Source organism: Streptomyces sp. NPDC006879 (assembly GCF_042869595.1).
In the GTDB taxonomy this organism is placed as follows: Bacteria; Actinomycetota; Actinomycetes; order Streptomycetales; family Streptomycetaceae; genus Streptomyces.
Genome location: NZ_JBIAGC010000045.1, coordinates 1 through 48,134, shown reverse-complemented (window position 1 = coordinate 48,134; position 48,134 = coordinate 1). Strand labels below are relative to the sequence as shown.

Annotated in this window: 36 protein-coding genes and 1 pseudogene; 18 read left to right on the top strand and 19 right to left on the bottom strand. The window is 69.9% G+C overall.

Going from position 1 to position 48,134, the window contains the following annotated elements; translation table 11 throughout:
* Together ACFYMC_RS25050 and ACFYMC_RS25045 are read left to right on the top strand one after the other, a co-directional pair.
* Nucleotides 1-989: cytochrome P450 (locus tag ACFYMC_RS25050; RefSeq protein ID WP_388529087.1), on the top strand; the 989-nt coding region annotated here is incomplete at its 5' end.
* Nucleotides 990-1,056: 67 nt separating this feature from the next.
* Nucleotides 1,057-1,635 carry a chloramphenicol phosphotransferase CPT family protein gene (locus ACFYMC_RS25045; RefSeq protein ID WP_388529091.1) on the top strand — a complete coding sequence of 193 codons (579 nt, stop codon included), beginning with the start codon at nucleotides 1,057-1,059 and terminating at the stop codon, nucleotides 1,633-1,635.
* Between the two features lie 179 nt (nucleotides 1,636-1,814).
* On the opposite strand, the gene ACFYMC_RS25040 is transcribed toward ACFYMC_RS25045, so the two are convergent.
* The gene (locus ACFYMC_RS25040) at nucleotides 1,815-2,159 is read right to left on the bottom strand and encodes a hypothetical protein (protein WP_388529085.1); all 345 of its coding nucleotides are present in this window, start codon (nucleotides 2,157-2,159) and stop codon (nucleotides 1,815-1,817) included.
* Nucleotides 2,160-2,461: 302 nt separating this feature from the next.
* Here ACFYMC_RS25040 and ACFYMC_RS25035 point away from each other — a divergent pair, with 302 nt between their 5' ends.
* Nucleotides 2,462-3,634, top strand: coding sequence for a serine hydrolase domain-containing protein (locus tag ACFYMC_RS25035; RefSeq protein ID WP_388529089.1), 1,173 nt, complete (start codon nucleotides 2,462-2,464; stop codon nucleotides 3,632-3,634).
* 39 nt (nucleotides 3,635-3,673) lie between these two features.
* Here ACFYMC_RS25035 and ACFYMC_RS25030 read toward each other — a convergent pair whose 3' ends face one another.
* From ACFYMC_RS25030 to ACFYMC_RS25020, 3 genes are all read right to left on the bottom strand, one after another.
* Nucleotides 3,674-4,294 carry an L-threonylcarbamoyladenylate synthase gene (locus ACFYMC_RS25030; protein ID WP_388529083.1) on the bottom strand — a complete coding sequence of 207 codons (621 nt, stop codon included), beginning with the start codon at nucleotides 4,292-4,294 and terminating at the stop codon, nucleotides 3,674-3,676.
* A gap of 129 nt (nucleotides 4,295-4,423) precedes the next feature.
* On the bottom strand, nucleotides 4,424-5,209 hold the full coding sequence (locus ACFYMC_RS25025; protein WP_388529081.1) for a hypothetical protein: 786 nt from the start codon (nucleotides 5,207-5,209) through the stop codon (nucleotides 4,424-4,426).
* 266 nt (nucleotides 5,210-5,475) lie between these two features.
* Nucleotides 5,476-5,883: a DUF3224 domain-containing protein gene (locus ACFYMC_RS25020; protein ID WP_388529079.1), complete on the bottom strand. Its 408-nt coding sequence runs from the start codon at nucleotides 5,881-5,883 to the stop codon at nucleotides 5,476-5,478.
* Nucleotides 5,884-5,986: 103 nt separating this feature from the next.
* On the opposite strand from ACFYMC_RS25020, the gene ACFYMC_RS25015 reads away from it, so the two are divergent.
* Nucleotides 5,987-6,955, top strand: a complete 969-nt coding sequence (locus ACFYMC_RS25015; RefSeq protein WP_388529077.1) for a helix-turn-helix transcriptional regulator — start codon at nucleotides 5,987-5,989, stop codon at nucleotides 6,953-6,955.
* A 33-nt stretch (nucleotides 6,956-6,988) separates the two neighbouring features.
* Here the strand turns inward: ACFYMC_RS25015 and ACFYMC_RS25010 are convergent, their stop codons facing one another.
* The 8 genes from ACFYMC_RS25010 to paaA all read right to left on the bottom strand — a co-directional run bounded on the left by ACFYMC_RS25010 (nucleotide 6,989) and on the right by paaA (nucleotide 13,273).
* Nucleotides 6,989-7,822, bottom strand: coding sequence for an alpha/beta hydrolase (locus ACFYMC_RS25010; protein WP_388529075.1), 834 nt, complete (start codon nucleotides 7,820-7,822; stop codon nucleotides 6,989-6,991).
* Nucleotides 7,815-8,648 (bottom strand): tryptophan 2,3-dioxygenase, encoded by an 834-nt coding sequence (locus tag ACFYMC_RS25005; protein WP_388529073.1) that lies wholly within the window; start codon nucleotides 8,646-8,648, stop codon nucleotides 7,815-7,817. Before ACFYMC_RS25005 ends, ACFYMC_RS25010 begins: the two co-directional genes overlap by 8 nt.
* A 42-nt stretch (nucleotides 8,649-8,690) precedes the next feature.
* The gene (locus tag ACFYMC_RS25000; RefSeq protein WP_388529071.1) at nucleotides 8,691-9,479 is read right to left on the bottom strand and encodes an SDR family oxidoreductase; all 789 of its coding nucleotides are present in this window, start codon (nucleotides 9,477-9,479) and stop codon (nucleotides 8,691-8,693) included.
* Between the two features lie 65 nt (nucleotides 9,480-9,544).
* Nucleotides 9,545-10,687, bottom strand: a complete 1,143-nt coding sequence (locus tag ACFYMC_RS24995; protein WP_388529069.1) for a 2Fe-2S iron-sulfur cluster-binding protein — start codon at nucleotides 10,685-10,687, stop codon at nucleotides 9,545-9,547.
* Nucleotides 10,688-10,694: 7 nt separating this feature from the next.
* A complete protein-coding gene (paaD, locus tag ACFYMC_RS24990) occupies nucleotides 10,695-11,192 on the bottom strand; it encodes a 1,2-phenylacetyl-CoA epoxidase subunit PaaD (protein ID WP_388529067.1) in 498 nt (165 codons plus the stop codon).
* Nucleotides 11,189-11,965, bottom strand: a complete 777-nt coding sequence (gene paaC / locus ACFYMC_RS24985) for a 1,2-phenylacetyl-CoA epoxidase subunit PaaC (RefSeq protein WP_388529065.1) — start codon at nucleotides 11,963-11,965, stop codon at nucleotides 11,189-11,191. The genes paaD and paaC overlap by 4 nt, the downstream gene beginning before the upstream one ends.
* Entirely contained in the window at nucleotides 11,955-12,257 is a 303-nt protein-coding gene (gene paaB / locus ACFYMC_RS24980; RefSeq protein ID WP_388529063.1) for a 1,2-phenylacetyl-CoA epoxidase subunit PaaB, read from the bottom strand. The genes paaC and paaB overlap by 11 nt, the downstream gene beginning before the upstream one ends.
* Nucleotides 12,254-13,273: a 1,2-phenylacetyl-CoA epoxidase subunit PaaA gene (gene paaA / locus ACFYMC_RS24975; protein WP_388529062.1), complete on the bottom strand. Its 1,020-nt coding sequence runs from the start codon at nucleotides 13,271-13,273 to the stop codon at nucleotides 12,254-12,256. Before paaA ends, paaB begins: the two co-directional genes overlap by 4 nt.
* Nucleotides 13,274-13,492: 219 nt before the next feature.
* On the opposite strand from paaA, the gene ACFYMC_RS24970 reads away from it, so the two are divergent.
* The 3 genes from ACFYMC_RS24970 to ACFYMC_RS24960 are packed head-to-tail and all read left to right on the top strand — an operon-like array spanning nucleotide 13,493 to nucleotide 16,009.
* Nucleotides 13,493-13,741, top strand: coding sequence for an acyl carrier protein (locus tag ACFYMC_RS24970; RefSeq protein ID WP_388529060.1), 249 nt, complete (start codon nucleotides 13,493-13,495; stop codon nucleotides 13,739-13,741).
* A complete protein-coding gene (locus ACFYMC_RS24965; RefSeq protein WP_388529058.1) occupies nucleotides 13,741-15,210 on the top strand; it encodes a class I adenylate-forming enzyme family protein in 1,470 nt (489 codons plus the stop codon). Before ACFYMC_RS24970 ends, ACFYMC_RS24965 begins: the two co-directional genes overlap by 1 nt.
* A complete protein-coding gene (locus ACFYMC_RS24960; protein ID WP_388529056.1) occupies nucleotides 15,203-16,009 on the top strand; it encodes a 4'-phosphopantetheinyl transferase superfamily protein in 807 nt (268 codons plus the stop codon). Before ACFYMC_RS24965 ends, ACFYMC_RS24960 begins: the two co-directional genes overlap by 8 nt.
* Nucleotides 16,010-16,187: 178 nt before the next feature.
* Here ACFYMC_RS24960 and ccrA read toward each other — a convergent pair whose 3' ends face one another.
* From ccrA to ACFYMC_RS24945, 3 genes are all read right to left on the bottom strand, one after another.
* Nucleotides 16,188-17,411, bottom strand: coding sequence for a crotonyl-CoA carboxylase/reductase (gene ccrA / locus ACFYMC_RS24955; protein ID WP_388529054.1), 1,224 nt, complete (start codon nucleotides 17,409-17,411; stop codon nucleotides 16,188-16,190).
* A gap of 254 nt (nucleotides 17,412-17,665) precedes the next feature.
* Nucleotides 17,666-21,505: a type I polyketide synthase gene (locus tag ACFYMC_RS24950; RefSeq protein ID WP_388529053.1), complete on the bottom strand. Its 3,840-nt coding sequence runs from the start codon at nucleotides 21,503-21,505 to the stop codon at nucleotides 17,666-17,668.
* Nucleotides 21,498-30,278: an amino acid adenylation domain-containing protein gene (locus tag ACFYMC_RS24945; protein ID WP_388529051.1), complete on the bottom strand. Its 8,781-nt coding sequence runs from the start codon at nucleotides 30,276-30,278 to the stop codon at nucleotides 21,498-21,500. Before ACFYMC_RS24945 ends, ACFYMC_RS24950 begins: the two co-directional genes overlap by 8 nt.
* 839 nt (nucleotides 30,279-31,117) lie before the next feature.
* On the opposite strand from ACFYMC_RS24945, the gene ACFYMC_RS24940 reads away from it, so the two are divergent.
* Together ACFYMC_RS24940 and ACFYMC_RS24935 are read left to right on the top strand one after the other, a co-directional pair.
* Nucleotides 31,118-32,419, top strand: a complete 1,302-nt coding sequence (locus tag ACFYMC_RS24940; RefSeq protein ID WP_388529049.1) for a condensation domain-containing protein — start codon at nucleotides 31,118-31,120, stop codon at nucleotides 32,417-32,419.
* Nucleotides 32,416-32,922 (top strand): RNA polymerase sigma factor, encoded by a 507-nt coding sequence (locus ACFYMC_RS24935; protein ID WP_388529047.1) that lies wholly within the window; start codon nucleotides 32,416-32,418, stop codon nucleotides 32,920-32,922. Before ACFYMC_RS24940 ends, ACFYMC_RS24935 begins: the two co-directional genes overlap by 4 nt.
* 165 nt (nucleotides 32,923-33,087) lie before the next feature.
* Here the strand turns inward: ACFYMC_RS24935 and ACFYMC_RS24930 are convergent, their stop codons facing one another.
* Nucleotides 33,088-34,014 (bottom strand): NAD(P)/FAD-dependent oxidoreductase, encoded by a 927-nt coding sequence (locus ACFYMC_RS24930; protein WP_388529045.1) that lies wholly within the window; start codon nucleotides 34,012-34,014, stop codon nucleotides 33,088-33,090.
* Between the two features lie 96 nt (nucleotides 34,015-34,110).
* Between ACFYMC_RS24930 and ACFYMC_RS24925 the strand changes: the two genes are divergently transcribed.
* Nucleotides 34,111-34,773 (top strand): class I SAM-dependent methyltransferase, encoded by a 663-nt coding sequence (locus tag ACFYMC_RS24925; RefSeq protein WP_388529043.1) that lies wholly within the window; start codon nucleotides 34,111-34,113, stop codon nucleotides 34,771-34,773.
* A gap of 40 nt (nucleotides 34,774-34,813) precedes the next feature.
* Nucleotides 34,814-35,422, top strand: a complete 609-nt coding sequence (locus ACFYMC_RS24920; RefSeq protein WP_388529042.1) for a TetR/AcrR family transcriptional regulator — start codon at nucleotides 34,814-34,816, stop codon at nucleotides 35,420-35,422.
* Nucleotides 35,423-35,454: 32 nt separating this feature from the next.
* Here ACFYMC_RS24920 and ACFYMC_RS24915 read toward each other — a convergent pair whose 3' ends face one another.
* Both ACFYMC_RS24915 and ACFYMC_RS24910 read right to left on the bottom strand, forming a co-directional pair.
* Nucleotides 35,455-36,639: an FAD-dependent oxidoreductase gene (locus tag ACFYMC_RS24915; RefSeq protein WP_388529040.1), complete on the bottom strand. Its 1,185-nt coding sequence runs from the start codon at nucleotides 36,637-36,639 to the stop codon at nucleotides 35,455-35,457.
* Nucleotides 36,640-36,646: 7 nt separating this feature from the next.
* Nucleotides 36,647-37,306, bottom strand: coding sequence for a TetR/AcrR family transcriptional regulator (locus ACFYMC_RS24910; RefSeq protein ID WP_388529038.1), 660 nt, complete (start codon nucleotides 37,304-37,306; stop codon nucleotides 36,647-36,649).
* 547 nt (nucleotides 37,307-37,853) lie between these two features.
* Between ACFYMC_RS24910 and ACFYMC_RS24905 the strand changes: the two genes are divergently transcribed.
* The 7 genes from ACFYMC_RS24905 to ACFYMC_RS24875 all read left to right on the top strand — a co-directional run bounded on the left by ACFYMC_RS24905 (nucleotide 37,854) and on the right by ACFYMC_RS24875 (nucleotide 47,479).
* Nucleotides 37,854-38,288: a S26 family signal peptidase gene (locus tag ACFYMC_RS24905; protein WP_388529036.1), complete on the top strand. Its 435-nt coding sequence runs from the start codon at nucleotides 37,854-37,856 to the stop codon at nucleotides 38,286-38,288.
* A 423-nt stretch (nucleotides 38,289-38,711) separates the two neighbouring features.
* Nucleotides 38,712-39,773: a 3-oxoacyl-ACP synthase III family protein gene (locus tag ACFYMC_RS24900; protein ID WP_388529034.1), complete on the top strand. Its 1,062-nt coding sequence runs from the start codon at nucleotides 38,712-38,714 to the stop codon at nucleotides 39,771-39,773.
* Nucleotides 39,774-39,776: 3 nt separating this feature from the next.
* Nucleotides 39,777-40,634, top strand: coding sequence for a hypothetical protein (locus tag ACFYMC_RS24895; protein ID WP_388529032.1), 858 nt, complete (start codon nucleotides 39,777-39,779; stop codon nucleotides 40,632-40,634).
* Between the two features lie 14 nt (nucleotides 40,635-40,648).
* On the top strand, nucleotides 40,649-42,622 hold the full coding sequence (locus ACFYMC_RS24890) for a fatty acid CoA ligase family protein (RefSeq protein WP_388529030.1): 1,974 nt from the start codon (nucleotides 40,649-40,651) through the stop codon (nucleotides 42,620-42,622).
* On the top strand, nucleotides 42,607-43,722 hold the full coding sequence (locus ACFYMC_RS24885) for an NAD-dependent epimerase/dehydratase family protein (protein WP_388529028.1): 1,116 nt from the start codon (nucleotides 42,607-42,609) through the stop codon (nucleotides 43,720-43,722). Before ACFYMC_RS24890 ends, ACFYMC_RS24885 begins: the two co-directional genes overlap by 16 nt.
* 2 nt (nucleotides 43,723-43,724) lie before the next feature.
* Nucleotides 43,725-46,802, top strand: a complete 3,078-nt coding sequence (locus tag ACFYMC_RS24880) for a non-ribosomal peptide synthetase (protein ID WP_388529026.1) — start codon at nucleotides 43,725-43,727, stop codon at nucleotides 46,800-46,802.
* Entirely contained in the window at nucleotides 46,799-47,479 is a 681-nt protein-coding gene (locus ACFYMC_RS24875) for a formyltransferase family protein (RefSeq protein ID WP_388529024.1), read from the top strand. Before ACFYMC_RS24880 ends, ACFYMC_RS24875 begins: the two co-directional genes overlap by 4 nt.
* Here the strand turns inward: ACFYMC_RS24875 and ACFYMC_RS24870 are convergent.
* Nucleotides 47,480-48,134: pseudogene (locus ACFYMC_RS24870) on the bottom strand (oxidoreductase); the annotation flags it as partial.

Below are 48,134 nucleotides of genomic sequence, written 5' to 3'. Positions count from 1 at the left end.
AGCAGCCTGGGCTACCGCAGCCCCGCCGACTACGAGACCACACTCGCGGTCTGACCACCACAACGAGGGTGTCCGTCAAAGCGGAGCAAGCTCACACCCCCCGCCGGGTGGCGGAGCTGGAGCCCCGCATCCGGGCCGCCGCCGAGGCGCTCGCCCAGGGGGTGGCCCGGCGCATCGGCGCCGAAGGGCAGGCGGATCTGGTGTCCGAGTACGCCAACCCGCTCCCCCTCATGGTGATCTGCGATCTCTTCGACGTCCCGGAGGCTGATCGGCAGCCGTTCTCCACCTGGGCCGCCACGATGCTCACCCCGCGGCGGCCCAGCGATGCCGCGGAAGCCATCGAGAGCATCCAGAAGTTCTTGGTGGCGCTCGTCGATGAACGCCGCGCCCGACCTGGCGACGACCTCCTCTCCGACCTGATCGCCGCGCGGGACGAAGGGGAACGCCTGAGCGAGGACGAACTCATCTCCCTCGCCTTCCTGATCCTGCTGGCGGGCAGCGAGAACACCCCACACCTGATCAGCGGGGGAGTGCTCACCCTGCTCGAACACCCTGGGCAGCTCGCTGCCGTGCGTGCGGACCAGTCCCTGCTGGCCCCGGCGGTCGAGGAACTGCTGCGCCACACCCACCCCAACCAGACCGCGATCCGTCGATTCCCCACCGAGCCCGTCGACATCGGCGGCGTGCGCATCCCGGCCGGCGACACGGTGCTCCTCGGGTTGGCCGCGGCCCACCGAGACCCCGAACGGTACGCGAGCGCCGACCGGTTCGACGTCCGCCGCGAGGACACCGCCCACCTCGCCCTCGGTCACGGGCTGCATTACTGCCTGGGTGCGCCGCTCGCCCGCCTGGGGCTGCGCGTGGCCTTCGCCACGTTGCTGAGGGCTCTGCCAGCCCTCAGACTTGCGGCTCCGGTCGAGTCCCTGGCCTGGAACACCAGTTTCCGCTCCCATGCCCTCCGGCAGCTCCCCGTCACCGTCACCCACTGAAGGGACGACCGTTGTGAAGCCGCCTCGGACCCCCGGAGCGGGCGTCCCCCCCGGCGCTGCGCCCGCCATCGAACAAGGCGCGACCGGTGGCCGGATCGTCTTCCTCAACGGCACCTCCAGCGCCGGCAAGACCAGCATCGCCCGCGAACTCCTCCGGGTCCTGGAGCAGCCCTACTTCCACATGCCCGTGGACGCCTTCCACGCCATGCGTTCTTCGGTCACCGTGTCTCCTGAGGACCTCCCCGAGGTACTGCGTCGCACCTGGATGGGGTTCCACCGGGCGGTCGCGGGGATGGCGGCGAGCGGGAACAACGTGGTGATGGACCACGTCCTCAGTGAGGAGTGGCGACTGGTGGACTGTCTGGGTCTGTTGGTCGCGAAGGACGTCGTCCTGGTGGGGGTGCACTGCCCGCTCCCGGAGCTCGAACTCCGAGAACGCACGCGGGGCGATCGGCCGCGAGGCCTGGCGGCCCGACAGTTACACCAGGTCCATGCACACGGATGTTACGACGTCGAATGCGATACGAGTGTCCAGAGCCCGGCGGAGTGCGCGCTGCGCATCAAGGAGTTTCTCGCGGGACCGCCCGGGCCGACCGCTTTCGAGGCGCTGCGCAGCAGGTACCACACCTCTTCGTACGGGTGCTGATCGGGGGTCCCCGGCGGCTGGCCGACGGACGGGGAACTGCGGCGAACAGGGCTGCGAAGGCCCGGGGTCGAGGAGCATGGTGATCAGGCGGGCACGGCGGACCTCGTGGGTGCCCCTCGGGTCGGAGCACACGCGTCCGCGCGGCGCTCACCCGTTCCTGGGCCGGTCGTCCCTCGGGGTCAGTGGATGAAGCTGAAGCTCTGCCACGGCAGGCTTCCGGGTGCGGTGTTGTTCGACAAGGTCGTGCCCACGTAGGTCGAGTCTTCGGCAGTCTTCTTCTCGCAGTTGGGCGAGCGGTACAGGACGACGTCGATCAGCGTGTTGTTGACCACCGTGGTGGCTCCGTTGGGTCCGATCGGATGGCAGCCGCGGACCAGGGTGTTGGAGTAGGACACGGCAAGGTCCGTATCCCGGTTCGTGAAGGTCAGCTGACCCACCGAGTTCCTGCCCAACCCGGAGCAGCCCGTGACGGTGAGCAGCAGGGCGGCCCCGATGATGGTGCCGATACGCCGGTGGTGCGACATGGCAGACCTCGTCTTCGTGGAACGGACCTACAGCCAGTCAGCCTGCCGCGAACGGGCTCCGGCGGCACCCGCAGCGCGTCCAAACGGATGCCCTGCGCGGGCGCGATCGCGAGGCGCTGGGCACTGGGCAGGGCGGCAGAGTGCTTCCCTGATCGATCTTCCGAGGTCGTGAAGGGTCAGCGGAGAAGGCCGGAATGCGCTCAACCAGTCATCGGATTCTCAACCCGCAGCGCCTTCTCTTGGTCTCGCAGACCAGACCGGGGGGAGACGCCCCCCGGCGCAGGAGAGGCACGGGAATGAAGATGCGGACGTCCCTGAGGTTCACCCAGGCGGCCCTTGCGGTGTCGGCTTCGGCCGCGCTGGTGCTCACCGGGCTCACGGTCCCAGCAACGGCTGCCTCGCCGCCGACGTCCCCCGCTTCGTCACCGGACGCCGCACACCGGGCGGTGCAGGAGGCGCTGGAGGCGGAAGTGCGGCAGGGAGTACCGGGGGCGCTGGCGGTGGCCGAGCGGCATGGGTGGAGCTGGTCGGGGACCGCGGGCGTCGCCGACCTGCGCACAGGGCGGCAGCGTCTGGCGCGGGACCACTTCCGGTCGGGCTCCATCACCAAGACCTTCGTGGCCACGACGCTGCTCCAGATCGAGGCCGAGGGCGGGATCGATCTGGACGACACGGTGGAGCGGTGGCTACCGGGACTGGTGCGGGGGAACGGTCACGATGGTCGCGTGATCACGGTGCGCCAGCTCCTCAACCACACCAGCGGCATGTTCGATTACACCCAGGACGAGGACTTCGCATCGCAGTCATTCGGCGGCGGCTTCCTCGAACATCGGTACGACACCTGGCGGCCGGAACAGCTGGTGGAGATCGCCATGGGACATCGGCCCACCTCGGACCCGGGCGTCTGGAAGTACTCCAACACCAACTATGTCCTGGCAGGCATGATCATTGAGAAGGTGACGGGCAACAGCTACGCCCGCGAGGTCCAGCGTCGCATCCTGCGCCCACTCCGTCTGCGCTCCACCGTCCTGCCTGGCACCGATGCCCGGATGCCTCGGCCTTCGGGACGTGCCTACTCGAAGCTGTCCGCGGACACCTCGGGGCCGACGTACGACGTCACCGAGCTCAACCCCTCCCTGGCCGGTGCGGCAGGAGAACTCCTCACCTCCGCTGCGGACCTGAACACCTTCTACCGGGCGCTGTTCTCCGGACAGTTGCTGGGGCCGGACCAGCTCAAGGAGATGACCACCACCGTCTCGATCCCCGGGGCGCCCGGATACTCCTACGGCCTGGGCATCATGAGGATCGAACTGTCCTGCAAGTCCGTGGTGTGGGGCCACAGCGGCGGCATCCACGGCTCCCTGTCCGACGCCGTGGTGAGCGGCAACGGCAGGCACGCGCTGGCGCTGAACTTCAACGCGGACTGGACCGGCCGCTCGCAGCCGGTGGTCGAGGCCGAGTTCTGCCGCTCCTGAACGAGGGGCACGGCCGGCCCCGCCTCGGGTCGATCGGGGCTACTCGAAGCGGGAGACGTCGCCGGCACCCCGGCGTACCACCTCGGCTTCACCGCTGGAGAAGTCGATGACCGTGGTCGGCTCGGTTCCGCACTCGCCGGAGTCGACCACGGCATCCACGACGTGATCGAGCCGTTCTTTGATCTCCCACCCCAGGGTGAGTGGCTCCGCCTCCTCCGGCAGGAGCAAGGTGCTCGAAAGCAGTGGCTCGCCGAGCTCGGCGAGAAGCGCCTGGGTGACCACGTGATCAGGGATGCGCACGCCCACCGTCTTCTTCTTCGGGTGCAGCAGCTGCCTGGGTACCTCCCTCGTCGCCGGCAGGATGAAGGTGTAGCTGCCCGGGGTGGCGGCCTTGACCGTGCGGAATACGTCATTGTCGATGTGCACGAACTGCCCTAGCTGCGCGAAGTTCTGGCACACCAGCGTGAAGTGGTGGCGATCGTTGAGGTTGCGGATCGACTTGATTCGGCCCACTCCCTCACGATTGCCGAGCTGGCACCCCAGCGCGTAGCAGGAGTCCGTCGGATAGGCGACGAGCGCCCCGGAACGGATGCTGTCGGCCACCGTGCTGATGGTCCGCGGCTGAGGGTTTTCGGGGTGCACATCGAAGTACTTCGCCATTCACCGAGCGTACGTGATCAGGGCGTCGGTCCGAACCCGGCCACCCTTGAGCCGGCGCCCGGGCCCCGATGACGGGCTCCGGGGGCGCCCGCAGCGGTCGTTCCCCCCGGGCCGGCCCATGCCGACGGTCTACCGCACGTCCACGTAGTCCTCGGCGGAGGAAGTCCAGGAAGTGGCTTCCGTGCCCGGGTAGGTGAGCCACCACCAGCCGTCCTCCACTGCCACCGTGGTGGTCGCCACCAGGCCCGAGACCAAGGTGTTCAGGCTCTGCACGTACTGGTACGTGGGGCTGGAGGGCGTACGGAAGACCAGCCGGACCGGGTGGCCGGGCTCTCCCGAGTAGCCGCCCTCGTCCCAGTCCGCGAAGGTCAGCCGCCCGAAGACGCTGATCGAGCGCCCTGCCAGCACTGGTTCGGGCAGGGCGTCCACCGTGAGGTGGGACCTGCGCTGGATCCGTACGGTGGCGAGGTTCGCCCTGCTCACGAGGCCCTCACCGGTGGCCGGGTCCCAGTCGTTGGGCACGGCGAGGCCCCACAGGCGGTACAGTCCGGCGTGCGCGTTGCCGATCTGTGCTGAGCCCGTGTCCACGGTGAAGAAGAACCGGCAGATCGAGGTGGTCGCGGAGGTGGCCTTGCAGCGCGGACCGGTCCCGGGATCCGGCGACAGGACGCGTCCGTTCGGGCCGAGGAGGTTGGCCTCGGCGCTGTAGGCACTGATGCCCGAATCGTCGGTCGCCGTGAAGGAGACCATGAAGGTGGTGCGGCTGTCCGGGCCGAGGACGAGGTCGCCGCCGGACACGATGCTCCCACCGGTGATCGCGGCGGGCCGCGAGAGATCGGCCCGGGCGATCGGGGCGCTGAGCGCCGTCAGGGCCAGGGCGGCGCTCAGGGCGGCTGCGACGGTCGACTTGCGCATGACGGTCCCCCCTCAAGGTGCGGCACCTCCTCGGCCGGGGCCACCGCCCCGCGGTGCCGGTGCGCCACAGCATAGGAGCGTGGCCGCGATGGCGGCTCCTGCCGTGCGAGAGCTGACACACATTCCTGACAGCACGGGGACACGCCCGGTACGGCCGGGGGCCGGGGCCACGGAACGCGGCCCCGGTGAGCCGGTACGGGAGCGGGCGGGGCCAGATGCCCACCGGGGCGGACGTAAGGCCCGGACAGGTGCGTCCTCGCCCCGGATCAGCCCAGGTCGTAGTCGAAGGAGTAGGACACCGAAGGCTCCCCGTGCCGGGCTGTGTAGTGCCCGGAGCCGCGCAGGCCAGCCAACTCCCCGGTGCCCGAGCCCGCCACCACCTCGAAGGAGCAGTGCACCGTCCCGTCTTCCGTGAACGAGCCGTGCTGCTCGACGGCGAAGGTCCCGGTCCGGCCGTCCAGCCGCCCGGCCAACACCTCCGCCCCCGTGAAGCGGCCGGTCTTTTGCGTGACGTAGACCAGGGCGTACTCGCAGGTGGTGTCGTCTGCTTCGATGCCGCCCGAGAAGCGGTTCGAGGTGGTGGCACGAGCGACCCTCGGAACCGATTCGCTGGAGCTCGTGTGGTTCTCCTCCCACCGCAAAGAGGTGAAGTGGCCCGTGGTCTGTGTGGTCATGATGATCCTTGGAGTCCGGTCGAGGGTGTGGTCCCCGCGCTCTTGAACCCAGCTTGATACGGATACCTGACGCCTTGTGTCAGGTATCGGGGACAATGACTTCATGCGTGCCGACCGACTCCTGTGCCTGCTGTTGATGTTGCAGAGCCGCGGGCGGATGACCGCTCCCGAGCTCGCCCGGGAGCTTGAGGTCTCCGTCCGCACGGTGTACCGGGACGTCGAGGCGCTGTCTGCCGCCGGCGTTCCGGTACGCGCCGACCGCGGCCCCGACGGCGGCTACCGGCTGATGGAGGGCTATCGCACCAGGTTGACGGGGCTCACCCACAGCGAGGCCGAAGCGCTCTTCCTCGCCGGGGTCCCGGGCCCGGCGGGCGAACTGGGCCTGGGCGCGGTGCTCGCCTCCGCACAGCTGAAGGTCCAAGCGGCCCTGCCCGCGCCGCTGGCCGGACGCGCCAGGCGTGTTCACGACCGGTTCCACCTCGACGCCTCCGCCTGGTTCCGGGACGCCGACCCGGTCCCACACCTGTCCGCGGTGGCCCGTGCCGTCTGGGACCAGGTGGTTCTGCGCACCCACTACCGGCGCTGGAGCGGCGAGGTGCTCCGTGAACTCAAACCCTTGGGCATCGTCCTCAAAGGAGGCATCTGGTACCTGGTAGCCCAGACGGAGGAGTCCGTGAGGACCTACCGGATATCGAGGTTCCTGGCCGTCGAAGCCACGGGCGAGGGCTTCGAGCGCCCTGCCTCCTTCGAACTCGCCACCTACTGGGGGGAGTCCGCGCAGCGCCTCACGGACTCCCTGCACCAGCACACCGCACGGTTGCGGCTGTCTCCGCAGGCCCAGCGCCTGCTGCCGGTGCAGTTCGGGGCGTCCGGAGGGCGCGCCCTGGAGGGAGCCGGAGCCCCCGATCCGCAGGGCTGGGTGGAAGTCGACCTGCCCGTGGAGTCGATTGGCGTTGCGGTCGGCGATCTCCTCAGGCTCGGGGCGGAGGCCGAGGTGCTGGCTCCGCCCCGATTGCGCGAGGCGATGGTCGCGGCCGTGACGGAGTTGGCGCGACGCTACCGGTCGCCATGAGCCGGGTCCGGCCGTGGCGACCGGCCCGCGGGATCAGAGCGCCGCGGCGGGGGACGACAGAAGGCGCAGGACGTCGATGACGGCGTCCGCGGCCGGCGCACCGGGTTCGATCAGGGTGTAGTGGCCGGTGTCGGGCAGGGTCACGACCTCCGCGTCCGAGTGCACCTCGGCGTAGTCGGAGAACTGGTGGAGCGGCACCTCCTCGTCCTTGGCACCGTGCAGGAGTACGGTGCGCACCCCCGTCGTGCCCTTGCCCCGGAGCAGGGTCAGGGGGTCGACCAGCGGGAGTCGGGAGGCCACGTGTTCGGCGCCACCGAGCAGTTGCAGGCCGGCGCCTTCGCTCAGGTCGTCGCGGATCGTCGCCGCGAGGTCGGTCAGCGGAGCCAGCCCCAGTACCGCGGTGGGCAGGGCGGTGGCCGTGTACCAGGGCGAGTCGGCGGGCAACAGCGACCGTGCCCCGGCCCACAGCGCGAGATGGCCCCCGGAGCAGTGGCCGGCCAGTACGAATGGGCGGCCCTGCGGGATGGTCTCCACGGCCAACGCGATGTCGTCGAAGGTGGCGGGATATCCACCGGCGCCACCTGACCGCCGGAACCCCGGCAGCACGGTGGTGAAGCCTTGCCGAGCCACGTGGGCGGCGAACGGCGTCAGATGCATGCGGTCGTACCGCCAGTAGCCGCCGTGCAGCAACATCACCAGCGGGGCGTCGGGGTCATCAGCGGGCCACAGGTCGTACACCTGGTTCGGGTGTGGGCCGTACCGGTGGTGCCGGGGTGCCAGCACCGGCTTCAGGCTCAGCACCCGGCGCTCTTCCTCCAACGCGAAGGCGGATGCGGTCCGACGCTGTGCTGTCGGTCCGTCAGACATGACCACGGGCGCTCCAGAGCTCGGGGAACACGGCACGGCTGGCCCGCTTCTCCAACCAGGCGACGCCCGCGGAACCGCCGCTTCCCACTTTGCTGCCCATGGCGCGACGGGTGGCGAACAGATGGTCGTTGCGCCAGCGCAGGACGAGTTCCGCGATATCGGTGAGCTCCTCGCCGAGCTGCACCAAGGGGTCGTGTGCCGGGCCGGAGTAGATCTGCCGCCAGACCTCCTCGACCTGTTCGTCCGGCGTGTAGGCCTCGCGGGGGTCCCGGGTCAAGACCCGCTCGGGGACCGGCAGGCCCCGTCGGTGCAGGTAGCCGAGGACCTCCTCGTACAGGGACGGCTGGGCCAGCGCCTCTTGGAGCTCGGCGTAGGTGGCGGGGTGCCCACGATGAGCCTGCACCATGGACTGTGACTTGTCGGCGAGCAGGAACTCCATGTGCCGGTACATCGCCGACTGGAAGCCGGAGGCCGCCCCGAACGCTTCCCGGAATCCGTTGAACTGCCCCGGTGTCATGGCGGCGATCGGCTGCCAGGAGTCGTTGAGCGCCTGATGGGTGCGCCGGCTGCGGCGCAGCGCGTCCATGGCCTGCTCGAAGTCGTCCTTGAGTAAGGCGTCCCGGGCGGTGCGCCACTCGTAGACGAGCAGGGTGAACCACAGCTCCATGACCTGGGTGGTGACCAGGAACGCCATCTCGCCCTGGTCGCTGGTCAGGGGCTGCTGGAGGGAGGACAACACCGATGCGCGGACGTAGTTCTCGTAAGGGGTCGCCCCCTCGAAGTTCAGGGCTGGTGCTTCGGGGGCGGCCGGGCAGAATCCGTTCATGGGCTTCCTTCGCAGGTCAGGTGAGACACGGAGGTGGCGGGATCACGAGGCGGGAAGTCCGATGTGGGTGCCTCCGGTGGCGTCCAACCACTGCCCGGTGACCCAGCGGGCGTCATCGCTCGCCACGAACGCGACCACGTCGGCGATGTCAGAGGGCTGTCCGATCCGGTTGAAGACGGACGCGGAAGCGTAGGCGTCGAGGACCTGCTTCACCTGCAGGGTCGGGTTGATGTCGGTGAGCGTGAAGCCCGGCGCCACGGTGTTCACGGTGATGCCCCGCGGGCCCAACTCCTGCGCCAGGGTGAGGCTGAGGGTGTCCAGTGCTCCCTTGGTCATCGCGTAGGCCACGATCTGCGGCATGGCGATCCGGGTCACGCCCGAGGAGATGTTGATGACCCGGCCGTTGTCGCGCAGCCGGCCGAGGGCGTGCTGGAGGACGAAGAAGGGTGCCTTGACGTTCACGGCGAACAGCCGGTCGTAGTCTTCCTCGTTCACGTCCGCGATCCGCCTGGGCAAGGTGATGCCCGCGTTGTTGACGAGGATGTCCACACCGGAACGTGCCCCGAACTCCGACAACTGCTTGTCAAAGGTGGCCCACAGGGCCTCGGCGTCACCGGAGACACCCAACTCGGCGTGAACGGCGAATGCTTGGCCGCCCGCCCCTTCGATATCGCTGATGGTGTCGTCGGCGGCGCTGGCGTTGTGCCCGTAGTGCACGGCCACCAAGGCGCCTTCGGCGGCGAGCCGCAGCGAGATCGCCCGGCCGATACCTCGACTGCCGCCGGTCACCAGGGCCGTACGGCCGGCGAGTCTACCTGGGGTCATCGTCATGCTTGCAGCGCTCCTGGGGAGGAAGGGGAAAGGATCGGGGACGCGCCGAGTGCCGCCCCCGGGTTTCAGGCGTCGAAGTCGAGGGAGACCTCGTCCGACTCCGGTCGAGCCCGGCAGGTGAGGGTGTAGCCGGCCGACGTCTCCGCTGGCCCCAAGGCGTACTGTCGGCCCATCAGTACGCTCCCGCCGGTCACCTTGGCCCGACAACTACCGCACAGGCCGTCCCGGCAGGAGTACGGGGTCTCGGGCCGCGCGCGCAGCACCGCGTCGAGAACCACGCGGTCCTCCGCAAGCATCACTGCCTGCGTGGTGCGCCCCCCCAGTCGTGCGGTGATGCGGCCGGTGCGGCCCAGTGGTTCTTCCGGCGGTGCCTGCGGTGCACCGCCGGTGGTGAAGAGTTCGAAGCGCACTCGCTCGGGTGCTGCACCCCATTGGGCGAGGGCCGTCTGAACGGTCTCCACCAGACCCCAGGGCCCACAGAGGTAGAAGTGCGAGGCGTCTTCGGGCGTGGCGCCGAGCAGGCGCAGCAGCCCAGGCAGCCGTTCGACGTCGATGCGCCCCGAGAGCAGCTCGCTCCCCTGGGACTCTCGGGACAGGACGTGCAGGACGAAGAAGCGGTCGACATAGGCGTCTTTGAGGTCGGCCAGTTCGTCCGCGAGGAGCACCGACTGGGCGGTTCGGTTGGCGTAGAGGAGCGAGACCCGGCAACCGGGGTCCGAGCGAAGCGCCGCCACCGCCATACTCAACAGCGGGGTGATGCCGCTACCGCCGGCCACCAGGACATGATGGGCTGCGGGCGCTTCGGCGAGTCGGAAGTCGCCGCTGGGCGGGGCGAGTTCGAGATGGTCGCCGGCGCTCAGCGTGCTGGTGGCGAAGTCCCCGAAACCGCCGGGGCCCAGGCACTTGACCACCAGGCGTATCCCGGCCGACGCCCCGGGCGGGAGGCACAGGGAGTAGCTGCGGCGCAGCTCGTTCCCGCCCCTGAGGTGGCGTACCGCGACATGTTGCCCGGGCCGGTGCGCGAACACGTCCACCCACCGGTCGGGGACCTCCAGGGTGATCGCCACCGTCCGCTCGCCGACGCGTTCCACCTGGCTGACCCGAAGCCGGTACCAGCCGGTGGCGCGCCGGACCGGCGCGCCACCGGTCCCTGCTGCCGACTGCTGACCCCCGGTGGTCAGCACCGAGGCCGTTGCGGAGGTCGTCACGGGGCACTCACATCGCCTTCAGGTGTGCGAAGGTCTCTCGGCAGGCCGTGCAGACCAACACGGCCTGACACCGGGTGGCCCCGAAGGGGCTCTGCGGCCTGGTCGCCGTCGAGCCGCAGTGCGGGCAGGCAACGCCCAAGCCGATTCGGACCGGCAGCGGGTCGCCCGCCGGACCTGGAGGCGCAATGCCGTGCGCAGCGAGCTTGCGGCGCCCCTCGGCGCTGATCCAGTCGGTGCTCCACGCGGGCGCGAGGACCTGGCGGACCCGGCCGTCCGGGTGACCGCTGGAGACCAGCGCCTCACGGATGCCCGCCTCGATCGCGGGCATGGCCGGGCAGCCCAGGTAGGTCGGCGTGATGACGACCTCCAGCGCCCCGTCCGGGGCCTCCTCGACACGGCGGACCACTCCCAGGTCGGCCAGCGAGATCATGGGGAGCTCGGGGTCCGGTACCTGGTTCACCCGTTCCCTCACCCGTTCGGCCGGTAGCCGTTCCACAACGTTCACCAGCTACCCCCCGGGTGTTGGCGGCGGACCGCCTGTAGTTCGGCCAGGAGCGGCCCGAACGCCTCGCTGTGTAGCCCCGTCCGCCCACCGTCGGCACGCCAGGAGGGCCGCGGCACGCTCAGACGGGCCTCCTCGATCACGGAGGCGACTGCTCGCTGCCAGTCGGGACGCAACCGGGCCGGCGAGATCGCGATGCCGGCCGCATCGAGGCGGTCCGACAGCGCGTCGGCGGTGAACAACTCGTCCGTGTAGGGCCATACCTCATCGAGTCCCCGCTGCATCCGCAGCCTGCTCTCGGCGGTGCCCCGTCCCAACCGGACGGTCCACTGCTCGGCATGCATCTGGTGGTATTCCACCTCGCGAGCAGCCCGGGTGCCGAACGCCGCCAACACCTCGTCCGCGCAGCTCTCCAGCGCAGTCCACAACAGTCTGCTGTAGTGCGCGTACACGAGTTGACGTGCGATCGTGAACGCGAAGTCCCCACGGGGAAGCTCCACCAACAGGGCGTTGCGAAACTCCCGTTCGGTACGGGCGAAGGCGAAATCGTCCTCGCCGCGTCCTGTGCCGTCGAGTCGACCGGCGTGGTCGAGCAGCGTGCGGGCATGGCCGAGCAGATCGAGGGCGAGGTTGGCGAGCGCCAGGTCCTCCTCGATGGTGGGGGCCCTGGTGACCCAGTCGCACAGTCGCTGGCTGAGGATGAGGGCGTCATCGCCCAACCGGACCACGTACTCGGCCAGGTCGAGCTGAGCCGCCGGTGCGGTGCTAGAGCTCATGCCCGCCGTCCTCGTTCAAGGAGATGTAGTGCTCCGGGTAGCGATACGGCTTGTGGGCCGCGTTGGCGAAGAACGGGTCCTTCTCGTCCGGTGACGCGGCGTGCACACATGCGGAGGCCACCACCCACAAGGAGACCGTCTCGCCCCGACGCGTATAGAGCTCGCGGGCGTTGGCCAGGGCCATCTCGGCGTCAGCTCCGTGCACCGCTCCGACGTGTTGGTGTGCCAGGCCGCGGCGCGGCCGAACGAACACCTCCCACGGGGTCTGCACCCGAACCGGTCCCTCGTTCACGCGGCTTGCCCTTCCTCTTCGGTGAGTCCTGCCGCGTAGGCGTCGACCGCCTCGCGGACCCAGGCTCCTTCCCGGTGCGCCGCCACCCGGTGGGAGAGCCGTTGACGGGCACAGTGCGAGCCGTCGCCGAGCGCACCGCGGAACAACTGCCAGTCGATGGGGCTGAAGTCGTAGTGCCCGCGCTCCTCGTTCCAGCGGATCGCAGGGTCGGGCAGCGTCACCCCCAACCGCTTAGCCTGCGGCGCACAGTTGTCGACGAAGCGCTGGCGCAGCTCGTCGTTGGTGTGCCGCTTGATGCCCCAGGCCAGGGAGCGCCGGGACACCGAGGCGCCCATGGCCGCGGTCCGCGCGTCCGCGCCCTGGGCGACGGTGTCCGGAGGTCCGAACATCAACGCCACCGCCGGAAGCCACCAGCGGTCTACCGCGTCCTGTGCCATCTGCTGCTGCTCGGGCGTTCCCCGGCACAGCGTCCACAGCACGTCATAGCCCTGCCGGACGTGGAACGCCTCCTCCTGGCAGACCCGTCGCATGGCCCGCGCGTACGGGCCGTACGAGGTCTGGCACAAGGGGGCCTGGTTCACTACCGCGGCGCCATCGGTCAGCCAGGCGATGGCACCGGTATCGGCCCAGGTCAACGCCGGATGGTTGAAGGTCGCGGCGTACCGCTGGTGCCCGCTGTGCAGGGCGTCGAGGAGCTCGGCGCGACTGACACCCAGCGTCTCAACTGCGGAGTACAGGTACAGCCCGTGACCTGCCTCGTCCTGCACCTTGGCCAGCAGGCTGGCCTTGCGGTGCAGCGAGGGTGCTCGGGTGAGCCAACTCCCCTCGGGCTGCATGCCGATGATCTCCGAGTGCGCGTGCTGCGCGATCTGACGGATCAACATCCGACGGTATCCATCGGGCATCCAGTCCCGGGGCTCGATCTGTTCACCGGCGGCAAGGAGCGCCTCGAAGTGCTCCGTCAGCTCCTGCACGTCGTGCACGGGACCTTCCGGTCCGGCGGGTTGCGCGCTCACCTCGGATCGCCCTTCGTCCGTGCCACTGCCCTGGCGGCAGTGCCTCTCAGTAGGGAAAGAGGGGAGCGAGCCGGGCGGCAATCCCTGGGCGGGGCAGGCCGTGGCGTGATGAAGGTCACGTGACTGCCGGGGAGTGTGCGCGGCATCCGCCGCCTCTCTCCCCGGTAGTCAGTGCCAACGAAACCGGCGCGGCGTGAGCGCGCTGAGAGGGGTTACGCCATGAGCACCATCAGGACGATGCTGGTTGAACTGACGGGGACGGCGGAGTTCGCCGAGAGTATCGGCGACGACGAGGACCTCAGCGCCAGCGGCATCGACTCCGGCGACCTCGTGCGCCTGGTCCTGCTCATCGAGCAGCGGACCGGTGCGGAGGTCACGGCCGAGGACATGGAGGCGCTCACCACCATCGCCGACTTCGAGCGCTACCTCGCGGATCGGGAGACCGCCGCGCAGTCGGGCGCCAACTGATGTGGCTGACGCAGCTGGTGGAGCGTAACCGCCAGTGTTTCCCGCGGCGCACCGCTCTGGTGGACGACAGGCGCTCCGTCACTTGGGCGGAGTTCCATGACCGGGTGGAAGGCCTCGCACACGGCCTCGTGGAGCTCGGAATCGGCCGGGGGGACCGTGTTGCGGTGCTCTCCTTGGACCGGATCGAGGTCATGGAGTCCTACTTCGCGCTGGCTCGGATCGGCGCACTGTTCGTCCCTGTCAACCACAGCCTGACGCCCGTGGAGGTCGCCGGGATCGTCGAGCGCACCGGGGCCGTCGCCGTGATCGGCGAGAAGGAACTGCTCGCCCGTCACCCGAAGCTCCCCGTGCGGCAGCGGATCTGCTTGGACGAACCCGAGTTCGCGGCGCTCGGCTTGCAGGGTGGCAAGGCCCTGCCGGACGTCTCGGACACCGAGCCGGTGGCGATCTTGCACACGTCTGCGACCACCGGCCAGGCCAAGGGCGTCACCGTCGATCAGGGGTCGTTCCGGGCCATCGCGCTCGGATGGCTCGCGGTGGCGCGCCCCGAGAGCGACATGGTGCTGGTCAACTGCTGCCCGCTGTACCACGGCAGCATGGTGGTGTCGCTGACCTATCTGGCGGCGGGCGCAACGGTGGTGCTGATGCCCGGTTTCAAGCCGCAGACCGCGCTCGCTGCTCTGGAACGCCACCAGGCCACCCACGTCTGGCTGGTGCCGCAGATGCTGCGCTTCCTGCTGCGGGCCAAGGCTGCGGAGACCGCTGATCTGTCGCAGTTGCGGGAGGTCCTGTACGGCGCCGCGCCGATGCCCTCCGACGTCTACGCGGAGGCCGCCGAGCGCCTGGGATGCGGCTTCCGCCAGGTCTACGGGATGACCGAGGTCGGGGGCCCCTTCGTGACCCTGGGGCCGGAGGAACACCCCGACCCCGAGGCCGTTCCGGAGATCATTCCGGCGGGCCGGGTCATCCCGGGGATGTCGGCCCGCGCGGTGGACTCCGGTGGGCAGGAGTTGGAGCCGGGCGGGATCGGGGAGGTTTGGGTGCGCGGACCGGGGGTGATGCAGGGCTATTGGGGCGATGAGGCGGCGACCGCGGAGATCACCGTGGACGGCTGGGTGCGCACCGGTGACCTCGGATACCTCGACGCCGGCGGCTACATCCACCTGGTTGACCGGAGCAAGGACTTGATCATCCGGGCCGGTCAGAACGTCTACCCCTCCGAGATCGAGCGGGCCCTTCGCACTCACCCCGCGGTGCACGACGCCGCCGTGGTGGGGGTCCCCGACGCGGACTACGGGGAAGTCCCACTCGCCTACGTGGTGGCCGATGACGGCACCACCGCAGCCGCTCTGCAACGCCATCTGACCGGTTGCCTCGCGGCCTACAAGCGGCCGAAGACCGTGCAGTTCATCGACGAGGTACCCCGTAACCCCGCCGGGAAGATCATCAAGAAGCTGTTGCGTGCCTGACCCGCGCGGTCCGGCCCGGTATGACGCCACGTCTGCGGGCCGGACCAGCCACCGTGCGGCGCCTGGTACGGAACCGGGTTCGACGGGGGTGCGCACGGCCGCTGCCGCGGCGCTGTCAAGGCTGCGGCCCCTCCTTGGTTCGAGGGGGCTGGCTCTGGGCAGCGCGGTGGCGGGGGAGGCCGAAGCGGGGCCGGCGGGCCCCTTCGAGCGCGCCCAGGCGAGAGCCATGCCGGCGCCGCGCCGCGATGACTTCCTCGCCGGGCGCTGTGCGGCGCGCCGCGCCCTGACCGGGGCCGACCTGCCGGCCGGGGAGATCCTCCGGGACGGCCGCAAGCCGGTCTTCCCGTCTGGCAGTGTCGGTTCCATCAGCCACGATGGCGGCTTGGCCGTGGCGGTGGCCGCGCGGGCCGAGCGCTATGCGGCGCTGGGATGCGACCTTGAACTACGGGGGCTTCCATTGGCCGCGGCGCACCTCGTCCTCACTCCCGAGGAACGGGCCTGGACCGCGTCCGCTCCCGACGAGGCGCAGGCCTGGTGGCATCTGCTCCGGGCCTTCTGTGCCAAGGAGGCGGCCTACAAGGTGTTCAGCGTCCTGCTGCCCGAGGAGCAGGTGCCCGTCACGTTGCTGGGCATCGGGGCCCGGCCGGTAGCCGGCGGATTCCAGGTCTGGCCCGGATCGCGCCCTGATCGGTTACTCGCGGTGGAGGTGCGTGCGGTGGCCCGTGGCGCGTTCGCCTGGACGATGGTCGCCGGGCGCGAGCGGGCCCGGTGGGGCCGGGTAGAGGCCGACCCCGCCTGACGAAGTGCCGCTGAGGCCTGAACGCCGGCCCCGACGGGGTGCGGGCAGATCGCCACGGCACCGCGCGTTGTCGGGGCACCCGAGTGGGTCTGGTGGTCGGGTGCCCCGTCGTTCTGGGCACGCGTGGCCGTTGTGACGAGCGCCGCCCCGGGAGGTCGGCGCCGCCCCGCGCCGCGGGTTAGGACTCGGCGTTGACCAACACGGCCATGTTGCCCGCCGGGTGCTGGTTGTCATGGAGCAACTGGTGCGCCTTGCCGATCTCTTCGAAGCCGAGAGTCAGTGAGAGACAGGGGTCGATGACGCCCTGGCCGATGAGCGTGGTGATTTCGCGGGCCTCGCGGGAGCTGGAGACGTGTGAGCCCTGGAGTCGCTTCTGACGCATCCACAGGAAGCGCAGGTCCACGTCGCCGTTGTAGCCGGTGGTGCCGCCGCAGATGACGACCATGCCCGCGTTGTCACACAGGTACATGGAGGTGGGAATGGTGTCGGCGCCCGAGTGTTCCACCACGATCCGCGGGGCCCGTCGCTCGCCCAGGGCCTCCCAGAAGTCTCGCCCGAAGGCGCGGGCTCCCTTGAGCCACTGGCCCATGGCACGATCGTCGGAGGTGTCGGGCAGACGGCCCCAGTGATCGAATCCGCTGCGGTTGATGTACCCCTTGGCGCCCAGCTCCTGGCAGTACTTGCCGCGCTCGTCGCTGGAGACCACGGCGATGGGGATGCCGCCGGCGTGGCGGACCAACTGGATCGCCATGCAGCCCAGCCCGCCGGCCCCGCCCCAGATCAGAACCGGGTCACCGGGGCGTACCGTGTGCGGCTCCCAGCCGAAGAGCTGTCGGTAGGCCGTGGCGCCGGTCGCCATGTAGCAGGCGGCCTCGGCCCAGGAGAGCCGCTTGGGCTTGGGATGGCACTGGTACTCCTCCACCACGGCGAACTGTGCGAAGGAGCCGTAGTTCTCCTCGTAGCCCCAAACCCGCTGCGAGGTGGAGGTGCAGGGATCGGCACCGAGGCGGATGTCCTCGGCGCTCTCGTCCCAGACGGTGGCCAGCAGCACGATTTCGTCGCCGGGAGTGAGGCTTCGCACGCCCTCGCCGACGGCCCAGACGATGCCGGAGGCGTCTGAACCCCCGATGTGGAAGTCCTCCGGCTCCCCCCGCTTTTGCCGGGTGGCCACCACGTCGACCGGATCGCCGAGCGAGGCCCACACGTTGTTGTAGTTGACGCCGGCCGCCATCACCTTGATCAGGACCTGCCCCGGTCCGACGGGGGGTACGTCCACCACTTCGGTGCGGAAGGCGTCGACGGGCTGTCCGTAGCGCTCCGGACGGATCAGGGAGGCGTACATGCGGCGCGGGACCTCGCCGAGCGGAGGGGCGTCACCGAGTTCGTACAGGTCTTTGTTCATGAGATGGCTCCTGACGATGCGGGCGTGAAAGGGGCGCGGGCCCCTGTGGGTCGGCTGGCTGGCCCTCACGGGCGAGTCAGCGGTGGGGCGGGTGGGCCGGACCGGCTGCGGTCCGGCCCACCGCTGGAGCTACGGGGGGTCTCGTGGGTCGGTCGGTGACCACAGGGCCCGGTCCTGCGGCGACGACAGCGGACCGGGTGCGGCGCCCGCCCTCACCGCGCCGTGAGTTCGGGGGCGGCAGGAGGCACCGGAGGTCATGCCGAACTGGGATCCTGGGGACGCAGGGCCCTGGCGAGGGCAGCGCCGATGCGGGCCATCGGCTCCGGCTCGGTCATCTCGTAGTGACCGCACGGCAGCACGTGGTCCTCGAAGCGGCCCGAGACATGAGGGCGCCAGGCATCGGCCTTGCCTGGTGCCAGCGAGAGATCGGCCGGGTTGGCCGAAGCCTCCCGGTCGGCGCCGGCACTGAAGAACAACACGTCCCCGTCGAAGGTCTCGGCGCTGAACTCGGGAGCGATGCGGAGGTTGTTACGCATCACCCGGGCGATGGCCAAAGCCTCGTCCACGGTGACGGCAGAAGGACCTCGGTCCACTTCCTGCGCCGACAGCAGCCGCACCACCTCCTCGACGGTGCCCACCGACTCGGCGGGCACGTCCAGGCCGGCCACTCGTACGAGGAGCGCGGCCACCTGCCGTTCCGTCTCCCCAGGGTCGGTGACCTGATCCTGGGGGAGGGGAGCGTCCAACATCGCCAACAGTTCGACCTGTTCGCCCTGACGCTGGAGTGCGACAGCCATGGAGTGCGCGACGAACCCCCCGTAGGACCAGCCGAGGAGACGGTAGGGGCCCACGGGCTGCACCGCGCGTAGGTGCGTGAGGTAGGAGTCGACCATCTCCTTGGCGTCTGACGCAGGAGCGTGGTGCGGGTCCAACCCGTGCGCCTGGATGCCGTACACCGGTTGGCGGGCCCCGAGGTGAGGCAGCAGGCCGCTGTAGCGCCAGGCGATGCCCGCGCCCGGGTGCACGCAGAACAGCGGGCGCTGGTCACCTTCGGAGCGCAGCGCCAGCAGGGGGGCGAAGGCGTCCGCACCGGCTGTCCCGCCCCTCCCGGACCAGGCGATCAGCCCGGCGATCGTGGGCGCCGAGAGGAACGCGGCAACGGGGACGTCCAGCACGCCGCCCTCTCGCATCCGGCCGGTCAACAGCATCGCCCGCATCGAGTCGCCACCGAGATCGAAGTAGTTGTCATCGATGCCGATGCCCTCGATTCCGAGGGCTTCTTGCCAGTGCTCGGCCACGGCGCGCTCAAGGTCCGTGCGGGGCGCCTTGTGCGCGACCGCCAGATAGGGCCGCGGGAAGCGTGCCTGGACGGACGGGGCTTCAACGGGGTCGGCCTGCACCGACGGCAGGCTTCCGGTCGCGGCAGCCGAGGCAGCGGGGGCGTCGATCCAGTGGCGGCGGCGGTCGAAGGCGTACCCCGGCAGGTCCACCCGTCGAGGCGAGCGGGTCGGCACACCCCCAACCGCCAGATCTATTGGGACCCCGGCGCTCCACAGCCGGCCCAGAGCCTCGGTGAACACCTGACCGTCCGGACTCGACGCCTTGGCATGCCGCATCGTGGGCACGGTGAGTACGGGTTCGTCGGCGAGCCGGGCGCCGGCGAGTTTGGCGAGACTGTCGCCGGGGCCGATCTCCACCAGCAGCGGCCGACCGCGCTCCCACAGGGCGGCGATGCCGTCGTCGAAACGCACCGTGTGACGGGTGTGGTCGAGCCAGTGCTGGACGCTGGTGGCCTGCTCCGGTGTCACCCAGGTGCCGCTCACGTTCGTGACGTACGGGATCTGCGGGGCCCGCAGTGTGACGCTGCGCAGGCGTTCAGCGAAGGCCGGCAGCACCGGGTCCAGGACGTGCGAATGAGCGGCAGCCGGCATCCGAAGCCGCCGATGGACCACCGAGTCCGCCAGGAGCCGCGCCTCCAGCGCCTCGACCGCCTCGGGGCGGCCAGCGACCGTACAAGCCGTGGGACCGTTGACCGCCGCCAAGGACAGGCCGTCGCCCAGATAGCCGCGCAACTCCACTTCGCCCAGGCCCACGCCGACGGTGGCGCCGCCGGCCGAAGCGATCAGCCGAAGCCGCTCGGCGACCAGCGGCAGCATCTCCCCGAGCGAGAACACCCCCGCCAGACAGGCCGCCGTGTACTCCCCGAGCGAGTGCCCGATCAGCGCCGCCGGACGTACTCCCTGCTCCATCAGGGTCCGCGCCAACGCGAACTCCGTCACCACCAGTGCCAAGAAGGCGTCCACGCTACCCGGATCGCTGCGCTCGAAGAGAGCGGTGCGTATCTCGCGCCCCAGACACCCGTGCAGGATGCGGGCGCATTCGTCGACGACGTCCCGATAGACCGGCAGGTCACGATAGAGCTCCGCGCCCATGCCCACGTACTGGGTGCCACCACCCGGCAGCAGGAACGCCACCGGCGTGTCCTGCCCATCGCGCACCTTGGGAGTCCGGGGCAGTGGGTGACGCAGGGCCTGGGCGGCCTGTGCCGTGCTGTGCACGGCCACCGCGGCTCGGTGGGGCAGGTCGGGACGGTACGCGCGCAGCGCCTGCGCGACGTCCGCCACGTCGAGTTGGGAGTGCGTGTCGAGGTGACGGGCGAGGTTCTCGGCCTGCCCCTGGAGGGCACCGGGAGTGCGGGCGGAGAGCGTGAGCACCTGCCATCGCCCGTCCTGTTGCCGCGTTGCGGCCGTGGCCTTGCACTCCTGTTGCGGTGATTCCTCCAGGATCACGTGGGCATTGGTGCCACCCACCCCGAAGGCACTGACGGCAGCCCTGCGCGGTTCGTGGCCCGCAGCCCACTCCTCAAGAACGCAGGGCACCCGGAACGGGGTGGCGGCGAAGTCGATCAGTGGATTGGGCTCGGTCGCGTGGAGGGTCGGTGGGATCTGTCGGTGCTCCAGGGCGAGCACCGCCTTGATGAATCCGGCCATGCCGGCGGCTGCCCCCAGGTGGCCGATGTTCGACTTCACCGAGCCGAGTGCGCAGAACCCGTTGCGGTCGGTGCTCTCCTTGAAGGCCCTGGTGAGGGAGGCCACTTCGATGGGGTCACCGATGCGGGTGGCGGTTCCGTGAGCCTCGACCAGGCCGATGGTGTCCGCGCTGACGCCCGCGGCGATCTGGGCCGCGAGGATCGCCTCGGTCTGACCCTCGGTGCTGGGGGCGGTGAAGCCGACCTTCCGGCGGCCGTCGTTGTTGATGGCGGAGCCCTTGACGACGGCCCTGATGCGGTCGCCGTCGGCGAGGGCGTCCTCCAGTCGCTTGAGGACCACCATGCCGACGCCGTCACCCGAGGAGGTCCCGGCCGCGTCCGCGGCGAAGGCCCGGCACCGGCCGTCGGGGGAGAACGGGCCGTCCGGCACGTGCCGGTAGCCGAGCTTGGCTGCGGGGTTGAGCGAAGCAGCTCCAGCCAGGGCCATGTCGCAGCGGTAGTCCAAGAGGTCCTGACAGGCTGTGTGCAGGGCAACCAGGGCTGTGGAGCAGGCCGTCTGGAGCGACAGGCTGGGTCCGGTGAGGCCCAACTCGTAGGAGATACGGGTGGCGAGGGTCCCCAGCGAGTTGCTGGTCGCCGCGTGCACCAGCGCGACCGAGGCACTTTGGCCCGCGAAGTGCGGGTGTACATGGGCGGGGTAGTAGCGGCTGTCGCCCGCCCCGGCGTACACGCCGACCTGTAACTCGCCGTGCCCCTTGGCGTAGCCGGCTTCTTCCAGGGCGTGGTAGGCGCACTCCAGCAGCAGCCGCTGTTGCGGGTCGATGACGGCGGCCTCGGCGGGGCCGTAGCCGAAGAACGCGGCGTCGAAGCGGTCGATGCCCTCGATCACCGAAGCCATCCGCACCAGCTCAGGATCGCTCAAGCGCGCCGGGTCGCCGCCCGCCGCCAGGAACTCCTCATCGGTGATCGGTCGGATCGATTCCCGGCCCTGCGCCAGGTTGTCCCAGAACTCCTCCAACGTGTCGGCGCCGGGGAATCGGGCCGCCATCGCGATGACGGCGATGGCCGGCTCCGCCTCGTGCGGGGTGTGCGTGGAGTCATGCATCGTTGCGGTATCCCTCGTGCTCGGTGGTGCCGGTGCCGGTGCCGGGCGCTGGGCGGCGGGCGGAACGGACAGCCCGTTGGCGCGCCGCACGTTCACGGACCCGGTCCAGGCCGCCGGCTGGGGCGGTGGTGGTGACCGCCGTGGCGCGCGCCCCTATCCCCGAGTCCGTCAGGTGCCGGGCCAATGACCGCACGCTCGGGTGGCTGAACAGGTCGACCACGCTCAACTCGCAACCCAGCTCGGCATTCACCGCACCCTGAGCACGGACCAACAGCAGGGAGTGCCCACCGAGGTCGAAGAAGTTCTCCTCGAAGCCGACGTGGTCGCGGCCGAGCACATCGCACCAGATGCCCGAGAGGGTCTTCTCCAGCCGCTGTTGTTCCTGCGCCGTCTCCTCGCCCGGTCCCGCGGTCGAGACCCCGGCGGGTGCGCCCGCAGCGCGCAGCGCCCAGGCATCATCCACCCCGCTGGCGTGGGCCGCTGACTGTGCTGCGCCGTAGAGCGCGCGCAGGTCCGCCCCGTCCTCCAGCGTCACCCGGGCCACCAAACGCTGTGCGGTACTTCCCGCCGAGCGGACATGCCCGTGCACCCAGGGCCGTGTGCGGTCCACACCGACCAGGACATGGGATTCGTCCACGGTGCGGGCGAGGTCGAAGGACCGAAGTGTCGCCGCGGAGTCCAGGACGCGGTAACCGCGCGCTTCGGAAAGTGATTTCAGACCGAAGCCCTCGCTCATGCCCAGCTCGTCCCACATGCTCCAGGCCAGGCTCTGAGCATCGACCCCGTGGGCGCGCTGACTGGCGGCCAGTGCGTCGAGGAAGGAATTCGCCGCGGCGTAGGCCCCGCTCATCGAGCCGCCGAAGAACCCGTTGACCGAGGAGAAGGACACGAAGGACCGGGCGCGGAACTCCACGGCCAGCCGGTGCAGGGTCCAGCCACCGGTGACCTTCGCCGCCAGTTCCGCACGCCAGGCTGCCAGGTCCAGGTCGGCCACCGACCGCTGCTCGAAGCGTCCCGCCAGGTGTACCACGCCCGCGAGCGGGGCGGACCAGGCGTCCCGGGCCTGCGCGACCGCGGTGCGCAGGCCGTCGGGATCGGTGATGTCGGCGCTTGAGTACCGCACGTCGCCCAGTTCCCGCAGTTCCCGGAGCAGCCGGATGCGCGGGGCAGCCTGGTCGCCCTCGGCCAGGCACCGGTCCCAGCTGTCCTCCGGGGGCAGCAGGGTACGGCCGACCAGCAGCAGCCGCCTTCCGGGGGTCCGCAGCAGATGTTTGCCGAGCCGGCCGGCAACCGCTCCCAACCCGCCACTGAGCAACAAGAAGCCCTCATCCGGTGCCGTGGTGCGGCTCGGCGGGGTCGTGGGCAGGGGGGCGAGGCGGCGTACCCAGCGTTCGCCGGCACGGAAGGCCACCTCCGCGTCGAAGGCCGCGGTCGAGACCTCTCGCAGGATCAGCTCGGCGCTCCCCTCCACCCCGCTGCCAGGCGCTTCGAGGTCGAGCTGGACGGTGCGCAGCCAAGGCAGCTCCTCCCGGATGGTTTTCAGCAGGCCACCAGAAGCCCCGTGGGCGTAGCGGGGACGGTCGGTGCTCACCACCGCGTGCCCGCCGACCGTGACGAGATGCAAGGTGACCGGAGTCGATGGGACGGGCTGTTCGTGCAGGGCCTTGGCCAGGCACAGGAGGGTCTCCGCACCGTCGAGCTGGGCGTCGAGGAGTGCCTGCACGGTCTCGGGCTCTTCGCCTCCCTGGTCCACGGCCCCAAGGTGCAGCACGCGGTCAACGGACCGGCCATCCGCCGCCAGGAGGTCCAACAGCCGCGCGTAGTGCTCCACCGCGTCGGCACGCAGCCGGTAGTGGGCCGCGTCCAGCCGCTCGAAATCGGATCCCGCCGTGACGACCGTACAGCGCCCGCCGCGCTCCCGAAGCCGAGTGGCCACCACTTCGGTGATCTGCGCCGCGTGGGTGTGACGGCCCGCCAATACCAGGGTATGACCCGCCGGCTCCGGACCTTCGGCCCGGTCGGTGCGTTGCCACACCGGACGCAGGAACCAGTCCGGCACCGTGGCGCTGCTGCCGAGGAGGATCTCGGAGGCCTGCGCCGCCTCGTCGAACTCGCCGGCTTCGAAGCGTTTGCGCAGCTGGGTCCGCTGGATCTTGCCGATTTCGGTCTTGGGGATCGTCTCTGCCCGGATCGCCATCAGGTGGGCCGGGCTGACACCGATCTCCCGGGTCACCTTGCCCCGGATGGCCCGCAGTGCCTCGGTGACGTCCTGCCCCGCCTCCAGGTGGAAGAAGAGCGCCAGCTCGTCGGTGCCGGCCGCGGAGCCGGTGCGCACGGCGCAGGCGGCCGTGAAGCTGCGGACGATGAAGGGGAGTTCCTCGACGCAGGACTCGATCTCATGGCTGTAGTGATTGACGCCGTTGACGATGATGACGTCCTTGGCGCGCCCGGTGATGTACAGCTCGCCGGAGCACAGGAAGGCCAGGTCTCCCGTTTCGAACCAGCCGTCCTCGGTGAACGACTCCGCGTTCGCCTTCGCGTTGTCGTGGTAGCCGGAGGTCACCGTCGTGCCGCGGACCTGGAGCCGGCCGGCGGTGCCTTCCGAAACGGTCCGGTCCTGATCGTCGACGATCCGCATGGCGAATCCGGGATAGGGCAGGCCACAGCTGACGAAAGTGCCCTCCTCGGCCCGGGGCTGGGCGGGGAGCACCGTGTCGGTGACCACCGAGGAGGTCTCCGACATGCCCCAGCAGGGGTGCATCACGTCCTGGGGCAGGCCGTGCGGACGCAGCACCTCCAGGAAGCGCCGTGCGGTCGCGGCCACGACCACTTCGCCCGCGTTCATCACCAGCCGCACGCAGGACAGGTCCCAGGTGCGGTCCGTCATCGACGGGGACTGCTCCGCGACGAGCCCGAAGGCGAAGTTGGGGGCCCAGATGATGCTGGCACGGTGCCGGTCCGCCAGGTCCATCCAACGCAGCGGGTCCTCCAGGATCCAGGCGGTCGGCGCGTGCACCTGCCGGCACCCGAGGTAGACGTCCCGCAGGTGGAACATGACCACGCCGGTGACGTGGTCGAGCGGGATCCAGTTCAGCGAAACGTCCCGCTCGGTCAGTGCGTTGAGCGAAGCGGTGGCCGCGGCCCGGGTCAGGACGTTGCGGTGGCTGAGCCGGACGGCCTTCGGTAGCCCGGTGCTACCGGAAGTGAGCAGCATCAGCACCACGTCGTCCGGCTCCGGCCGGTGCCAGTCGTCGTGGCGGTCGCCCTCCCGGAGGGCGTCGACCGTGACCAAGCGCAAACCGGGCCAGTCCCGACGGTCCGCGAGACCGCGCAGGCCCTCCTCGCCGGAGGCCGACGTGACGATCCACGGCCGGTCGAGCATCTGCCAGACGCCTTCGAGCTTCGCCACCGGGGCGGAACTCGTCGCGTACGAGACGGGTACCGTCAGCGGGACGACGACGAAGCCACCCAGCACACAGCCCCAGAGGGCGGCCAGGAAATCCTCGGTGTCCTCGCACTGTAGGACTACCTGGTCGCCCGGTCGCAGTCCGCGCGTACGTAGTCCGCCCAGTACCCGGGACGCCTCCTCGATGAGGGAGGCGTAGCTGCGTCGCTGCTCAGTACCGTCGGCGCGGACGTGCACGACCTCGGCGTGCGGCCCGCCGGCCGCTGCCCGGCGTAGCGCACCGGCCCAGTCGGACACGGTGGGCTCGGGCAGTGGTGGTCCTTCGCTCAACGCGGGGACGAAGGCGTCGAGTGCCGGGCCGGGATCCTCGGTCGGTGTGAGGCCCTGGCTCACCGGAGATCCGACGTAGCGGCGGCCCAGCGGCTCGATGACGGGTTCCAGTTCGACCGACGCGCGGCGAACGCCCGGCACCTGCGCCATCGTGGCTTCCCAATGACGGGCGCTCTCCTCGTCCACCAGCGGCAGTCGGCGACATGCCGCCACGTCCACCGTGCCGTCCGGGTGCCTGGGAATCTCGTCCACCGTCAGCACGCGCGGGGAACCCGCGGTGACCTGGAGGGCCTTGGCGGCCTGCTCGGCGACTGCGGGACGGGTGGTGACCACCAGAGCCAGCGGCCGGTCGCCGTCCGCTGTGGGCGGCAGGACCTCGGCGTCGCGCACCCCGTGGTGAGCCAGCAGAACGCGCTGCACCACTGCGGGGTCGAAGCGTGGAGCGGGCAGCTCCGCCTCGTCCCGGTGGGCGACTCGACCCCGGGCCGGCAGCGCACCGATCCGCAGTTCCGGGTCCGCTGCGACGGCGGACAGCAGCGCGTGCAGGTCCTGCCCGAACTCTTCCACGGTGGTGTGATCGAACAGGTCCGAACTGTATTCGAGGTAGCAGCGCAGACCACCGGGGGAACCGTTCGCCTCGCGCTCCTCGACCACGTCGAGGAACAGGTCGAACTTCGCCGTCCCGGTCGCGCTGGGGCGCAGCGGCACGGCCGTGTCAGCCAGGCGCAGCACGGCCTCGGTGTTGTTCTGTAGGGCCAGCATGACTTGGAACAGGGGGTGACGGCCGGTACTGCGCGGCGGGTTCAGCTCCTCCACGAGTTGGTCGAACGGCAGGTCCTGATGGTCGTAGGCGGCCAGGTCGAAGGCCCGCACGCGGGCCAGCAGTTCGCGGAAATCCGGATCGCCGGCCGTGTCGGTACGCAGCACCAGAGAGTTGGCCATCAGCCCGATCAGGTCGTCCAGAGCCGCATCGGAGCGCCCGGCGACGGGCGTTCCGATGGGGACGTCCGTGCCGGCACCCCACCGGGTGAGCAGGGCGGCCAGGGCGCTCTGGAGCACCATGAACAGGCTCGCGCCAGCCTCGTCGGCGAGGGCGAGCAGGCTGGTGTGCAGGGTGGGATCCACGTCGATGCTCAGATGGCCCCCCTGGCGGGCAGGGTGGGCCGGACGATGGCGGTCCGTGCGCAGTGAGATCTCCACTGGCAGACCGTCCAGGGCGTCCTTCCAGAAGGCGAGCTGACGCCCCATGGGGCCGTTGCCGGTGCTCGCGCCCTCGAAGAGCGTGCGCTGCCACAGGGCGTAGTCGACGTAACTCACGGGTAGCTCCTGCCACACCGGAGCGCGCCCCTGCGCGCGGGCCTCGTACGCGGTCGAGAGATCCTGCGCCAGGGGGCGCAGGGACCAGCCGTCGGCAGCGCAGTGGTGCAGGACCAGCACCAGGGTGCGGGCCGGCCCCGTTCCGTAGACCCCGGCCCACAGGGGGAGCTCACGCTTGAGGTCGAACCGGTGGCGACGGGCGGCGTCGAGGTGAGCCGCTACTTCCGTGGCGGGGCAGTCGACGACCTGGAGCACGGGGCTCACGGTCCCTGGTCGGCACACCTGCTGGCGGGGGACTCCGCCGGACTCCGGGAGGAGGGTCCGCAGGCTCTCGTGCCGGTCGAGCAGGTCTGAGAGGGCGGACTTCAGGACGTCCACCCGCACCTGCTCGCCCAGTGGAACGACCAGCGGGATGTTGTAGGTGGCGGCGTCGTCCAACTGGTTGAGGAACCACATGCTCTGTTGCGTGAACGAGAGCGGAAGCGGCTCGGGGCGCTCGACGGCACGCACCAGGGGAGGCCTCGGAGGGGTGTCCGCCGCTGAGGTGGGGGTGAGGCGGGCGGCTACCTGCTTCGGTGTCGGGTGCGCGAAGAAGTCCGCCATGGAGAGTTCGGCGCCGCTGTACGCGCGCAGCCGAGTCATCAGTCTGCCGGCGAGGAGGGAGTGGCCGCCCAGGTCGAAGAAGCTGTCATCGATTCCGACCGTCGCTGCCGGTAGCGAGAGCAGTTCCTCGAAGAGCGCGCAGACATGCGCCTGTGCGGGCGTGGCCGGGGCGTGGCCGGTGGCCGAGGCGGCGAAGTCAGGTGCCGGCAGTGCCGCCGTGTCCAGTTTGCCGCTCGCTGTCAGTGGCAGCTCGTCGAGGAGGACACAGGCGCTGGGCACCATGTGTTCGGGCAGGGCGTGGGCGAGGTGGGCCCGCAGTTCGGCTGCTTGTGGGCGGGCCTCCTGTGAAGGGACGACATAGGCGACCAGGATGCGGTCGGCTTCCTGTGAGGCCGTCGGGGGGCGGGCCACGACGGCCGCCCGAGCGACACCGGGGTGGCCGAGGAGCACCGCCTCGATCTCACCTGGTTCGATGCGGAACCCCCTGATCTTCACCTGCTGATCGGCCCGCCCCGCGTACTCCAGGGTCCCGTCCGCCCGGCGGCGGGCCAGGTCACCGGTGCGGTACATGCGGGCGCCCGGTGCGCCGAAGGGGTCGGTGACGAAACGCTGCGCGGTGAGGTCCGGGCGCCCGAGGTACCCGAGGGCGAGGCCGGGCCCGGCCACGTACATCTCGCCCACCCATCCGTTGGGAACGGGCTGTTGGCAGTGATCGAGAACGTGTACCCGCAGGTCAGGCAGTGGGGTCCCGATGATGCTGCGGGACTGGGGGTCGGTGATGTGGGCCCGCAGGACCCGCTGGTGGGTGACGTGCACGGTGGTCTCGGTGATGCCGTACATGTTGATCAGCTCGGGCGCGCGGTCTCCGTGACGCTCGACCCAGGAGCGCAGTTGCGCCGGTTCCAGCGCTTCGCCGCCGAATATCACGTACCGCAGGGCGAGCGGCTCGGCCCCCTCGGCCAGCGTCGCGTCTGCCTGCACCAACTGCTGAAAGGCCGATGGGGTTTGGTTGAGTACGGTTACCCCTTCCTCGTGCAGCAGCTGACGCAAGGCGCGGGGCGAGCGGCTCGTCTCATAGGAGACGATCACGAGTCGACCACCGTGCAGCAGCGGACCCCAAAGTTCCCACACGGAGAAGTCGAAGGCGTACGAGTGGAAGAGCGTCCACACGTCCTCAGCGCCGAAGTCGAAGTGGAGCGCGGACGTTTCGAAGAGCCGGATCACGTTGGAGTGTGGGATGACCACCCCCTTGGGACGTCCGGTGGATCCGGAGGTGTGGATCACGTAGGCGGGGTGGTCGGGGGTGAGCGCACCGGTGCGCTCACCATCGTCGAGGTCGGTGGTGGGGTGAACGGCCAGTTCGGCTTCCACGGCATGGTCACCGAGTACCAGGGCCTCGGTCCCCGTGTCGGGGAGCAGGGGCATGGTCCCCGCGTCGGTCACCAGGAGCGCGGGCTCGGCGTCTTCGACCACGAGTTGCAAGCGGGCCGCTGGATAGCTGGAGTCCAGGGGCAGGTAGGCGGCGCCCGACTTCAGAACGGCCAGCACCGCCACCACGAGTTCGGCGGAACGAGGCAGGGCCAGAGCAACGATCTGTCCGGGGCCGGCGCCGCGTTCGACGAGTAGCCGCGCCAACTGGTTGGCGCGGGAGTTCAGCTCCCCGTAGGTCAGGTGGGAACCCTCATGGGTCACCGCGGGGGCCGTGGGGGCTTGGGCGGCCCGGGCCTCGAAACGGGCTGGCAAGGTGGCGTCTGCCGGGAGCGCGGCCGTGGCAGACGCCGGTTCCACGGGCAGCTCATCCGGGTGGAGCAGGCTCAACTCGGCGACGGTCGAATCAGGTGTGCAGTCGGCGAGTTGGTCGAGGAGCAACAGCAGCCGGTCGTGATGGTCATCGAGTTCGGCCTGGGAGTAGAGCGCCGGGTTGGCGTCGAAGGCTATCCACAGCCCTTGTCCACCGGCTCCCGGGCGAACGTTGATCTGGAGGTCCTCGACGGCTCCGCCGGACAGGTGGTGCCAGGTCGTACGAAATCCACCGAAGGGAGGTTCGTCGTCGAAGGGGATGAGGTTGACGACCGGCCCGTAGAGGCGCCGGCCCGCACCGACCATGTGGTGGTCACGGCGCAGGTCCTCCACGCGGTACTGCTGGTGCCGACGTGCCTGCCTCAGCTCGGTGGTGACGGAACCGACCAGTTCGGCCGCAGTGGTGCCGGGAGTGACGGTGAGACGCAGGGGCACGATGTTGGAAGTGGTACCCGGTGTGCGAAGGGCACTGGACCCCAGCCGACTCATGGTCGGCAAACCGAGGATGAGTTCCGGGGCGGCCGTGGCCCGGTGCAGGTAGGCGGCGACGGCGGCCAGCAGGAGTTCGTTGCGTCCACCGCCCAGGCGGGCGGCGGCGGTGGCTAAGCGCTGCGCCTGCTGCTCGTCGAGGCGGGTGACCCGGCGGATGAAGGACGGCGAGGGGGGCGCGCTCGCGGAGGTCAGTCCGACGGCTCCGGGGGCGTTCGCCAACTGCTGCGTCCAGTAGGCGCAATCGCGGGCGAATCGCTCGGATGCCCGGTAGCTTGCTTCCTCGTCCAGGAGGCGGGCGAGTGGGGCGAAAGGCGTCGGGGACACCTCCTGGCCCGAGGCGAGCGAGGAATAGATGGCGGCGAACCGCCGGGCGAGCAGCTTGTAGCTGTACCCGTCGAGCAGGATGTGGTGCGCGCGCAGGAACCAGAAGTACCGGTCAGGGGCGACGGTGAAGAGCGCCTGCGTGAAGAGAGGACCGTCCGTGAGGTCGGCCGGCTGTGCCATGTCGGCCCGGATCCAGGCTTCGGCCGCTCCGCGCGGGTCGCTCTGGGAACTGACGTCGACCTGGTGGAGCGTCCACCCGTCGGATGCCGAGACCTGGCAGCGGGGCCCGTCCGCTGTGTCGAGAAAGCGCAGGGCGAAGGTACCTGCCTCGGACACCGCTTGGCGCAGGGCCCTTTCGAAGAGCTCGGGGTCGACCCGGCCGTGGATCTCCATGTACTCGGCCGTGTTGTAGGCGGCGTTCGTGGGATCGAGTCGCTGCGCGAACCAGAGGCCCTCCTGGGCTCCCGTCAGCGGGCGACTGGCGTCCTGGTGGACGGACATGGCACCAACCCTCAGTAGGCGTCTGTAGTTCGGTGGGCGGGGTCCAACCCGCATGGTGCATTGGCGGCAGGCAGGTGTGGGAATCGTCTGCGGTCCGGTCTCGGGAAGAACGAAACCTGCTTGCTGGCCTGGCATCGGCGCATCGCCGAAATAGGGGCGGCACATGGAGGAAACAGAAGTGCCGGTGAGTTCGGAAGAATCCTGCGGGAGTTCACCCTGCATGAGGGGATCTGTGGTGGTCAAGCGGTTCCAGTCGGCGTGGCGTGTGGGTTCCGCCACGGAAAACCAAGCGGATTAAGGGTTTGAGCCGTCAACTTGCCTGGTTCGGGGAACGTTCGTTTCTGGACACGATTCGGGGTTGAACTTTGGTCATAATCAAGGCGGTCGAGGGGCGCGGTGATGCTCTTTGCATGTGCCACCTCGGGGATCCTTGCCGGACGGCGTCTGCGCAGAGGGAGCGGGAAGGGCGAAGTTGCGCCATATTCCCTTGTGCGGTTGGGGGAGTGGGCGCGGCTGGGTAGCGTTCCTCCGGTCCTCGGCATTCGCGATCGACGCTACGGCGGGAGCTCGGGGATGCTCCGGTGGGTCGGCGTGGAGTTCCTGCCGACAATCAAGTTCCGCTTGTTTCGATGCAGGATGAAAAGGCAAGGGCGACACGCCAGATCCGGATGAGAGGCACATCACGTCGAGCGGGCTCTTTGTCTTCTGGTAAGTATCTGGATTAGAGAAATCCTCCAGCGGTGAAAGCGCTACTCGGTATGGCCATCGGCTGAGCCGTTGGCGTTGCCCCGAGGCATGGCAGACGTGCCGGCTGGACAGTGGACAAGAGGGGTAGTCGTATGCACCGCACGTTATGCCCGGCGGAATCCATCTATGTGGCGCAGCGCAGCCGTGCCGTGTTGTCCTGCACCGTGCGTGGCCCTCTGGACGAGGAACTCCTCGCCGAGGCCTTCGCCGCCAAGCTCGCGGAGCACCCTTCGCTCCGCTGCCGCATCGCCCAGCGGGACGGTGTCCATGTACTGGAACCGCTCGCCGAGGAGGACCTTCCGCGCCTCCTGATACGCGAGGGTGGACCCCACTCCTACGCTGAGGAGTTCAACTCCCCCCTTCCTGTGGGTGGTCCGCTGGTCCGCGCCACCCTGTGGCGCGGCAGCGCCACGGCGCATGAGCACCTGATGATGCTGAGCGTGGATCACACCGTGACCGACGGGCACAGTGCCATCGCCCTGCTCCGCGGACTGTGGGACACCTATACGGAGTTGAGCAAGGGCCAGGCAACAGACGCGGCCCGACAGACGAGCTATCCCGTCCCCGTCTCCGCGCTGCTGCCCCCGGTCGCGGCCGAGGGCTCCGCCGAGTACCTCACGCGAAGGATCGAGCAAGCACGCCGCCGCCCGGTGGCCTGCCTGCCCTATGAGGCGACCGGAGCCGACCGCGGTCCAAGTGGCCGTGAGATCAGTGTGATCCGGGTCCTCCTCGAAGCGGACCAGACCGAACGCCTGCTGCAACTGGCCAAGTCCGAGGGGATCTCGGTGCACGGGATGGTGGCGGCGGCCATGCTGCTCGCTGTTCGCCGCCGAATGGACACCGCTCCCGAAGCGCGCTCCCTGGGCTGTCTCTCTCCGGTCGACCTGCGGTCCCGGCTGGCCCCGCCGCTGGCCAAGGAAATGATGGTGCCGGCGGTCACCTCCTGTGTGGACGTTCTGGAGGTGGCGCCGGACGGTGACTCCCTGGAACTTGCCCGCGAGGTCACCCGGAACCTGCACGCGGCCCTCGACCGAGGGGACTTCCTGCACGAGATGCAGATCCTCGGTGCGGTGCCCAAGCACCCCGAGCTCCTGGCCACGAGCGTGATCGTCACCAACATGGGCCGGGTGGAGGGGCCCGTCGCCCCGCCCGGTCTCGACATCGACGATGTGCGCCTGGCCCCAGCCCGTGAGCACTACTTCCCGCAGGCCGGGCGCGGTCCGGTCATGGCGTGTGTGGTCTCCTTCGATGGTCGACTCGGCGTCGAACTTCCGTACAGCACCGAATGTTTCACCGAGGCGCAGATGAACGAGGTGGCTGACAGCCTGTGTTCGGTCCTGCTCGGTTTCGCCCAGGGCGAGGGCGTCGAGGGGTGCGTGGCGGTCCCGGCATGAGTCCCGTCACCACCGCGTTGCTGCCCCGCGCCCAGGCAGGGGACCGCGAAGCGATGAACGACATACTCCTCCACATAGCTCCCTTCGTCGGGCGGCTGTGCCTGCCGATCGCCCGTAGGCACAGTTCGGACGCCGCACAAGAGGCCATGCTCGCGATCTACCGGGGTATCGGAGGGCTACGCGAACCGGAGGCCTTCTACGGCTGGGTGCGTGCTGTCACCGTGCGGGAGGCGGTGCGCACCTCCCGGCGCCTGGACCAAGGGCCGACCGATGACCTGACCGACCGCGCTCTGGAAGGGAATCCGCTCGACACGGTGCACATCTGCGATGCGATGGACCGGCTCTCCGCCCAACACCGTCAGGTGCTCACCTTGCGCGCCGTGTACGGAATGAACGAAGAGGAGATGGCCACCACCCTGGCGCTGCCGGTCGGTACCGTCCGCTCGCGGTTGCACCGCGCCCGGCGGAACTTCCAGGACGCGTGGCACCAGCGGTCCGCCTGAGCGGACCCCTTGTGGGACGGTCGCTCGCACGTCGCCGGAACCGGGCGCGCCCCATGGGTACGGGGTTCCGGCGACGTGTGCCTCGGGTGGCTGGGTTCGGGCCGCCACCTCGCATGACCCGCCGGACTGGCGGCCCGCGATGGCTTCCGCGGATCGCGGCGAGCCTCAATGGAGGGTGGCGAAGTGAATGGCGTCGGCGGCGGCGGCTCCGGCGGCGACGGCGGGGACGGCGCCCTGCTCCCAGGTCCTCCCAGTCAGGTCCCCTGCGGCATAGAGGCCGGGGACGCTGGTCTGACGGCCCGCGTCCACGATGACGTATCCGTCTTCCGCCAGGCGCAGGCCATGGTGCTCCGCGAGTCGTTCGACGAGCGGGACCTGCCGCTGCTGCTGCGGCCACAGCAGGGTCTGGCGCTTGAGGAGGGTGCCGTCGGCCAGTTCCACGGCGTGCAGGTCCCCGTCGGTGTGGTGCAGTCTGACGATTTCCCCCTGGACCAGGTCGCTGCCCTTCGCGCGCAGATCGCGGCGCAGTTCCTGAGCGTCGGGCAGTGACGGTGGGGCGATGGCGATGGTGTCGCCGGTCCAGGCCTTGAAGGCGGTCGCGGCCATGCCGAGGTAGCGGGGTTCGTCGCTGACCAGGGCCCAGGTCCGGTCGGCGTTCTCCTCGCCGATGCAGAACGGACAGTGGATCACTGTCTGGCCCCAGCATGCGGCGAAGCCCTCGACCCCGTCGGGGTGGAGGTCGATGACGCCGGTGGTCAGGGCGACGTTGCGGGCCCAGACCGTGGTCCCGTCCTGGGTGTGTACCTCGAAGCCGTCGCCGGGCATGGGGGTGACCTCACTGGCCGTGGCGTCGAGAGGTTCGGCCAGTCCGTAGCGGCCGAGCTCTTCCCAGGCGCGGGAGCGCAGCTCTGCCGGTGTCGCGCCTTCCAGGCCGATCAGGCCGTGAACACCGCGGGAAGCGGCGTTGCGCGCAGGGGCGGGGGATTCGATGACCAGGGTGCGTCGCCGGTATCGGGTCAGGGTCAGCGCGGCGGTCAGGCCGGCGGGTCCGCCGCCGATGATCACGGTGTCGTACTGGGCGTTGTGGTCCACGGGGTGCCTCCAGGGCGGCTTGACGAAATCGAATGACCAGTGGTCATACTACTGACCATCGGTCATTCGCTCGACCGCGACACCGCCGGAGGAACTGTGAATCACGACACCAGCACCGAAATCGCCACGCATGGCCCCGGGGCCGCCGCCCATCCGCACTTCGAATGGAACGACCTCTACTCCGGCGACGGCAGCGACACCGCCGCGCCCGACCCGATGCTCCTGGCCCCTGCTGACGCCCTTCCTCCCGGCCGGGCCCTGGATCTGGGCTGTGGCGCCGGCGGCAACACCCTTGCGCTGGCCGAACGCGGCTGGCGCGTCACGGGAGTGGATCTCGCACCCCGTGCCATCGCGTCCACTCGCGCCAGCGCCTGTGCCCGCGGGCTGGCAGACCGGGTCGAGCTCGTCGTGGCCGACAGCGCGACCTGGCGACCCGAAGCCGACTACGCCTTCGCCCTCAGCTCCTACGCACTGCCGCCCCGCGGCCCCGCCCGCACCGCGACGCTGGCGACACTGGCCGCCGCCCTCGCGCCAGGTGGAGTCCTGGCTGTCGGAGAATGGGACGAGGAGGCCTGCGACTGGGCAGAGCCCGGTGACCTGGTCACCCTCACCGAGCTGACCCTGGCCTTCGAGGCCCTCGGGCTGGAGACCGTGTGCGCCCAGCGGCAGGTTGTGCCGAGGGTCCAGCACCCGAGCGAGGACCACGCGGTGATCGTCATCGCGCGCAAACCACATGGCACCCTGGAATCCGCCGAGTGACCGACCATCGGTCACTCGACTCCACGTAGGAGGAGGAACCGTGCCCGCGGACCAGTCCGCCCCAGCCCAGCCAGCCGGCCGCTTCCAGCCGCCGGACGTCCGTCGTCGTCAGATCCTCGACGCGACGGCCGCCCTGCTCCTGGAGCACGGCTACGAAGCGCTCACCGTCAGCAAGGTCGCCGTCCGCGCCGGCGTCGCCAAGGGCACGGTCTACCTCTACTTTGACTCCAAGCAGGAACTCCTGGCCGCCCTCCAGGCCGAGATGTGGGAGCGCATGCTCCAGCGGCCCGCAGCACTCCTCAAGCAGCCTGATCTGACCTGGACCGAACGCCTCGACGGCCTGGTCGCCGCCTGGATCGCCGCAGAGCAGGACCACCACGAGCTCTATCACCAACTGTTCCACGAGCCCGGCGGCGCCACAGGCGAGGAGCCCATGACCGCCGCTCGCGACCTGCTGGTCGCGCTCCTGGCCGATGGCCACGCGGCCGGTGAGTTCGATGTCCCCAACCCCGAACTCACCGCGGACTTCCTCACCCACGCCTACACCGGACCCTGCCATCACACCAGGGCCGCCACCGACATCACCGAAGCTGTCCAGGCCCTCTTCCGCCGAGTCGTTGCCGCCCGTCCGCCGGCGCGGCCGAGTTAGACCCCGCTGCGGGCGCCGACCGTCGCGCGGCGTCAGTGTTGGGCTGCCGTGCCCTGCGCGACCAGTGCGGACGCCTTACCCGACAGCGAACGGGCGAGGTACTTGTCCACGCCGGGAATCACCGTCAGGTGCATGGCCATCCGCCGGGCGAACAGGCGGAGTGGGGAAGCAGGCAGGAACCACTGCGCTGCGTTGCGGCCGGCCTGCTGCTTCTCCTCGACCACGGGCCGCCATCGCTGCTCGTAGGCGGCAATGCCCTGTTCCACCGTGCGGTGCCCCGCCAACTCCTCAGCGAGCACGTAAGCACCGCTGACACCGAGTGACGCCCCCTGTCCGGCCAGTAGCGAGACCGCGTGGGCGGCGTCGCCGACCAGTACGGTGCGGCCCGCTGACCAGCCGTCCATGACGACCTGGGCCACGTAGTCGTAGTACACCTCGGGCGAGGGCGGGCACTTGTCCAAGGCGCGTGGCACGATCCAACCGAGGCCGCGGTAAGCGGCGCGGACGGCGGCGCGGCTGTCTTCGGGAAGCGTGCGTTCCTGTGTGCGGTGGACTCCGAACGCGGCGATTCGACCGTCGCGCAGGGTGTAGAAGCCCATCTGCCGGTCCACCGTGTCCGTGAGGCAGAACCGCTCCTGCATGCCGTGGAGGATCTCGGCGTCGTCAAAGAGGTACGCAGTCGTGTGGAACCCGAGATGGCGGATGTACTGCGCCTCCTCGCCGAAGACCATCCGCCGGATCGTCGAGTGCACACCGTCCGCACCGACCAGCAGGTCGGCATCCTGAGTGGTGCCGTCCTGGAGGGTCACCCGCACCCCGTGCTGGTCCTGTTTCACGGCTACCGGTTCGGCCGCGAAACGCAGGTCGACGCGGTCGGAGAGGTGTTCGCGCAGTGCGCGTTCCAGATCGGGGCGCATGATGCTCAACAGTCGACCGCCGAGGGCCTTGCCGAACTGCGCGTAGTTCAATCCGGCCCTGCGCTTGCCGTGCTCGTCGAGGTAGCTTGCTTCCTCGATGTGGTACCCGAGCTCCTTCATCCGGGTCAGTACGCCCATGGCTTCGGCCGCGTCGTAGCCGGGCCCGAAGAAGTCGACCATGTATCCCTGGGTGCGGGGGCCGGGTGCCTTCTCCAGCACGACGACCTCCCATCCTTGGAGGTCCAGGCGTTGGGCGAGGGCCAGTCCTGCGATTCCCGCTCCGCAGATCACGGCTTTCACGTCGGCATCACGCTTCCTTTCCGTTCTGTTGGGGTCCCGCCGCCTGCTCGCTGAGGAGCCCGCCGCCGTAGATGGCGAGCACCTCACTCGCCCAGCGCTCGGCGCCGGCGGAACCGAGCGGGTCCACACCCAGCACTTCCGTCAGGCGTCGCCGCAGTAGGAGCACGGCGAGGTCGTTGACGAGCAGCAGTGCGGCCCGCACCCGCCGGTCCCGCCCGGGCGCTGCCAGTCGCACTTCGACGAGGTTGTCCAGGGTGCGCAGGCTCAGCTCGTGGAGGCCCTGGAAGAGCGCCTTACCCGCCGGGCTGTCGGAGAGCAGGAGCCGGCCGAGGTAGTCCGGCAGTGGTGAGTCGGCCGGGAGGTGCCTGAGCATCGCTTCGGCGATGGAGCCCGCTGCCGCCGCGTCGTACGGGCGGCCTTCGCCGGTGAGTTCGTCGAGCATGCTCGCGAAGGTGTTCAGCACGTGTTGGTCCACGGCCTCGCGCAGGCCCTGTTTCGATCCGTAGTGGTGCACCACCAGGGCGGGTGACACCCCTGCGGCGGTGGCGATTTCCCTGACGGAAACCGCGTCCGGACCGGCGGTCGCGAAGAGCCGTAGCGCCTCGTCGCGCACGAGTGCCCGCCCGGTGCGGTCGGCGGGGGGGTTTCCTGAGTTGGCTGAACGCATGTTCAATATACTAAACATCTGTTCAGTGCTCTTGCAAGTCCCCCGCCCCAGGGCATCGACTCCTGTACTCGAACGCCGGCCCGGGTCCGCCGGGCTGCCCCGAGGGGTGCGCGAAACGGGTCCTCGCCGCTGTGCTCGACCGCAGGGGCGAAGATCGACTGAAGCTAAGGGCTGTCCCGTAGTCCCCGGCGGGCGCACGGCGACAGCTACGGCACCTCGCTGCGTTGTCGGAACGCCCGAATACGCCCAGTATGGGGACGCCCCTCCGCCTTGCGATGCACCGCATCTGACGCCGTGCGCTGATCCACCGGGGATTACGGGACAGCCCTAGTGAATTGCAGCGCCCGCCGCAGTCAGGTCCTGTTTCAGCGGTGCCAGTAGCTCGGTAAGGTCATCGCGCCTCTCCAGATTCCACAGGCCGGCGAGGATGCTACGGCGGTCTGCGCGAGGCTCGTCGGTGTGACCCGCACCCGTACCCGGGCACCCCGCTGCACGGTGGGGAGAAAAATGGATGGGGCGATGTGGGGGGTTCTGCCACGATCGTCAGATGGGTGCATTGGACGCAGTGGCAGGCAGGGCGGCCGGCGGGACCGCTGTGGTTTTCCGGCCCAGCGGTTCCTCGATGGTCCCGCTGATACGCAGCCGGCAGCAGGTGGTCGTCGCACCGGTCGACCCGGCGAAGTTGGAGGTCGGCGACATCGTCCTTGCTCGGGTCGCCGGGGTGGTCTACCTGCACCTGGTGTCGGCCGTCGACGCTGCCGGCAAGCGCGTGCAGATCAGTAACAACCGTGGCCGCATCAACGGTTGGACCAGTCACGATCGTGTCTTTGGTATCTGCGTGTCGGTCGACGGCGTCCCTCGGCGCCGTGTCGCCGGCAAGATTCTGTCCGCCGAGTCCGCCGAGTCCGCCGAGTCCGCCGAGTCCGCCGAGTCCGCCGAGTCCGCCGAGTCCGCCGAGTCCGCCGAGTCCTTCCGAGCCTGACGCCGTGCGCTGATCCCACCGGGGGGCGGCCCTTGGGGGCACGCTCCTTGAGGGTGCGCGTTCGCTCCGGCCATCGCTCGGAAGCGGACCCCGGTCAAGGCGGACGGCGCTGTTCCGGACAGCTTTCTCGGTTTCCAGGTCCGGCCGTGTGCCCGAGAGGCGGGGTTGGTCACCATCGAGCTCCGGGCCGAAGGGCCTGGGGGCGCGGGCGCAAGGGTTCGGAAGGCTGGGCAGTGGCGCGATATCGCCTATCCGGGTAATGGCCGATATTCACTGTACGAACCCTGTTCGAGACAGGAGCGTAACCGGGCGGTCCAATTCGTACGCTACGGTAACTTACGCATCAGTCGCTCGTGGAAATCCCTGCGCCCCTCCGTTGGAGCGGATCGCTCTGGTCGAGTGCGCTCATCGTGGAGTAGTGAATTGAGTACGACGAACCAATACAGCCGTTTAGAAGCCATCGGCACTCATATACCCGAAACCGTGCTGACGACCGAGGAACTCACCGGGTGCAGCGAGGAACTGCGAGATGTGGACGTCCGGAGGATAACCGGCGTCGCGGAGCGCCGCGTCTGCAACCCCGATCCCGAAGTCGGCGAGGACTCCTTCGGCATGGCCCTTCGGGCTGCCCGTGCCTGTCTGGGCGCTTCCCGGTACGGCCCCGATGACCTCGACGTCGTCATCTCCGCCTCCATCACGCGCTTCAAGGACGGTGGCCGCTTTACCTTCGAGCCGTCCTTCGCCTCTTCGCTGGCCAGGGAGTTGGGTGCGCGCCCGGCCATTCAGTTCGACGTCTCCAATGCCTGTGCCGGCATGCTGACCGGTGTGTACGTACTCGACCGGATGATCCGTTCCGGTGTGGTGCGCAACGGCATGGTCGTCAGCGGGGAGCAGGCGACCGGCGTCGCGCGGACGGCGGTGCGCGAGATCAGCGACTCCTATGACCCCCAGTTCGCTTCGCTGTCTGTGGGCGACTCGGCCGCCGCCGTCGTATTGGATCGTTCCGCCGATCCGGCTGACCGGATTCATTACGTCGAACTCATGACCTGTGCGGAGTACTCGCATCTCTGTATGGGAATGCCCAGCGACCGCACCCCGGGAATCGCCCTCTACACGGACAACAAGAAGATGCACAACAAGGACCGGCTCGCGCTCTGGCCTCGATTCCACGGTGATCTCCTGGAAAAGGGCGGCCATGATTTTGCTGGTGAAAACTTTGACTATGTCATCCAGCATCAGGTCGGTACGCGCTTCATCGAATATGTGAACCAGATGGGTGAGGCGGAGTTCGGTGCCCCCATGCCGACCTCCCTCGCCGTGGTGGAACGGCTGGGAAACACCGCTACCACCTCGCACTTCCTGACCCTGCACGAGCACCTCTCGGCAGGAACCGCTCGCCGTGGAGCCAACTACCTGCTGGTCCCGGCGGCCTCCGGAGTGGTCACCGGTGCCCTCTCGGCGACCATCACGAACGTAGGGGTCTAGGTCATGGGCATGGTCATCACTGCCGCGGGAGCCACCCGGCAAGCGAGTTCCGAAGTCCCTCCCTCCACCGTCGAGTTGGCTGGACGAGCAGCACGCGACTGCCTCACCAAGGCCCAACTGTCCCCTGCCGCGATCGGCGCAGTCATCAACGTGGGCGTCTACCGGGAGTCCAACACCTTCGAACCCGCACTCGCCGCCCTGGTGCAGAAGGAGGCCGAGATCAGCCTGGACTACCTGGCCGACCCTGCCGCGGCCTTCTCCTTCGACCTCATGAACGGCGCCTGCGGAGTGCTCAACGCCATCCAGGTGGCCCAGTCGCTCATCGAGACCGGCAGCACCGAGCGCCTTCTGATCACCGCTGCCGACGTCCACCCCGGCGGCGGAGCCCACCGCGATCCCGACTACCCCTACGCCGATCTCGGCGGCGCCCTACTCCTGCAGCGCAGCGCCGACCCGGACGTCGGGTTCGGCCCGGTACTCCACTACACCGCCGATGCTCCCACCGACGTGCAGGGCTACCTCGACACCACTCGGATGGGCACTGACGGCCGCAACCAGATCACGGTGGCCCGAGCCCAAGACCATGACCTGCGGCTGGCCGAGCTCGCGACCATCGCCGTCACCAGCTATGCCCAGACCTACCAACTCGACCTGGAGTGTACTCAGGTCGTCAGCGCGCAGACGGCGGCGAAGGGTTCGCAGGAGGACGCCGGAGGTGAGCCGCACACCGCGGCTCCCATCCTCGGCTACCTCCAGGCCATCACGGCCGGGCGGCCCGAAGGATGCGAGCAACTGCTGTTCGTGACCGCAGGCGCCGGACCCAGTGCTTCCTGTGTGAGCTACCGGCCCGAGGGCTGGTGAAGACGTTGACCCTCATGCCGTACACCGCCCCGCAGGAGACAGCGGCCCGCGCCGACTGGCCGGGCCTGGCGGCCTGTCTGGAGCGCAACGCCCGCGCCTTTCCCCACAAGGCGGCCGTCATCCATCCCCGCGGTCAAAGCCGCGACGGGAACGTACGTTACGACACCCTCACCTACGGCCAGTTGCAGGAGTCGGTCGAAGAGCTGGCCCACGGGTTGCGCCACGCCGGAATCGGCCGTGGCACCAAAGCGGTCCTGATGGCCCCGCCCGGCCCCGAGCTCTTCGCGCTCGTTTTCGCGCTCTTTCGGATCGGTGCCGTACCCGTGGTCGTCGACCCCGGGATGGGACTGCGGCGGATGCTCCACTGCTACCGCAGTGTCGGAGCGCAGGCGTTCATCGGCCCACCGCTCGCCCATCTGGTGCGCCTGTGCGGACGCCGTACGTTCTCCGGAGTCCGTATCCCGGTGACACTGGGACGCCGCCGACTGTGGGGCGGGCACACTCTGGACCGGCTGCGCGGCATCCCCGGCCAGCGGTCAGGCCCCACCGATGTCGGCGGTGAGGACCTGCTGATGATCGGCTTCACCACCGGGAGTACCGGCCCCGCCAAGGGAGTCGAGTACACCCACCGGATGGCGCTCGCCATCGCCAGACAGATCGAGACGACCCACGGGCGCAGCCGGGATGACACCTCGCTGATCACCCTTCCCTTCTACGGCATCCTGGACCTGGTCTACGGCTCCACCACCGTCCTCGCGCCGCTGTCCCCGGCCAAGGTCGCCCAAGCCGATCCCAGCCAACTCGTCGACGCGCTGGAACGTTTCGGCGTGACCACGATGTTCGCCTCCCCCGCGCTGCTGAGGAACCTCGCCGGCCACCTCGGCACCCACCACCGCCCGCTGCCCGAACTGCGGTGCATCGTCTCGGGCGGAGCCCCGGTGCCGGACGGAGTCGTCGCCGCCCTGCGCGAGGTCCTCGACGAGAAGGCGCAGGTACACGTCACCTACGGCGCCACCGAAGCACTGCCGATCACCTCCATCGAATCCGGCGACATCCTGGACGAGACCTCCACCGCCAGCGCCCACGGCGCCGGCACCTGCATCGGCCGACCGGTCACCGGAAACCAGGTACGGACCGCCCCGATCACGGACGGCCCCCTGACCGAACCGCCCCCCGAGTCGGGCCCGCCCACCGGCCGGGTGGGGGAGATCCTGGTGGCGGGAGACTCCGTCAGCCCCCGCTACCACGCCGCGCCCGGCGTCGACGCCCTCCACAAGGTGCACGAGGCGCACTCCGGGGACAGCCCCCGTACCTGGCACCGCACCGGCGACCTCGGCTACTTCGACACGGACGGACGCCTGTGGTTCTGCGGTCGCAAGAGCCAGCGGGTGCGCACCGCGGAAGCGGAGCTGTACCCCGTCGCCTGTGAGGGCGTCTTCAACGCCCATCCGTTGGTGCGCCGCAGCGCCCTCGTGGGAATCGGACCGGCCGGGAATCAGCGGCCCGTGATCTGTGTGGAGACCCAGTCCTCCCTCGACACCGCCGCCTGGCAGAGCCTCACCGTGGAACTTCGTGAACTCGCCCGCGCCCATGCCCCCACCGCTGGCCTCACGCTGTTCCTCAACCACCCGGCCTTCCCGGTCGACATCCGCCACAACGCCAAGATCGGTCGCGAGCAACTGGCCCGCTGGGCCGAACGCCGTCTCGACCCCCCTGCACCCCCGTGGTCCTTGGCCGGAGCCGAGCAACTGGTCCCGCTGGCCGGTTGGGCCTACCTGATCGGCGGTGCCGTCTGGGCCGCCACCGTGGGCGCGCCGGAGGTGGCGGCCCTGCGCTGGCTCTGGTGGGTGGACGCCTTCCTCAGCGTGGTTGTGCACGCCGGGCAGATCCCGGTCGCCCTGCCGCGCGGCCGGGCTGCTGGCTACGGCCCCTGGGAGACCGCCCTGCGCACCCTGCTCTACGGGGCGACCTGGTGGCGGAAGCTGTGAAGGTCCTGATCACCGGCGCCACCGGGTTTCTCGGCGGTCACCTCGTCGACGCCTGCCTGCGCCAGGGCCACCAGGTCCGGGCGTTGGTCCGTGCCGCCAGCGACACCGCCCGACTGCGAACCATGCCCGAGGTCGAGCTCCTGACCGGTGACCTCTCGGACGCCGCCGCCCTGCACCGGGCAGCCCTCGGTTGCGACACAGTGCTGCACAGCGCCGCCCGGGTTGTCGACCACGGGAGTCGCGCCCAGTTCCACGCCGCCAACGTCGCCGGCACCGAGAACCTGCTCGCCGCCGCCCGGCGAACCGGGGTGAGCCGTTTCGTGTTCGTCTCCAGCCCCAGTGCTTTGATGCGCCCGGGCGAGGGCGACCGCTTCGACATCGACGAGACGGTCCCCTACCCCGACCGGTTCCACAACCACTACTGCGAGACAAAGGCCCGCGCCGAGGAACACGTACTCGCAGCCAACACGACGGGGTTCACGACCTGCGCGATCCGCCCCCGTGGAATCTGGGGAACCCGCGACCACTTCGGGTTCCTGCCCCGGATGCTCACCGCCATGCACCGGGGGCGGCTGCCCGACCTCTCCGGAGGCAAACGGGTCCAGGTCTCGCTCTGCCACAGCGACAACGCCGTGGCCGCCTGCCTGGGGGCCGCGTCCGCTCCCGCCGAACGCGTCGGTGGCCGCACCTACTTCGTGGCCGATCAGGAGATCAGCGACCTGTGGGCGTTCCTCACCACGGTCGGCCAGCTCCTCGGCTGTGATCCCCCGCACCCCCGCATCCCCCTCAGCGCGGGCCGGGCGCTCGCCGGCGCCGTCGAATCACTGTGGTGGCTGCGGCCCGGTCCTCGCGGCGGAGCCCCGCTCAGCCGCTACATGATGGCGCTCCTCACCTGCTCCACCACGTACGACACGGGCGCCGCGCGCCGCGACCTCGGCTACCGGGCGCCGCGCAGCCAGGCTGACGGTGTGCGCGAACTCGTGAAGTGGGTGCAGGAGGGCGGGGGCGTCGCGGCCTGGAGCCGTCCTTCCACCACGGTCGCGAGCCAGCTCGGCCGCACCCGCATCCCGACCAAAGACACCCAGCGAGGAAGCACCTGACCATGCCCCACCACCACAGCGGTCCGGGTGCTGGGTACCTGCGCCCGGTATCACCCACCGAACGGCTCTACCTCGCCGCCGGGCAGGCTCGCGGCACCATGGCCCTGCGCATCCTCGTGCACGGTCACGGAGTCCTCGCCCCCAGCCGCCTGAAGGCGGCGGTGGCCCAGGCAGCGCAGTCCTGCCCCGGCTCCCGGCTGGTACGCCGCGGCAACCTGTGGTCCGCCGAGGGCCCCCCGCCGCGCATCCGCTACGCCGAGCCGGTACCCCACTTCGACGTGGCGGAGCCCGCCATCGCGGACCGACTCAGCGGCGCCAGCTCCCGCACCGACCCACCGGGCTGCGAGGTCCTCGTGGTGCCCGGGGCACAGGACGAAGCGACCACCCTGGTCTTCAGCGCCTCGCACGCCCTGATGGACGGTCACGGAGCCTTGACCTGGGTGCGAGAGGTCTTTGGCGGCCTACGAGGGGAGCCCGCTCGTGCCGCCCTGGCCCCCCTCACCGACGAAGGACTCCTAAGTGAACTCGGTGCCACGGGCCCCCGACCCAGGATGGCGCCGAACCTGCCCTCGCCACTGGGCCCCTGCGCCGCCGGGCCCGAGCAGACCCTCTGGCTGCGTCGCACGCTGCCCGGCCATCACCACGCCCTCACGGCGCGCTTGGCCCAAGCGCTCAGCGACGTCGTGGGCACGCGCACCCGTGTCATGATCCCGGTTGACCTGCGCCGCCACCTCCCGGCAGCAGCAGCGACCGGGAACCTCACCCTCCCCCTCTTCCTGGACCTCGCCCCCCGCGCTGACTGGACCTCGGCCCAAGCGCAACTCCTGACGGCGTTGGCCGACGGCCGGGAGCTCTCCGCCGGGTTCGAGAAGGTCCTGGCCCGTCTCCCCCTGCCCGGCTCCGCGCTGTTGCTGCGGGCAGCCCAGGCCATGGCTGTCCGCGCTGATCGACACCTCGCCTCAGCGGTCATCTCCGACCTGGGCCGGGTGGACCCCGGCGACTTCAGTGGCGGCGGATTCACCGCCGCCACCGTCTACGCCCTGCCCGTGCACGCTCCGCTGGTGCCTCTCTCGGTGGTCGTCGCCCAAACCCCCACGACCACCGAGGTGACCATGGGCAGTCGCGGCGGGCCCGGCCTCGCCGCCCGCGCCGGCCACCTTCTCGACAGCGTCCTGGAGCGAGTGTCCACCACCACTGCCACACCCCGCCCGGCCACACCACGGCGGACCGCTTCCGTGCCGACCGCCCCGGTGGACGCGACGATGACCACCGTCGTGGTGGACGCGACGATGACCACCGTCGTGGACCAGTTCCGGGCCCAGGTCGCCCGGACCCCCCAGGCGGTTGCCCTCGACGGGCCCGAGGGCCCGGTCAGCTACGCGGAACTCGACGCCGCCTCCGACCGTGTGGCACGCGCCTTGGCGCTGCGCGGAATCGGGCGCGAGGACCTGGTGGGTCTGATCGTCGACCGATCGCCCACCGGCGTGGGCGCCCTCTGGGGAGTCCTGAAGTCCGGCGCCGCCTACCTCCCCCTGGACCCCGCCCATCCCGGCCCGCGCATCGAGCAGGTGCTACGGGAGTCCCGCGCCCGACTGTGCCTGACCCGCGCCCACCTCGCGGCCCGACTCGTCGCCGACGTCCCCTGCCCCTTGGTCACCGCCGAGGAGCTCAGTGGGGTCCCTGCCGATACGTGGGGCACGACGACGCCCCCGGCCCCGTCGCCCGCTGACCTGGCGTACGTGATCCACACCTCCGGATCCACCGGGCGGCCCAAGGGCGTCCAGATCGAGCACCGCAGCCTCATGGGCTTCGTGCAGTGGATGACCGGCGTCTGCGAGGTGGGCGACACCACCCGGTTCGGCTTCGTCTCCTCCTACACCTTCGACATCTCCTGCTTCCCGCTCTTCCTCACCCTGCTCGCCGGCGGAACCGCCGTGCTGGCGCCCGACGCCCCTTCCCGGGCGAGTCTGCGAAGACTGGTCGTCGACCACCGAGCCGACACGCTCGCCCTGACCCCTTCACACCTGGCCCTGCTGCCCGAGCACCCCCTGCGCACCCTGCTCCTCGGAGGGGAACCGTTGACCTGGTCCGCAGTCCGCGCGGCGCGCTCCGCCTTCGGCCCCCACTGCCGCATCGTCAACGGGTACGGACCCACCGAGGCCACCGTCGCCTGCCTCGCCCAGGTGGTGGACGGCGGGACCATCGAGACCACCGCCACGGTGCCTGTGGGCACCCCTGGGCCGCACGCCCACGTGGAACTCGTCGCGGAGGACGGCAGTCTCTTGGGATCGGCCGGCCGGGACGCCGGCCGCACCGGAGAGATCCAGGTCCGTGGGCTCCAGGTCGCCCGCGGCTACCTGAACGTCGATACCGAAGGCGGACGCCCCTTCGCCACGGGTGCCGACGGGGTCCGTAGCTACCGGACGGGCGATCTCGGTCGGCGCCTCCCCGACGGTGCCATCGAATTCCTCGGGCGCGTCGACGGACAGCTCAAGATCTCAGGACACCGCATCGAGCCCGCCGAGGTCACCGCCGCACTGGAAGCACATCCCCAGGTACGGCGCGCCGTGGTCTGTGCCCGGCGCCGCACCGATGACTCACCCGCGGCACTGTGCGCCTACGTGGTGCCCGAGGACGCATCGCTGGCCGAAGGCATGCCGGCGCTACTGCGAGCCGAACTGGCCGGGCAGCTGCCCACGGCGATGGTCCCAGCGCACGTCATCGCCGTCACGGCCATCCCGTGGACGGTGAGCGGCAAGGCCGACTTCGACGCCCTCCCGGATCCCTTCGCCCGGACGGCCGACGCGTCCCAGGGGGCCGGCCTCAGGGATCGGGTGGCCCGACACTGGGGGGCGGTGCTCGGCCTCGACGCCGCCGAACTGCCGGCCGACGCGGATTTCCACGCTCTGGGCGGAGACTCCCTGGGCCTGATCGAAATGCTCGCCGCCGTCGCCGCCGACCTCCTCGCACCCACCCAGCGCGAGCGCTTCATGAGCCGACTCGAAGACCTTGTCAGGGACGTGACCCTCGACCAGGTGTGTGCGCAGATCAAGTCAGCCCAGGAAGAGGCGCCCGTATGATCTTCATCGGCGAAGGCGCGCTGTTGCGCCGTGCCGTCCGCCACGCCGCTTCGCACGGCCACACCATCGACCTCGTCTGCTCGCCGGACCCGCAGGACGCTTCGGGCTCACGGCACTTGAGCACCCCGGACATCAACGAGGCGGTCGACACCCTCCTCGCCGCGTCCGAAGACGGCATCGTGTGGTCGCTGAACAACAAGCGTATTCTGCGTGCGCCCCTACTCACCAGCGGTCTGCGGTTCTTCAACGTCCACAACGGCCTACTCCCGCAGCACCGCGGCCTTCCGGCCGTCGCAGTCCTCTTCGCCCTGCTGGGCGGGCAGGAGGAATACGGCGCCACGCTGCACGAGATCGACGAGGGCATCGACACCGGCACCGTACTGGCGCAGCGACGCTTCCCGGTTGCGCCCGACGCCAGGTATCACCAGGTGATGCTCCGCGGAATCCAGTCCTGTCACGCCCTGTTCCAGGACATGCTTCCCGCAGTAGCCCGGAACGAGGCGAGCCCGCCGCTTCACCAGCCCACGGCGGAGCCCGCCTACTACGGGCGCAGAACCCTGGAGCACCTGGGGGACTACCGAGACCATCCTGCCTTCGCCCGCGCCACCGACCTCGGCCCGTTCGCGGCGCACACCCCGGAGGTGTCCCGGGCGGTGGCCGCGCTGAGGCGCGGCTAGTCAGGCGGGCGACGCCTTCGCCGCGTCCTCACGCAGGGCGGCGAGCAGCTCGTGTTCACGCTCGGCGTCGATTCCGGCGCGCCGCTCCCGGTCGAGTCCCTGCTCGCGCTCCCAGGTCAGCGTGTCGGTCAGCATCTGGGCGCGCGGTCGGTGACGTAGACCTGCTGCCTGGGCAGCCTCCCCCTTTCTGGCGGACCATCCGAGCCCGCTGGGGTCCACGAGCCACATCGGCAGGGAACCCGGGCCCAGGTACTGGGCCACGCCTCGCTCGATCAGCCAGTGGGAGTCGGCGCTGACGACCGGGCCGGTGTGCCCGCCCGCGGCCCGGGACAACTCGATCCACTCGCCCAAGGGGACAACGGGCCCGACGGCGTCGAAGACGCCGGTTCGCCCGGCCTCGGCGCAGTCCAGGAGCCAGTCAGTGAGGTCACGGACGTCGACGGCCTGGGTCGGGGCGGACGGTTCGTCGGGTACGAGCATGGGGCCCCGTCGGTCGCGGGCCGCGCGGGCCACCCAGTAGCCGGACCGCCCACTGGGGTCGCCCGGGCCGCCGATCAGGCCGGTGGGCTTGATCCGCTTTGACGGACACTCCTGATCAGGGGCTTCGCCCCCGGAAGGATGATGTCCATCATGGAGAGCATGGGGAAGAAGAAGC

Bases quoted from the DNA above. Each gene is read 5' to 3' on its own strand.
- ACFYMC_RS24880 (WP_388529026.1), top strand. From the start codon at position 43,725: ATGCCCCACCACCACAGCGGTCCGGGTGCTGGGTACCTGCGCCCGGTA.
- ACFYMC_RS24950 (WP_388529053.1), bottom strand. From the start codon at position 21,505: ATGCATGACTCCACGCACACCCCGCACGAGGCGGAGCCGGCCATCGCC.
- paaC (WP_388529065.1), bottom strand. From the start codon at position 11,965: ATGAGCTCTAGCACCGCACCGGCGGCTCAGCTCGACCTGGCCGAGTAC.
- ACFYMC_RS24940 (WP_388529049.1), top strand. From the start codon at position 31,118: ATGCACCGCACGTTATGCCCGGCGGAATCCATCTATGTGGCGCAGCGC.
- ACFYMC_RS25035 (WP_388529089.1), top strand. From the start codon at position 2,462: ATGCGGACGTCCCTGAGGTTCACCCAGGCGGCCCTTGCGGTGTCGGCT.
- ACFYMC_RS25025 (WP_388529081.1), bottom strand. From the start codon at position 5,209: ATGCGCAAGTCGACCGTCGCAGCCGCCCTGAGCGCCGCCCTGGCCCTG.
- ACFYMC_RS25005 (WP_388529073.1), bottom strand. From the start codon at position 8,648: ATGAACGGATTCTGCCCGGCCGCCCCCGAAGCACCAGCCCTGAACTTC.
- ACFYMC_RS25020 (WP_388529079.1), bottom strand. From the start codon at position 5,883: ATGACCACACAGACCACGGGCCACTTCACCTCTTTGCGGTGGGAGGAG.
- ACFYMC_RS25015 (WP_388529077.1), top strand. From the start codon at position 5,987: ATGCGTGCCGACCGACTCCTGTGCCTGCTGTTGATGTTGCAGAGCCGC.
- ACFYMC_RS25000 (WP_388529071.1), bottom strand. From the start codon at position 9,479: ATGACGATGACCCCAGGTAGACTCGCCGGCCGTACGGCCCTGGTGACC.
- ACFYMC_RS24965 (WP_388529058.1), top strand. From the start codon at position 13,741: ATGTGGCTGACGCAGCTGGTGGAGCGTAACCGCCAGTGTTTCCCGCGG.
- ACFYMC_RS24910 (WP_388529038.1), bottom strand. From the start codon at position 37,306: ATGCGTTCAGCCAACTCAGGAAACCCCCCCGCCGACCGCACCGGGCGG.
- ACFYMC_RS24935 (WP_388529047.1), top strand. From the start codon at position 32,416: ATGAGTCCCGTCACCACCGCGTTGCTGCCCCGCGCCCAGGCAGGGGAC.
- ACFYMC_RS24905 (WP_388529036.1), top strand. From the start codon at position 37,854: ATGGGTGCATTGGACGCAGTGGCAGGCAGGGCGGCCGGCGGGACCGCT.
- ACFYMC_RS24895 (WP_388529032.1), top strand. From the start codon at position 39,777: ATGGGCATGGTCATCACTGCCGCGGGAGCCACCCGGCAAGCGAGTTCC.
- ACFYMC_RS24970 (WP_388529060.1), top strand. From the start codon at position 13,493: ATGAGCACCATCAGGACGATGCTGGTTGAACTGACGGGGACGGCGGAG.
- ccrA (WP_388529054.1), bottom strand. From the start codon at position 17,411: ATGAACAAAGACCTGTACGAACTCGGTGACGCCCCTCCGCTCGGCGAG.
- ACFYMC_RS24890 (WP_388529030.1), top strand. From the start codon at position 40,649: ATGCCGTACACCGCCCCGCAGGAGACAGCGGCCCGCGCCGACTGGCCG.
- ACFYMC_RS25010 (WP_388529075.1), bottom strand. From the start codon at position 7,822: ATGTCTGACGGACCGACAGCACAGCGTCGGACCGCATCCGCCTTCGCG.
- ACFYMC_RS25040 (WP_388529085.1), bottom strand. From the start codon at position 2,159: ATGTCGCACCACCGGCGTATCGGCACCATCATCGGGGCCGCCCTGCTG.
- ACFYMC_RS24875 (WP_388529024.1), top strand. From the start codon at position 46,799: ATGATCTTCATCGGCGAAGGCGCGCTGTTGCGCCGTGCCGTCCGCCAC.
- ACFYMC_RS25030 (WP_388529083.1), bottom strand. From the start codon at position 4,294: ATGGCGAAGTACTTCGATGTGCACCCCGAAAACCCTCAGCCGCGGACC.
- ACFYMC_RS24945 (WP_388529051.1), bottom strand. From the start codon at position 30,278: ATGTCCGTCCACCAGGACGCCAGTCGCCCGCTGACGGGAGCCCAGGAG.